Annotated in this window: 53 protein-coding genes and 4 tRNA genes; 40 read left to right on the top strand and 17 right to left on the bottom strand. The window is 65.8% G+C overall.

Going from position 1 to position 57,083, the window contains the following annotated elements:
- Positions 1-44: 44 nt before the first annotated feature.
- The 9 genes from ASG48_RS15945 to ASG48_RS15905 form a co-directional block, all read right to left on the bottom strand.
- On the bottom strand, positions 45-461 hold the full coding sequence (locus ASG48_RS15945) for a hypothetical protein (protein ID WP_055852099.1): 417 nt from the start codon (positions 459-461) through the stop codon (positions 45-47).
- 89 nt (positions 462-550) lie between these two features.
- Complete coding sequence (gene csgH, locus ASG48_RS15940; protein WP_055852096.1) at positions 551-955, bottom strand: curli-like amyloid fiber formation chaperone CsgH; 405 nt, start codon at positions 953-955, stop codon at positions 551-553.
- Between the two features lie 39 nt (positions 956-994).
- Complete coding sequence (locus tag ASG48_RS15935) at positions 995-1,429, bottom strand: curlin (RefSeq protein ID WP_055852093.1); 435 nt, start codon at positions 1,427-1,429, stop codon at positions 995-997.
- 309 nt (positions 1,430-1,738) lie between these two features.
- On the bottom strand, positions 1,739-2,899 hold the full coding sequence (locus ASG48_RS15930) for a Xaa-Pro peptidase family protein (protein ID WP_055852090.1): 1,161 nt from the start codon (positions 2,897-2,899) through the stop codon (positions 1,739-1,741).
- A gap of 67 nt (positions 2,900-2,966) precedes the next feature.
- Positions 2,967-4,067: a sn-glycerol-3-phosphate ABC transporter ATP-binding protein UgpC gene (gene ugpC / locus ASG48_RS15925; protein ID WP_055852086.1), complete on the bottom strand. Its 1,101-nt coding sequence runs from the start codon at positions 4,065-4,067 to the stop codon at positions 2,967-2,969.
- Positions 4,068-4,077: 10 nt separating this feature from the next.
- Positions 4,078-6,027: a beta-L-arabinofuranosidase domain-containing protein gene (locus ASG48_RS15920; protein WP_055852083.1), complete on the bottom strand. Its 1,950-nt coding sequence runs from the start codon at positions 6,025-6,027 to the stop codon at positions 4,078-4,080.
- A 19-nt stretch (positions 6,028-6,046) separates the two neighbouring features.
- Entirely contained in the window at positions 6,047-6,910 is an 864-nt protein-coding gene (locus tag ASG48_RS15915; protein WP_082529535.1) for a carbohydrate ABC transporter permease, read from the bottom strand.
- On the bottom strand, positions 6,910-7,839 hold the full coding sequence (locus ASG48_RS15910; RefSeq protein ID WP_055852338.1) for a sugar ABC transporter permease: 930 nt from the start codon (positions 7,837-7,839) through the stop codon (positions 6,910-6,912). Before ASG48_RS15910 ends, ASG48_RS15915 begins: the two co-directional genes overlap by 1 nt.
- Before the next feature lie 54 nt (positions 7,840-7,893).
- On the bottom strand, positions 7,894-9,141 hold the full coding sequence (locus ASG48_RS15905) for a sugar ABC transporter substrate-binding protein (RefSeq protein WP_055852081.1): 1,248 nt from the start codon (positions 9,139-9,141) through the stop codon (positions 7,894-7,896).
- Between the two features lie 129 nt (positions 9,142-9,270).
- Between ASG48_RS15905 and ASG48_RS15900 the strand changes: the two genes are divergently transcribed.
- Positions 9,271-10,317, top strand: coding sequence for a LacI family DNA-binding transcriptional regulator (locus ASG48_RS15900; RefSeq protein WP_055852336.1), 1,047 nt, complete (start codon positions 9,271-9,273; stop codon positions 10,315-10,317).
- Here the strand turns inward: ASG48_RS15900 and ASG48_RS18030 are convergent.
- Complete coding sequence (locus ASG48_RS18030) at positions 10,245-10,661, bottom strand: transposase (protein ID WP_082529533.1); 417 nt, start codon at positions 10,659-10,661, stop codon at positions 10,245-10,247. The two genes, ASG48_RS15900 and ASG48_RS18030, sit on opposite strands and share 73 nt — an antisense overlap.
- A gap of 92 nt (positions 10,662-10,753) precedes the next feature.
- Positions 10,754-10,829: transfer RNA gene (locus ASG48_RS15895), tRNA-Val, on the bottom strand.
- A 401-nt stretch (positions 10,830-11,230) separates the two neighbouring features.
- Here ASG48_RS15895 and ASG48_RS15890 point away from each other — a divergent pair.
- The 24 genes from ASG48_RS15890 (at position 11,231) to dnaE (ending at position 38,563) form a co-directional block, all read left to right on the top strand.
- Positions 11,231-11,307: transfer RNA gene (locus tag ASG48_RS15890), tRNA-Asp, on the top strand.
- A gap of 306 nt (positions 11,308-11,613) precedes the next feature.
- Positions 11,614-11,979: an NADH-quinone oxidoreductase subunit A gene (locus ASG48_RS15885; protein WP_055852078.1), complete on the top strand. Its 366-nt coding sequence runs from the start codon at positions 11,614-11,616 to the stop codon at positions 11,977-11,979.
- Complete coding sequence (locus tag ASG48_RS15880) at positions 11,979-12,548, top strand: NADH-quinone oxidoreductase subunit B (protein ID WP_156381654.1); 570 nt, start codon at positions 11,979-11,981, stop codon at positions 12,546-12,548. Before ASG48_RS15885 ends, ASG48_RS15880 begins: the two co-directional genes overlap by 1 nt.
- Before the next feature lie 16 nt (positions 12,549-12,564).
- Positions 12,565-13,170: an NADH-quinone oxidoreductase subunit C gene (locus ASG48_RS15875; protein ID WP_055852334.1), complete on the top strand. Its 606-nt coding sequence runs from the start codon at positions 12,565-12,567 to the stop codon at positions 13,168-13,170.
- Between the two features lie 69 nt (positions 13,171-13,239).
- Positions 13,240-14,430, top strand: a complete 1,191-nt coding sequence (locus tag ASG48_RS15870) for an NADH-quinone oxidoreductase subunit D (RefSeq protein ID WP_055852072.1) — start codon at positions 13,240-13,242, stop codon at positions 14,428-14,430.
- 31 nt (positions 14,431-14,461) lie between these two features.
- On the top strand, positions 14,462-15,031 hold the full coding sequence (locus ASG48_RS15865; protein WP_055852070.1) for a Uma2 family endonuclease: 570 nt from the start codon (positions 14,462-14,464) through the stop codon (positions 15,029-15,031).
- A gap of 128 nt (positions 15,032-15,159) precedes the next feature.
- Positions 15,160-16,458, top strand: coding sequence for an NADH-quinone oxidoreductase subunit NuoE (gene nuoE, locus ASG48_RS15860; RefSeq protein ID WP_055852067.1), 1,299 nt, complete (start codon positions 15,160-15,162; stop codon positions 16,456-16,458).
- Positions 16,459-16,478: 20 nt separating this feature from the next.
- Positions 16,479-17,786, top strand: a complete 1,308-nt coding sequence (gene nuoF / locus ASG48_RS15855) for an NADH-quinone oxidoreductase subunit NuoF (RefSeq protein WP_055852063.1) — start codon at positions 16,479-16,481, stop codon at positions 17,784-17,786.
- 168 nt (positions 17,787-17,954) lie between these two features.
- Positions 17,955-20,033: an NADH-quinone oxidoreductase subunit NuoG gene (gene nuoG, locus ASG48_RS15850; protein WP_055852059.1), complete on the top strand. Its 2,079-nt coding sequence runs from the start codon at positions 17,955-17,957 to the stop codon at positions 20,031-20,033.
- Between the two features lie 8 nt (positions 20,034-20,041).
- Complete coding sequence (nuoH, locus tag ASG48_RS15845) at positions 20,042-21,103, top strand: NADH-quinone oxidoreductase subunit NuoH (protein WP_055852056.1); 1,062 nt, start codon at positions 20,042-20,044, stop codon at positions 21,101-21,103.
- Entirely contained in the window at positions 21,100-21,321 is a 222-nt protein-coding gene (locus tag ASG48_RS15840; RefSeq protein WP_055852052.1) for a hypothetical protein, read from the top strand. The genes nuoH and ASG48_RS15840 overlap by 4 nt, the downstream gene beginning before the upstream one ends.
- 7 nt (positions 21,322-21,328) lie before the next feature.
- Positions 21,329-21,820, top strand: a complete 492-nt coding sequence (gene nuoI / locus ASG48_RS15835) for an NADH-quinone oxidoreductase subunit NuoI (protein WP_055852048.1) — start codon at positions 21,329-21,331, stop codon at positions 21,818-21,820.
- Between the two features lie 119 nt (positions 21,821-21,939).
- Complete coding sequence (locus ASG48_RS15830; RefSeq protein ID WP_055852331.1) at positions 21,940-22,554, top strand: NADH-quinone oxidoreductase subunit J; 615 nt, start codon at positions 21,940-21,942, stop codon at positions 22,552-22,554.
- Positions 22,555-22,564: 10 nt separating this feature from the next.
- Positions 22,565-22,873, top strand: coding sequence for an NADH-quinone oxidoreductase subunit NuoK (gene nuoK, locus ASG48_RS15825; RefSeq protein WP_055852045.1), 309 nt, complete (start codon positions 22,565-22,567; stop codon positions 22,871-22,873).
- A gap of 5 nt (positions 22,874-22,878) precedes the next feature.
- A complete protein-coding gene (nuoL, locus tag ASG48_RS15820; protein ID WP_055852043.1) occupies positions 22,879-24,876 on the top strand; it encodes an NADH-quinone oxidoreductase subunit L in 1,998 nt (665 codons plus the stop codon).
- The gene (locus tag ASG48_RS15815; protein WP_055852040.1) at positions 24,876-26,384 is read left to right on the top strand and encodes an NADH-quinone oxidoreductase subunit M; all 1,509 of its coding nucleotides are present in this window, start codon (positions 24,876-24,878) and stop codon (positions 26,382-26,384) included. The genes nuoL and ASG48_RS15815 overlap by 1 nt, the downstream gene beginning before the upstream one ends.
- A gap of 22 nt (positions 26,385-26,406) precedes the next feature.
- The gene (nuoN, locus tag ASG48_RS15810; RefSeq protein WP_055852037.1) at positions 26,407-27,849 is read left to right on the top strand and encodes an NADH-quinone oxidoreductase subunit NuoN; all 1,443 of its coding nucleotides are present in this window, start codon (positions 26,407-26,409) and stop codon (positions 27,847-27,849) included.
- A 1-nt stretch (position 27,850) separates the two neighbouring features.
- Entirely contained in the window at positions 27,851-28,654 is an 804-nt protein-coding gene (locus tag ASG48_RS15805; RefSeq protein ID WP_055852032.1) for a biotin--[acetyl-CoA-carboxylase] ligase, read from the top strand.
- A gap of 139 nt (positions 28,655-28,793) precedes the next feature.
- Positions 28,794-30,404 (top strand): ribonuclease J, encoded by a 1,611-nt coding sequence (locus ASG48_RS15800; RefSeq protein WP_244486928.1) that lies wholly within the window; start codon positions 28,794-28,796, stop codon positions 30,402-30,404.
- A gap of 128 nt (positions 30,405-30,532) precedes the next feature.
- Positions 30,533-30,799 carry a DUF1467 family protein gene (locus tag ASG48_RS15795; RefSeq protein WP_055852027.1) on the top strand — a complete coding sequence of 89 codons (267 nt, stop codon included), beginning with the start codon at positions 30,533-30,535 and terminating at the stop codon, positions 30,797-30,799.
- Positions 30,800-31,222: 423 nt separating this feature from the next.
- Positions 31,223-32,545, top strand: coding sequence for a proline--tRNA ligase (proS, locus tag ASG48_RS15790; RefSeq protein ID WP_055852023.1), 1,323 nt, complete (start codon positions 31,223-31,225; stop codon positions 32,543-32,545).
- 74 nt (positions 32,546-32,619) lie between these two features.
- On the top strand, positions 32,620-33,846 hold the full coding sequence (locus ASG48_RS15785) for a lipoprotein-releasing ABC transporter permease subunit (RefSeq protein WP_156381653.1): 1,227 nt from the start codon (positions 32,620-32,622) through the stop codon (positions 33,844-33,846).
- Positions 33,846-34,535, top strand: coding sequence for an ABC transporter ATP-binding protein (locus ASG48_RS15780; protein ID WP_055852016.1), 690 nt, complete (start codon positions 33,846-33,848; stop codon positions 34,533-34,535). The genes ASG48_RS15785 and ASG48_RS15780 overlap by 1 nt, the downstream gene beginning before the upstream one ends.
- 572 nt (positions 34,536-35,107) lie before the next feature.
- Positions 35,108-38,563, top strand: a complete 3,456-nt coding sequence (dnaE, locus tag ASG48_RS15775) for a DNA polymerase III subunit alpha (protein ID WP_156381652.1) — start codon at positions 35,108-35,110, stop codon at positions 38,561-38,563.
- An 11-nt stretch (positions 38,564-38,574) separates the two neighbouring features.
- Here dnaE and ASG48_RS15770 read toward each other — a convergent pair whose 3' ends face one another.
- From ASG48_RS15770 to folE, 3 genes are all read right to left on the bottom strand, one after another.
- The gene (locus ASG48_RS15770; RefSeq protein WP_055852009.1) at positions 38,575-39,567 is read right to left on the bottom strand and encodes a patatin-like phospholipase family protein; all 993 of its coding nucleotides are present in this window, start codon (positions 39,565-39,567) and stop codon (positions 38,575-38,577) included.
- A 96-nt stretch (positions 39,568-39,663) separates the two neighbouring features.
- Positions 39,664-40,053 (bottom strand): phosphoribosyl-AMP cyclohydrolase, encoded by a 390-nt coding sequence (gene hisI / locus ASG48_RS15765; RefSeq protein ID WP_055852006.1) that lies wholly within the window; start codon positions 40,051-40,053, stop codon positions 39,664-39,666.
- Between the two features lies 1 nt (position 40,054).
- Positions 40,055-40,669: a GTP cyclohydrolase I FolE gene (gene folE, locus ASG48_RS15760; RefSeq protein WP_055852003.1), complete on the bottom strand. Its 615-nt coding sequence runs from the start codon at positions 40,667-40,669 to the stop codon at positions 40,055-40,057.
- 262 nt (positions 40,670-40,931) lie between these two features.
- On the opposite strand from folE, the gene ASG48_RS15755 reads away from it, so the two are divergent.
- The 4 genes from ASG48_RS15755 to thrS all read left to right on the top strand — a co-directional run bounded on the left by ASG48_RS15755 (position 40,932) and on the right by thrS (position 44,169).
- The gene (locus tag ASG48_RS15755) at positions 40,932-41,378 is read left to right on the top strand and encodes an iron-sulfur cluster assembly scaffold protein (protein ID WP_055852000.1); all 447 of its coding nucleotides are present in this window, start codon (positions 40,932-40,934) and stop codon (positions 41,376-41,378) included.
- 39 nt (positions 41,379-41,417) lie between these two features.
- Complete coding sequence (gene yidD / locus ASG48_RS15750) at positions 41,418-41,729, top strand: membrane protein insertion efficiency factor YidD (RefSeq protein ID WP_055851997.1); 312 nt, start codon at positions 41,418-41,420, stop codon at positions 41,727-41,729.
- A gap of 98 nt (positions 41,730-41,827) precedes the next feature.
- Entirely contained in the window at positions 41,828-42,013 is a 186-nt protein-coding gene (locus tag ASG48_RS15745) for a DUF1508 domain-containing protein (protein ID WP_055851994.1), read from the top strand.
- Between the two features lie 188 nt (positions 42,014-42,201).
- Positions 42,202-44,169, top strand: a complete 1,968-nt coding sequence (thrS, locus tag ASG48_RS15740) for a threonine--tRNA ligase (RefSeq protein ID WP_055851990.1) — start codon at positions 42,202-42,204, stop codon at positions 44,167-44,169.
- A 73-nt stretch (positions 44,170-44,242) separates the two neighbouring features.
- On the opposite strand, the gene ASG48_RS15735 is transcribed toward thrS, so the two are convergent.
- Positions 44,243-45,397 (bottom strand): hypothetical protein, encoded by a 1,155-nt coding sequence (locus tag ASG48_RS15735; RefSeq protein WP_244486923.1) that lies wholly within the window; start codon positions 45,395-45,397, stop codon positions 44,243-44,245.
- A 215-nt stretch (positions 45,398-45,612) separates the two neighbouring features.
- Here ASG48_RS15735 and ASG48_RS15730 point away from each other — a divergent pair, with 215 nt between their 5' ends.
- The 3 genes from ASG48_RS15730 (at position 45,613) to ASG48_RS15720 (ending at position 48,093) form a co-directional block, all read left to right on the top strand.
- Positions 45,613-46,191, top strand: coding sequence for a nitroreductase (locus ASG48_RS15730; protein ID WP_082529531.1), 579 nt, complete (start codon positions 45,613-45,615; stop codon positions 46,189-46,191).
- A gap of 3 nt (positions 46,192-46,194) precedes the next feature.
- Positions 46,195-46,815, top strand: a complete 621-nt coding sequence (locus ASG48_RS15725) for a flavin reductase family protein (protein WP_055851987.1) — start codon at positions 46,195-46,197, stop codon at positions 46,813-46,815.
- Positions 46,816-46,953: 138 nt separating this feature from the next.
- Positions 46,954-48,093 (top strand): DUF2336 domain-containing protein, encoded by a 1,140-nt coding sequence (locus tag ASG48_RS15720; protein WP_055851984.1) that lies wholly within the window; start codon positions 46,954-46,956, stop codon positions 48,091-48,093.
- A 7-nt stretch (positions 48,094-48,100) separates the two neighbouring features.
- Here ASG48_RS15720 and ASG48_RS15715 read toward each other — a convergent pair whose 3' ends face one another.
- Positions 48,101-48,874 carry an NAD kinase gene (locus ASG48_RS15715; RefSeq protein ID WP_055851980.1) on the bottom strand — a complete coding sequence of 258 codons (774 nt, stop codon included), beginning with the start codon at positions 48,872-48,874 and terminating at the stop codon, positions 48,101-48,103.
- A 136-nt stretch (positions 48,875-49,010) separates the two neighbouring features.
- Between ASG48_RS15715 and ASG48_RS15710 the strand changes: the two genes are divergently transcribed.
- Positions 49,011-49,085, top strand: a tRNA-Thr gene (locus ASG48_RS15710).
- A 25-nt stretch (positions 49,086-49,110) separates the two neighbouring features.
- On the opposite strand, the gene ASG48_RS15705 is transcribed toward ASG48_RS15710, so the two are convergent.
- Complete coding sequence (locus ASG48_RS15705) at positions 49,111-49,971, bottom strand: RNA methyltransferase (protein WP_055851977.1); 861 nt, start codon at positions 49,969-49,971, stop codon at positions 49,111-49,113.
- A gap of 288 nt (positions 49,972-50,259) precedes the next feature.
- On the opposite strand from ASG48_RS15705, the gene ASG48_RS15700 reads away from it, so the two are divergent.
- From ASG48_RS15700 to ASG48_RS15670, 7 genes are all read left to right on the top strand, one after another.
- A tRNA-Tyr gene (locus tag ASG48_RS15700) sits at positions 50,260-50,344 on the top strand.
- 179 nt (positions 50,345-50,523) lie between these two features.
- Positions 50,524-51,822, top strand: coding sequence for a tyrosine-type recombinase/integrase (locus ASG48_RS18025; protein WP_082529530.1), 1,299 nt, complete (start codon positions 50,524-50,526; stop codon positions 51,820-51,822).
- Positions 51,819-53,729, top strand: coding sequence for a hypothetical protein (locus ASG48_RS18395; protein WP_156381646.1), 1,911 nt, complete (start codon positions 51,819-51,821; stop codon positions 53,727-53,729). Before ASG48_RS18025 ends, ASG48_RS18395 begins: the two co-directional genes overlap by 4 nt.
- Positions 53,726-55,726, top strand: coding sequence for a hypothetical protein (locus ASG48_RS15685; RefSeq protein ID WP_156381645.1), 2,001 nt, complete (start codon positions 53,726-53,728; stop codon positions 55,724-55,726). The genes ASG48_RS18395 and ASG48_RS15685 overlap by 4 nt, the downstream gene beginning before the upstream one ends.
- Before the next feature lie 28 nt (positions 55,727-55,754).
- Positions 55,755-56,207, top strand: coding sequence for a hypothetical protein (locus ASG48_RS15680; RefSeq protein WP_156381644.1), 453 nt, complete (start codon positions 55,755-55,757; stop codon positions 56,205-56,207).
- Between the two features lie 43 nt (positions 56,208-56,250).
- Entirely contained in the window at positions 56,251-56,679 is a 429-nt protein-coding gene (locus tag ASG48_RS15675; RefSeq protein ID WP_244486922.1) for a hypothetical protein, read from the top strand.
- 44 nt (positions 56,680-56,723) lie between these two features.
- Complete coding sequence (locus ASG48_RS15670; RefSeq protein WP_156381643.1) at positions 56,724-56,957, top strand: hypothetical protein; 234 nt, start codon at positions 56,724-56,726, stop codon at positions 56,955-56,957.
- The last annotated feature ends 126 nt before the right edge of the window (positions 56,958-57,083 follow it).

The raw sequence follows: 57,083 nt of genomic DNA, 5'->3' as shown, positions 1-57,083 counted from the left end.
AAGGATCGTTCAGGGCGGCCAGGCGAGACACCGATCGGACGAGTTCACCAGCCGTAGCTGAAGGTCGTGCCGCTGCCGCCGTTGCCGTTCTGGACGATGTCGTCGTCGGTGCCGCGTCCGAACTGGAAGAGGCCATAGGTGTTCCGGTCGCCGTTCTGCTGAAGCGTACCCGAATTGCGGTTTCCACGCTGCTCGACGAGGCCGACATTGCCGTCACCGCGCTGGGCAAGGCCCGCGCTGTTGCCCTCGCCCTTCTGGCGGATCGAGCCGCCGCGAAGGTCGTTATAGAGGGAATAGAGGCGCAGGCCCGTTTCCAGAGCCCCCGCCGTGTCGCGGTCGGACGGCGCATAGGTCCAGGAAAAGCGGCCGCCGGCCTCGGCAGGCGTTGCGAGGATATCCTGTCCGAGGAGACCCGCGAAGAGCGTGGCGAGAATCAGTTTCGTCTTGATGCGGTTCGTCATGAAAGGCCTTAGGTGCGCGGCGTTGGCGGGCGCGTTGTCAGGAGTTTCGAGCCCTGCTTGCAAGGCGGATCGGTGCATCGGGTGCGAGCTCATATGCTGCCGCGGATGCGCCGGGAGCAGGAGAGCGTGTCGCCGGCGATGGTGAGATCGAGATTTGCCTGGTAGGTGCCGCCGTTCGACCCGAGCGTCACGGTGCCGAGCGTCGCCGGTCGCCCAGGGACGGCGTGAAACGGTCCGCTCTGCTGGATGTTCGTGCCCGTACCGGAGACGCTCAGCGAATAGCTGCCGCTGATCGTGTTCTCGGCTGTGGCAAGAGCGGTGAGGCCGATGGTGCCGGCTTGGCGCGACACGCGGATTTCGCAGGCGGCCGGTCCTTCGGCGGCCTTCCCGGCGCCCTGTCCGGCGGTCACCACGCCGCCGGGCGCGCCGCCGGAGATGACGAGGAAAGCCAGCGCCAGGGTGATATGGCGTGGCCGGCGAATGATCGATGGCATGGCGAACCTCCTTGAATGAGCGGGTTTGAGACTGCCGGCTCAATCGCAAGCCTGGACGATGGCCGCGACATTGCCGCTGCCGCCCTGGGCGACATTGGCATCGCAGCCGCGTCCGACCTGCACGCCAGCCGCGATATTGCCGTTGCCGTCCTGGGTGAGGATCGTGGTGTGGCTCGAGCCGAACTGGCCGATGCCCGCAGCGTTGCGATTGCCGGTCTGGTAGGTCGCGCCGTAATTGTCGTTGCCCTGCTGGCCGACGGCCGAGAGGTTCCGGTCGCCGCGCTGCTGTCCGACCATTCGATTGTAGCGCCCGTCCTGATGCACGCGCATGCGGTTGCGATAGCCGTTCTGGGCGCCGCCGGCCGAATTCGACCAGCCGTACTGGTCGATGCGCACGTCGTTTGCGGAGGCGGGAGCGACCGCGGCAAAGCCAGCAAGAGTGACGAGAACGGCGGCGAGGGTCTGGCGGATCATGGCGGCGTCTCCGGTAAGAGCGCGAAGCGCTCGGGATCGAACGCACCTTTTCTGGCCCCCTCGACCCGAACCGGCGCTGAAGGCCTCGTTCAGTCGGCGTTCAGTGGGCCATGATGTCGATGTAGCCGACGATGCGCCGTCCGGAGGACGAACTCGCCCAGGCTATGACGGGAAAGGCTCCGTCGGCGATTTTCGTTTCCGTCAGCAGGATCCATCGGCTGACATCAGGCCGTACAGGATGTCGTAGCCTGTCGGCGCAACGCTCCATCGATGTCACGCTGCCCGGTAGCCGGGTTCACGTTAAACCCCTCATCGCGGTCCATGAAGGTCCGTCACCGCCTCGACCGGTTGCGTGAACCAGCTCGAACCCGACTCCGTCACGTGCAGATGGTCTTCGAGGCGAATGCCGAAGCGGTCGGGTAGGACGATCATGGGCTCGACGGAGAAGCACATGCCCGGCGCGAGGAGCATGTCGTTGCCGCGGACTATGTAAGGTGGCTCGTGGATCTCGAGGCCGATGCCATGTCCGACGCGATGCGGCAGCCCCGGCAAGCGGTAGTCGGGGCCAAGGCCATGGGCGCGAAGCACGTCGCGGGCGGCGTCGTCCAGCGCCCGGCAGGGGACGTCGGGACGCGCAGCGGCGAAGACGGCCTCCTGTGCGTCCCGCTCGATGGTCCATATGCGAGCGAAGTCCGGCGTGGGCTCGTCGATCATATAGGTGCGGGTGAGGTCGGAGTGATAGCCGTCGAGCCGACAGCCCGTATCGACGAGGATCGCTTCTCCCGGCTGCAGCACCTGATCGCCGTCAGCGCCGTGCGGCAGCGCCGTGGCGGCGCCGAAGGACACGATGGCGAAGGTCGAACCGCTGTCTGCGCCAGCCCGGCGGTGCTCGGAGTCGATGAGCGCAACGATCTCGGACGCCCGGACACCGGGCCGCATCGCCGCCCTTGCCGTAGCCTGTACCGCGCAGGTGATCCCCATCGCGTGGCGGATCAGAGCGATCTCGGCCGGCGACTTGATCATGCGCAGACCGGAGATCAGGGGGCCTCCGTCGCGAAGGCGCTCGGCCCCGACTGTCCGGGCAAGGCGGTGGAAGACGAAGAGCGGCAGGGATTCGTCGAGAGCAAGGGTGCCGCTCGGTCCAAGAAGGTCGGCCACCAGCGCGGATGGATCGTCCTCTTCGTTCCAGAGGGCGAGTTCGCCTGAAAGCCGTGGCAGCGTCCCGACACGCGAGCCCTCGAAGGCGGGCACCACGTAGATGAGGCGATGGTGCGTGACGAGCGCGCCGCAGAAACGCTCGCTGGGATGCCAGACGAGCCCGGTGATGTAGCGCAGGCTCTCCGTCGAACCGAGCAGCAGGGCCGCTACGCCCGCCTTTTCCATCGCGGCGCGAAGGCGCGAAAGCCGGTCCCGGCGCTCGTCGTCCCCGATGCGGGGGACCGGATGGGACCAAGCTGGATTTGAGGTCATGGAGTGGTTCCGTTCGGCGTCTGGACCGAGGCATGTTGCGTTTGACCGGGTGGCGGTCCGATGCCTGTCATACCGAATCGAGCGACCGGCCGGACTCTCGATCGAAGAGATGCATGCGCATCATGTCGATTCCGAGCGGCAGGATCTCTCCCGCCTTCGGTGACAGATCGGGATCGATCGAAGCGCAGAGCGTTTCGCCCGCGAGGTCGAAATACACCATCGTCGTCGCGCCCAGCGGCTCGACGAGGTCGACCCGTGCTGAGATCGGAACGGTGCCGGGGCGATTCTCCTTGCCCGTGATCGCCTCGGGGCGGATGCCGAACTCGACATCACGGCCGGCATGGTTGCGATAGGCCTTTTCCCGTTCGGCGGGCATGTTCAGCCGCGTGCCGTCCGACAGGACGATGACGAGCGCACTGCCGTCGCCTTCAAGCCTTGCGGGCATGAAATTCATGGCCGGCGATCCGATGAACTTCGCAACGAAACGGGTGAGGGGCCTGTGGTAGAGTTCATGCGGCGGGCCGGACTGCTCGACGAGACCGGCGTTCATCACGACGACGCGGTCCGCCATCGTCATCGCCTCGATTTGGTCATGTGTCACGTAGACGGTGGTGGTCGGTAGGATCTGGTGGAGCCGCTTGATCTCGGTGCGCATCTGGACGCGAAGCTGAGCGTCGAGATTGGAGAGCGGTTCGTCGAACAGGAACACCTTCGGATTGCGCACGATGGCGCGGCCCATGGCCACGCGCTGGCGCTGCCCGCCCGAAAGCTGTCCGGGCCGCCGGTCGAGTAGTGTCTCGATGTGCAGCGTCTCGGCGGCGCGGCGGATTCGCGCCTGGATCTCGGCCTTGGGCACCCGCTGCTGTTCGAGGCAGAAGGAGATGTTCTCGGCCACCGTCATATGCGGATAGAGCGCGTAGTTCTGGAACACCATCGCGATGTCGCGCTCGCCCGGCTGCAGGCGGTTCACGACTTTACCGCCGATCACGATCTCGCCGCCCGTGATGTGCTCCAGCCCGGCGATCATGCGAAGAGTCGTCGACTTCCCGCATCCGGACGGTCCGACGAAGACGACGAACTCGTTGTCGGCGATGTCGAGATCGACGCCTCGCACGGCCTCGTAGATGCCGTAGGACTTGATGACCTTCTTCAATTCCAGCCGTGCCATCGCCGTATCCTCAAGCTTCCAGAAGCCAGACCTGCATCGCGCCGGGATCCCGGTTGGCCCACAGGTGATACGGCACCGCCTTGAAACGCCGGGGCGTCAACACAGGAGGTTCCGTGCGATAGAGGTCGCCGCTCCAGGCGTCGGGCACGGCCTCGAGTGCATCACCCTCCAGGACGACGGCACCACCGAGCAGATCGGGATCGAAGCGCGGCTCGATCGATGCCCCTGCCGCCAGCCGCAGACGCTGCGGCACGGTGCCGACGTCGACCTCTTCGACGCAGTAAACCACCGGTCCGCGCCGAAGGGCCACGCGGCCTGCGTCCTCACTGGCGTCGGGATGGGCATAGAGGCGTTCCACCGGCATCGGGAAGCTCAGTCGGATCTCGTCGTCGTTGGTCCATGTCCTCGTGATCGACACGTATCCCTTCGTCGTCGCGGCCACGGGATCGATCGTCTCGCCATTGACGGTCAGTTCGGCCTTCCGGCACCAGCCAGGAATGCGAAGCGACAGCTTGAAAGACGTCGGGTCTTCAAGCGTCAGGCGCAGGCGGACATCGCCGTCCCATGGATAGAGGGTCTCCTGCCGCAATCGTACGAAGCGTGTCCCGAGCGAGAGTTCCGCCGTGGACTCGGCATAGAGATGGACCGCCAGTTCGTCGTCACGGGTGGAGTAGACATACTGGCCGAGCGAGGTCAGGAGCCGGGCGATGTTCGTCGGGCAGCAGGGACAGTAATGCCACTTCCAGCGACGATGCTGTCCATGGCTTTCGAGCACGTTCTCGTAAAAGTAGTGCTCGCCATCCCGGGCGATGCCGGACAGCGCGCCGTTGTAGAGAACGGTCTCGAGTCGGTCGGTAAAACGGGCGTCGAGGTCGGTCTGCGCCAATCGATGGGTCCAGAAGCCGAGCGCCACGGCCGCGCAGGTCTCCGCATAGGCCGTCTCGTTCGGTAGGTCGAAGGGACGTGTGAAGCCTTCGTTCGATGCGGACGGACCGAGGCCGCCGGTGACATAGAGCTGTCGACCGACGAGATCGTCGAAGAGCCGGTCGCAGGCTTCCTTCAGCGACGGATCGCAGGTCTCGAACGCGAGGTCGGCCATGGCCGAGAAGAGGTACATCGCCCGAACGGCATGTCCGACGACTTCGGACTGTTCGCGGACGGGCTTGTGTGCCTGGCTGTAGGCATAGGTCTTGTAGACGTAGTCTGCAGGATCTTCTCCGCGCCGCCGCGCTTCCTCGTCGTAATAGAAGGGTCTTTGACCGCGCTCGTCGACGAAGAAGGTGGCAAGCGACAGGTGTCGGGGATCGCGGGTGACCCGATAGAGCTTCACCAAGGCGAGCTCGATCTCCTCATGGGCGTCATAGGCCCTCAGCTTCCCCGGTTCCGGTCCGAACGTATCGATGATGTGGTCGATGGCCCGTATCATCACGTCGAGAAACCGGCGTTTGCCCGTGGCGTCGAAATAGGCGACGGCTCCTTCCAGAAGGTGGCCCATCGAGTACATTTCGTGAAGGTCGCGCAGGTTCGTCCAGCGCTTCTCGGGCTCCCTGCGAATGAACCAGCTGTTGAGATAGCCATCGGCCATCTGCCCTTCTGCCAGCTTCTCGACGATTTCATCGATCTTGGCCTCGATTTCTGGATCCCGGTGGTTCTTGAGCGCATAGCTGGCCGCCTCGATCCACTTGCCGAAATCGGAATCGAAGAAGTGTTGCATCGAGAGGCCGCTCGGCTGGATCGGCCGTGCCAAGGGGGAAGGGGGCTTGCCGAAGTCGAGGACCTCCAGAAACCCCTCTTCGTCGAGGCGGCGATATTGCGACGGGATCGTGACCTCGCGGGCCGTCCGCGTCCAGCTTTCCCAGAAGCCGCCGGTGAAGGCGACGCTGGCGTGATCGACGGGCACCAGCCGCTGGGACGCGCGTGTCTCGGCCGTCGCTGGGGCGGCGTTTGGACGGGACGGCATGGGTAGGCTCCTTGCGGGTCTACTTCACGGCTCCGGCGGTGAGGCCGCGCACGTAATAGCGTTGCAGAAGAAGGAAGAGGACGATGCAGGGCACCATGGTGACGGCGATGCCGGCCTGCAGGGCGCCCCAGTCGATGATGCCGTAGATGCCGGACGACACGTTCACCAGCATGATCGGCAGGGTGAACTTGCTCTGGTCCGACAGGAAGATCAGCGCGGCGAGGAACTCGTTCCACGAATTCAGAAAGGCGAACATCGCAACGGTCGCCACGCCGGGCAGTGCGATGGGCAGCATGATGCGACGCAGGATCGTCCATTGCGAGGCGCCGTCGATCCGCGCCGCCTCGATCAGCGCCCGAGGCACCGCATCGAAGGCGTTGCGCATCATGAAGATCGAGAATGGCAGCTGAAAGGTCACGTAGATGAGGACGAGCCCGACGAGGCTGTTCTGAAGCCTCATGACCTTCAGGATCAGGAAGAGGGGTGTCAGGATCGACTGGAACGGGATCATCATCGTCGCCATGATCACGACGAAGAGCGCGGTCTGGCCGGGAAAGCGGAACTTGGAGAAGCCGTAGCCGGCGGGCACCGAGACGAGAACGGTCAGGACGACCGTTCCGACCGCGAGGGCGGTCGAGTTCATGGCGTAGGTCGTCCATCCGGCTCCGACGCTTTCGAGGCGGCGGTAGTTCTCGAGCGAGAACGCCTTGGAAAAGAGCGCCACCGGGTCGGCCAGCGCATCCGCCGCCGGCTTGAAGGAGTTGGCGAGCGACCAGACGATCGGCATCAGGAAGACGAGGGCGATCATCCCGCCGATCAGGACGAAGACGACGTATCGCATCGTGTCGCCCGACGCATCCGCGGCTGTCGTATCGGGCCGCATCAGCCGTCCTCCGGGCGCTTGCCCATGAAGCCCAGCTGAATCGAACTTATCGCGACCAGGACGACCAGCAGGACGAAGGACATGGCCGCGCCGTAGCCGAGGCGATAGGACGAGAAGGAAGCGAGGTAGATCGAGAAGACGGCGGAGATGGTCATGTTGCTGGGACCGCCCTGCGTGATGATGAAGAACTGGTCGAAGGCCAGCATCGAGGATGTCACGTTGAGGACGAGGGCGAGGAGGATCGAGTTGCGCATCAGCGGAAGCGTGATGCGCCGGAAGCGGGCGAGGGGACTTGCCCCGTCGATCTTCGCCGCTTCCACGACATCGTTCGGGATCGCCTGGAGGCCGGTGAGGAGGATCACCATGGTGAAGCCCGCCGTCTTCCAGACCACCATCGCGACCACGACGCCGAGCGCAGGCCAGAAACTCTCGAGCGGGCGCGGCGCGGCGTCGATGAGCCCGATCCCGCGGAGAAGCTCGGCGAAGACTCCGTTGTCGGGATTGAGCAGCCACATCCAGAGCGTCGAGGCGGCCCCGAAGCCGATGACGACGGGAAGAAAGAAGATCGTACGAAACAGACCGGCCGCCCGGAGCGGGCGGTCGACCAGCAGCGCGAGCGGCATCGCCACGGCCATGATCGCGCTCGTGACGATCGCCGTGTAGAGCGCGGTGAAGCCGAGCGAGCGCCAGAACTGAAAGTCTTTCAGCAATTCGGCATAGTTGGCGAGGCCGACGAACCGCACCCGGCCGAGAAGCGGCCAGTTGTGGAGGCTCATCCAGACCGCCATGAACAGCGGCAGGAGGAAGAGGAGGGCGATGAAGAGGAGGCTGGGGAGGATGAAGGCGAGGCCGAGCCAGCCCTTCGGCTCGGCCTCGCCGACGGCGACGGTCGCGCCGCGTCTGGTCCTCTTCATGGTTTCGGCGACGATCGTCACGCGCGACATCCTCGATAGTGGTCGAACCGTCCGGATGTGTCGCCCGCGTCAGGGATTGGTGCGTTCGAGGATGCGGGTGAACTCGTCCTGCGCCTTCTTGATGGCCCCGTCGACGTCCTCCCCGAAGACCGCCTCCTGGATGAGGTTCACGAAGGGTCCCGTTCGGCTGACGAAAAGTTCGTCGGAGGAGAATGTGTAGGGTGTGCGGGCCTTTGGGAGGATGTCGTAGGCGACTATATTGCGCTTGTCGAAGCCGGAGTAAGCCTCGGCCGCGAGGTCCGTGCGCGACGGCATTCCAGACTCCTTGGTGACGTAGACCTGATTCTCCGGCGACATGTAGAAGTCCACGAAGTCCAGGAGCACGCGCTTCTTCTCGTCATCCACGCCCGCCATCAAGGCGAGCGTGTCGCCGCCCGCGAAGCTCGACTGACCGCCGCTCGGCCCTGGAATCGGCGCGACAGCGAACTTGACGTCGGGATATTTGCTCGTGAGGAGGTTCACGATGTAGGAGCCGGTCATCAGGATGCCGACCTTGCCGGACGCGAAGGCTTCGACCGCGTTGTTTCCGTTGCCGGAACGGGATGTCGGGTGAATGGCCTTGGCAGCCTGCATGTCGCGATAGGCCGCGATCGTCTCGCGAAGGGCAGGCGTGTCGACGGTTGCGGTGCGCCCGTCCTCTCCGAGAATGTCGGCTCCCGCCGCCCAGATGTGGGGCAGAAAGTCATAGATCAGCCAACTGCCGGAATTGGCGACGAAATAGAAGCCGTAGGTGTCGTTCCCGAGCGCCGTGATCGCCTTGGCATCGGCCGCGATCTCCGTGAGCGAAGCGGGAGCTTTGGCCGGATCGAGGCCGGCCTTGGCGAAGAGGTCGGTATTGTATGCGATGATCGAGGCATCGGGCAGTGCCGGCACGCCGTAGATCTTGTCTTCGTAGGTGGCGAGGCGGATGTGCGAAGGGCTCATGGCGGCGGCATAGGGGCGGCTCTTCACGAAGTCGGTAATGTCCTCCAGACCTTCGGCTGCCGCGAAGGTCGGCAGGTAGATGAGGTCGAGGACGGCGCCGTCGGGCGGGGTCCCCGCGGCGAGGGCGGCGCCGAGCTTGGGCACCATCTGCTCGGCGGTAATCGCGGTCACGGTGATCTTGTCCGGACGAGCCGCGTTATAGCGTTCTGCAAGCCCCTTCAGAACCGCTTCGGAGGAGGTGCGCACCCAGAGGCTGGCTTCCTCCGCGCTTGCCATGACCGTCGACGAGAGGAGGAACAAGGCGGCGGTCAGAGCATGTCTGGTCTTCGGCATCAATATTCCCCTCGGTTGCGGTGGGTCAGCAGAAAGCGACGGTCCGCCCTTTCTGTCGACGGCATCGTGATAGAACTGGCGCGTGCGAAACACGGCTGCTAAAACGTTTCGGCACGTACGAACGCTATGATGAAAGGTTTTTGCACGCAAGTGGAGGACGATGGCAAATCTTCGTTTGTTCCGAACCAGCGCCGGACGATCCGGGACGTGGCCGCCGTTGCAGGCGTCAGCATATCGACGGCGTCGAACGCGCTGAACGATACCGGACGCATCAATGCCAAGACCCGCGAGCGGGTGCGGCTCGTCGCCAAGGAGATCGGGTTTCGGCCGAGCGCCGTGGCGCGAAGTCTGTTAAGCCGGCGCAGCCACAGCATCGGCATTCTGACAAACGACACCTATGGTCGCCTCACGCTTCCGCTGGCCGCTGGCGTCTCGGAGGTCCTTCTCGACCATGGCGTGTCGGCTTTCCTCTGTCCGACCAGCAACGATCCGCGGTTGGCGCAGCTCTATCTCGAAGCGCTCCTGGACAAGCAGGTCGACGGACTGATCTTCACGGGAACGCGGCTCGATCTTCAGCCGCCCGAAATACTGGCCGATCTTCCGATCCCGGTCGTCCACGCGTTTTCGGAAGGGCCGCCGGATCGGGTCTCGTTCGTCCCCGACGACGAGCAAGGTGCCCGCCTTGCCGTCGAGCATCTCCAGTCGCGGGGCTATCGGCGGATCGTTCACGTGACCGGTCAGTCGAACTACCTTGCAGCCCGCCGTCGTGCCGATGGCTTCCGCACCCTCGTCGGGTCCGACGCCGAGGTCCTGTTCGGCGACTGGACGGAGGAATGGGGTCATGAGGCGGTCGGACTGTTGTTTGCCCGGCCCGGTCCCAGGGCGCAGGCAATTTTCTGCGGAAGCGACGAGATCGCAAGAGGCGTCATCGATGCGCTTCGCGACCGTGGTGTGGACGTGCCGGCGAATATGGCCGTCATCGGCTTCGACAATTGGGAAGTGGTGGCTCGTCAGACGCGCCCGCCGCTCACGACGATCGACATGGAATTGAACATTTTGGGACGGAAGGCCGGGGAGGCGATCTTGGCCTTGACGCGGGGCGATCACGTTCGTCCCGGCGTCTTCCGCCTGCCGTGCAGCCTTGTTTCTCGCGCATCTTGCGGAATCCGTATGTGATCCGTGTAGAGTGCGACGCGGCGGTCCCCTCTGGCGCCCGCTACCGGCGAATGGCCGTGAAGGGTGGCGGAGTCGGTCATGTGCTGCCAGTCGACGGTCAGGTCGGGCTCCACCAGCGTCTCCAGCTTGGCGTTCCGAATGCCCGGTTCGGCCCAGCGCTTGAACCGCACGTAGGCCGAGTTCCACTTGCCGTGACGTTTTTTCATGTCACGCCATGCGCAGCCGGCGCGCTGCACGAATATCATGCCATCGAGACAGCGGCGTTTGCCATGCGAAGGGCGCGCCTTGCGACCTCGTTCGCTTGGCAGAAGCTTGCCAGGGACGGCCCATCCCTCGCCCGACAGATGGCCTCTCCGAAAAGGAAGCTTTGACTCACGCCTCGGACGACGTGGGAGTCCGCTCGGTCAACACAGTCCGGTAATATGAACAAGTTGGATGGTGGGCGATGACAGGCTCGAACTGCCGACATCCTCGGTGTAAACGAGGCGCTCTACCAACTGAGCTAATCGCCCTCCGCGCCGCGACGATCATGCGCGGCGTACTTATCCGCGGGCGCGGGAGCGGTGCGGACGTGGTCTTCCTAGAATCCGCCCGGCTGTTTCGCAAGGCGTGTCGCCACCGGCCCCACGGTCTCGCCGTGCCGAAACGGGCAGAGCAGGGCGGCTTTTTCGGGCCGAGCGTCGAATCCTGCGAATCCCACCTCGCGAAACCGGGCGCGCAGCCCGCCGATTCCGGGCGATCGCGCTCGCGCCGGGTGTGATTCTGCGGCGGAGCGCGTTCAAGCGGATGGTCGAGGATCTGCGAAATCAACGTCTTACCGCGATGCTTGCGGGCTTCGGTCGAGAGCGCTTGACAGTCCCGGCCGCTCCCCGTAGATCACCCCTCACAAGCCGCTGACGAAGCGGCCTGGAGCGCGGGTGTAGCTCAGTCGGTTAGAGTGCCGGCCTGTCACGCCGGAGGTCGCGGGTTCGAGCCCCGTCACTCGCGCCATTCTTTCTCCAAGCATGTGATCTCATTCGCCTCGATTGTTGAGCCGTGTTCCGGTTCCGCAGGGGAGTCGCTCTCCCGCCGAAACGGCGATGCACCTTGTCGCGGCGCGGGCGGGATGCCTTGCACCCGGACGCGCGAGGCGCTAGGTCTCGCCGCAACGCGGCAGGAGCTGGAACGCTTCCAGGCTGGCGTCGACCGAAGCAGGCCCCGGCCTGGCTTCCGCCCGTCGCGCTCTCGTCGCCGATCGCATCTAAAAGGTCCGATATCCCTTCCGGGCTCGGGACTGCCGACCAAGGACGCCGCGCGATGAACGAGCTTCTCGCCTCCTATCTGCCCATCGTGATCTTCGTCGGGGTGGCGCTGCTGATCGGCCTCGCGCTGCTGGCCGCGCCGTTCCTGGCCGCCTTCCGGGCGCCGGACGACGAGAAGCTCTCCGCCTACGAGTGCGGCTTCAACGCCTTCGACGATTCGCGCATGAAGTTCGACGTGCGCTTCTACCTGGTCTCGATCCTCTTCATCATCTTTGACCTGGAAGTCGCCTTCCTGTTCCCCTGGGCGGCGAGCTACGGCACGCTCGGCTGGTTCGGCTTCTGGTCCATGATGGTGTTCCTGGGCGTTCTGACGATCGGCTTCATCTACGAATGGAAGAAGGGAGCCCTGGAATGGGACTGATCCAACCGACCGGTTCTCTCACGGCAGAACTCGCGCCCCGCACGGCAGGCTCCGACACGTCGGTCCGGCCCGCGCACGATCCGTTCGTGACCGAAATCAACAACGAGCTCGCCGACAAGGGCTTCCTCGTCACCTCGACCGAAGACCTCATCCAGTGGGCCCGCACGGGCTCGCTGATGTGGATGACCTTCGGCCTCGCCTGCTGCGCCGTCGAGATGATGCAGATGTCGATGCCGCGTTACGATGCCGAGCGTTTCGGCTTCGCGCCGCGCGCCTCGCCGCGCCAGTCGGACGTCATGATCGTCGCGGGCACGCTGACCAACAAGATGGCGCCGGCGCTGCGCAAGGTCTATGACCAGATGCCGGAGCCGCGCTACGTCATCTCCATGGGCTCCTGCGCCAATGGCGGCGGCTACTACCACTATTCCTATTCGGTCGTGCGCGGCTGCGACCGTGTCGTGCCGATCGACGTCTACGTTCCGGGCTGCCCGCCGACCGCGGAAGCGCTGCTCTACGGCGTCCTGCTTCTGCAGAAGAAGATCCGGCGCACCGGAACGATCGAGCGTTGAGGCGAGGGGCGCGATGATGCAGGCGGTTCTGGCTTCCATGGCCGAAGAGCTTCGGGCCAAGCTCGGCGCGTCGCTCGAATCGAGCGAGATGCGCTTCGGCGAACTGACCCTCCACGCCAGGGCGAGCGACATCGTCGCGGTGCTGACGGTGCTGCGCGACGACCCGCAGATGCGGTTCGTCAATCTCATCGACATCTGCGGAGTGGACTACCCGGCCCGCGAGAAGCGGTTCGACGTCGTCTACCACCTCCTGTCGCCGACCCGGAACGCCCGTGTCCGGATCAAGGTCCGCACGGGCGAGGACGAGCCCGTGCCGTCGGTCTGCAGCGTCTTCGCCGGTGCCGACTGGTTCGAGCGCGAGGCCTACGACTTCTACGGCATCCTCTTCACGGGTCATCCGGACCTGCGCCGCATCCTCACCGACTACGGGTTCGAGGGGCATCCCCTGCGCAAGGACTTCCCGCTGACGGGCTTCGTCGAGGTCCATTACGACGAGGAACTGAAGCGCGTCGTCTACGAGCCGGTCGAGCTGCGCCAGGAATTTCGCAACTTCGACTTCCTCTCTCCCTGGGAAGGCACGGATTACGTGCTGCCCGGCGACGAGAAGGCGAAGGCCAACTGATGGACGCCCGCAGGCGGCCGACCTTCGCCCCGGCGACGGCGGTACTCACCGGAATGCAGGAAGGCTGAGATGGCCGAGATCGACGTCCGCAACTTCAACATCAATTTCGGCCCGCAGCACCCGGCCGCGCACGGCGTTCTGCGCCTGGTGCTCGAACTCGACGGTGAGATCGTCGAGCGCGTGGATCCGCATATCGGGCTCCTGCATCGCGGCACCGAGAAGCTGATCGAGGCCAAGACCTATCTCCAGGCGATCCCGTATTTCGATCGCCTCGACTATGTCTCGCCGATGAACCAGGAGCACGCCTTCTGCCTCGCCATCGAGCGGCTGGCGGAGGTGACGGTGCCCAAGCGCGCCCAGCTGATTCGCGTCCTCTATTGCGAGATCGGCCGCATCCTCTCCCACCTTCTCAACGTCACCACGCAGGCCATGGATGTCGGCGCCCTGACGCCGCCGCTCTGGGGCTTCGAGGAACGCGAGAAGCTGATGGTCTTCTACGAGCGCGCCTGCGGCGCGCGGCTGCATGCCGCCTATTTCCGTCCGGGCGGCGTGCACATGGATATCGACGCGCAGCTCGTCGAAGATATCGGCAACTGGTGCGACCCGTTCCTGAAGACCTGCGACGACATCGAGGGTCTTCTCACCGACAACCGCATCTTCAAGCAGCGAAATGTCGATATCGGCGTCATCGGCATCGATGACGCATGGGCGCTCGGCTTTTCCGGCGTCATGGTGCGCGGCTCGGGCGCCGCGTGGGACCTGCGCAAGTCGCAGCCCTACGAGTGCTACGACGAGATGGAATTCGACATTCCGATCGGCAAGAACGGCGACTGCTACGACCGCTATCTCATCCGCATGGTCGAGATGCGCGAATCGGCGCGGATCATGAAACAGTGCGTGGAGCGGCTGCTCGGCGCCGAACGCTATGGCCCGGTCACGTCGCTGGACGGCAAGATCGCGCCGCCCAAGCGCTCCGAGATGAAGCGCTCGATGGAAGCGCTGATCCACCATTTCAAGCTCTACACCGAAGGCTTCCACCTGCCGGCGGGCGAGGTCTACGCCGCCGTCGAGGCGCCGAAGGGCGAGTTCGGCGTCTATCTCGTCGCCGACGGCACGAACAAGCCGTATCGCTGCAAGATCCGGGCGCCCGGCTTCGCCCATCTCCAGGCGATGGACGTGATGTGCAAGGGCCACATGCTGGCCGATGTCTCGGCCATCCTCGGCACGCTCGACATCGTCTTCGGCGAAGTCGACCGCTGATATGGGTCCGTGCTCATGCTAGTGTGTCAGCATGAGCACGACCCGAAGCCCCGAAGCGACGCCGAAGACGGCCGAGGAGTTCGTCCGCTGGTCGCAGGCGCAGCCGGAAGGCGAGCGCTACGAGCTCGTCGACGGCTTTCCCGTGCGCCTGCAGGCCGAGACGGTCAGCCATGCCGAACGCAAGGCGGCCGTCTGGCTCGCCTTGCGAAACGCCCTTCGCCAGAGCGGGGCCGATTGCCGCGCCTTTACCGACGGCGTCTGCGTCAGGGTTGCGCCGGATCGTGTCCGCGAGCCGGACGCTCTCGTCAATTGCGGGCCCTACGAGCCCGGCGATCTCACCGTGCCGAACCCGGTCGTCGTGGTCGAGGTCGTCTCGCCGTCGTCGGCGTTCACGGACAACGGCCGCAAGCTGATCGACTATTTCGCGCTGCCCTCGATCCTGCACTATCTCATCGTCTACGCCGAGGAGAGCAGGGTGGTCCACCATCGGCGGGCCGATGCGGCGGGGCAGATCTTCACGGCGATCCTTGGTCGCGACGCCGATCTCGTCCTCGATCCGCCGGGCATCACGCTCCCGGTGGAGGCCTTCTGGGACGATTGATCGGGCCGCGCCCGCGACCCCGTCGCAATGCATCGCTCCTGCGTCGGAAGGCCTCTGGCCTTTTGCCGGTCCTATGTTAGAACGCGCCGCAACACGGCAGCTTAGAAGCAGAACAAAGTCGAGGTCCGATGTCGGTCAGACGTCTTGCGGAAGACAGCGTCCAGCCCGCCGCCTTCGCGTTCCATCCCGAAAACGCGGAGTGGGCCGAGGCCACCATCCGCAAATATCCCGAGGGGCGTCAGCAATCGGCGGTCATTCCGCTGCTGATGCGTGCTCAGGAACAGGACGGGTGGGTGACGCGCGCGGCGATCGAATCGATCGCGCAGATGCTGTCGATGCCCCTCATCCGTGTGCTGGAGGTCGCGACCTTCTACACGCAGTTCCAGCTGAAGCCCGTCGGCACGCGCGCCCATGTGCAGGTCTGCGGCACGACGCCCTGCATGCTGCGCGGCTCGGACGCGCTGAAGGCCGTCTGCCGCAAGCACATCCACGAGGAGCAGTTCCACCTCAACGCCTCGGGCACCTTGTCCTGGGAAGAGGTCGAGTGCCTCGGCGCCTGCGTGAACGCGCCGATGGTCGCGATCTTCCAGGACACCTACGAGGACCTGACGGCCGAGCGGCTGGAGGAGATCATCACGCTCTTCGACGCCGGAAAGGCCGACGAGGTGACGCCCGGGCCGCAGAATGGCCGCCATCTTTCGGCGCCGCTCGGAGGGCTGACGTCGCTGACCGGCGACTATGACGACCTGACGTCGAAATCGTCCGCAGGTCCGGCGCAGGGCGCCTCCGCTGGCGCCGGCGGCGCGGCGAGCACCCCGCCTTCGCAGGCGGGTCGTCCCGACACGCATGCGCCCGAGACCGATCCGACGATCGACGCACCCGGCAAGGCCCGCAACGGCAACGTGGCCCAGCCCGCCGAGCGCGAGACGAGCGACGAACTGACCGAGGCCGGCTCGCGGCCGGGCTCCGGCCAGACCGGCGGCACCTATCAGGGGCCGACCGGGGCGGCGGACAAGGAAGAGGCGAGCTCCGGCGGCGGATCGCATACGGGCGCCGACGCCGTTCCTGGCGGGCAGGCGCGTCCGACGCTCGTCGAGGGCCTGCGCACGGACACGTCCGACGTCACGGCCGGTCCCGTCGCGACCGACGGCCCGTCGCAGATGGCGGCCGAGCGGCCCGAAGGCCTTCTGGACGCGCCCGACGGCCCGGCGGACGATCTGAAGCAGATCGCCGGCATCGGTCCGGTCATCGAGGCCAAGCTGAACGAGCTCGGTGTTTATCATCTCCGCCAGATCGCCGCATGGCGCGAGGCGGAGCTTCTGTGGATCGACAACCACCTCAACTTCCGCGGCCGGGCGCTGCGGGAGAAGTGGATCGATCAGGCGAAGACCCTGTCGGCCGGGACCTCCCGACCGGCGGACGCGTGACGACGGCCGGGAGAGGGTACATGCTCGACGACAAGGACCGCATCTTCACCAACATCTACGGTCTTCGGGACAAGAGCCTGAAGGGCGCGATGGCGCGCGGCCATTTCGACGGCACGGCCGAGATCATCGGCAAGGGTCGCGACTGGATCATCAACGAGATGAAGGCCTCCGGGCTTCGCGGACGCGGCGGCGCCGGTTTCCCGACGGGCTTGAAGTGGTCCTTCATGCCGAAGGAGCCGGGCGAGCGCCCGCATTATCTCGTCATCAATGCCGACGAGTCCGAACCCGGGACCTGCAAGGACCGGGAGATCATGCGCAACGACCCGTTCACGCTGCTCGAAGGCTGCGTGATCGCCGGTTTCGCGATGGGCGCGCATGCCTGCTACATCTATATCCGCGGCGAATATATCCGCGAGCGGCACGCCCTTCAGCGGGCGATCGACGAGGCCTACGAGGCGGGGCTTCTCGGTCGCGACAACAAGTGCGGCTGGGACTACGACATCTACCTGCATCACGGGGCAGGGGCCTATATCTGCGGCGAGGAGACGGCGCTTCTCGAAAGCCTCGAGGGCAAGAAGGGCCAGCCGCGGCTGAAGCCGCCCTTCCCCGCCAATATGGGCCTCTACGGCTGCCCGACGACGGTCAACAACGTCGAGTCGATCGCGGTGGCGCCGACCATCCTGCGGCGCGGCGGCGGCTGGTTCGCCGGGATCGGGCGGCAGAACAACACGGGCACCAAGCTCTTCTGCATCTCCGGGCATGTCGAGCAGCCCTGCACGGTCGAGGAGGCCATGGGCGTCTCCTTCCGCGAGCTGATCGAGAAGCATTGCGGCGGCATCCGCGGCGGCTGGGACAATCTTCTCGCCGTCATTCCCGGCGGCTCCTCGGTGCCGCTCGTGCCGGCGCACGACATTATCGACGCGCCGATGGACTTCGACGGCCTGCGCGAGATCAAGACCTCGCTCGGCACGGCGGCCGTCATCGTCATGGACAAGTCCACCGACATCGTGCGGGCCATCGCGCGCCTGTCGTATTTCTACAAGCACGAGAGCTGCGGCCAGTGCACGCCGTGCCGCGAGGGCACGGGGTGGATGTGGCGCGTGATGGAGCGCATGGTCACCGGCAACGCGCAGAAGCGCGAGATCGACATGCTGCTCGACGTGACCAAACAGGTCGAGGGCCACACGATCTGCGCGCTCGGCGACGCCGCGGCCTGGCCGATCCAGGGGCTGGTGCGCCACTTCCGCGCCGAGATCGAGCGGCGCATCGACGACTTCTCCCGCAACGCCGACATGGATCGCAAGCCGATGCTGCAGGCCGCGGAATAGGCAGGGTGCCCGCGTGCCGGCCGCGCCCTCGGGCGTGGACGGTACGAGGGCGTGAGGATACGGTCGCCGGTTTCGCCGCCAGGGCGCGATGTCGGCACGAAATCGGGACCGAATGGCCGGAGGCGCAGCGTGGCTGCGCCGCCAGGCTCGAAGGGAAAGCCTGAAATCATGGCAAAGATCAAAGTCGACGGCACCGAGGTCGAGGTTCCCGATCACTACACGCTGCTGCAGGCGGCGGAGGCGGCGGGCGCCGAGATCCCGCGCTTCTGCTTCCACGAGCGTCTGTCGATCGCCGGCAACTGCCGCATGTGCCTGATCGAGGTGAAGGGCGGACCGCCCAAGCCCGCGGCCTCCTGCGCCATGGGCGTGCGCGACATGCGTCCGGGCCCGAACGGCGAGCTGCCGGAGATCTTCACCAACACGCCCATGGTGAAGAAGGCCCGCGAGGGCGTGATGGAGTTCCTGCTCATCAACCATCCGCTCGATTGCCCGATCTGCGATCAGGGCGGCGAGTGCGACCTGCAGGACCAGGCCATGGCCTTCGGCGTCGACAGCTCGCGCTATCGCGAGAACAAGCGCGCCGTCGAGGACAAGTATATCGGCCCGCTGGTCAAGACGATCATGACGCGCTGCATCCACTGCACGCGCTGCGTCCGCTTTACGACGGAAGTGGCCGGTATTTCCGAGCTCGGCCTCATCGGCCGCGGCGAGGATGCGGAGATCACGACCTTCCTCGAACAGGCGATGACCTCCGAGCTGCAGGGCAACGTCATCGATCTCTGCCCGGTCGGAGCCCTGACCTCGCGCCCCTACGCCTTCCAAGCGCGCCCGTGGGAATTGTCGAAGACCGAGACGGTCGACGTCATGGACGCCGTCGGTTCCTCGATCCGCGTCGACACGCGCGGCCGCGAGGTGATGCGCATCCTTCCGCGCATCAACGAGGAGATCAACGAGGAGTGGATCTCCGACAAGACGCGCTTCGTCTGGGACGGGCTGCGCACGCAGCGCCTCGACAAGCCCTATGTGCGCGAGAACGGGCGTCTTCGTCCCGCCTCCTGGCAGGAGGCCTTCTCCGTCATCAAGGCGAAGGTGGCGGGCGTTCCCGCCGCGCGCATCGGTGCCATCGCCGGTGACCTCGCCGCGGTGGAGGAAATGTGGGCGATGAAGCGCCTGCTCGCCGAACTCGGCTCTTCCAGCGTCGACTGCCGGCAGGATGGCGTGAAGATCGATCCGTCCGAGGGCCGGGCGTCCTATCTCTTCAACACGACGATCGCCGGCATCGAGGATGCCGACGCGCTTCTCATCGTCGGTTCCAACCCGCGGTTCGAGGCGTCCGTCCTCAACGCCCGCATCCGCAAGCGCTGGCGCATGGGCGGCTTCCCGATCGGGGTCGTCGGCGAGGCGGTCGATCTGCGCTACGACTATACCTATCTCGGCGCCGGCCCGGACACGCTCTCGAACCTCGAAGGCGCGAGCCAGGGCTTCTACGACGCGCTGCGCAATGCGGCGCGGCCGATGATCATCGTCGGCTCCGGCGCGCTCGCGGGCGAGAACGGCTCGGCGCTCATCGCCTCGCTCGCCGCGCTCGCCCGCGAGATCGGCGCCGTCGTCGAAGGCTGGAACGGCTTCAACGTCCTGCACGGCGCGGCCAGCCGCGTCGGCGGGCTCGACATCGGCTTCGTGCCGGGCGAGGGCGGTTCCGACTTCGCGGCGATGGCGAACGGGGCGGTCGACGTCCTCTTCAATCTCGGCGCCGACGAGACCGAGATCGCGGCAGGTCCCTTCGTGGTCTATATCGGCACGCATGGCGACAAGGGCGCACATCGCGCCGATGTCATCCTTCCGGGGGCGGCCTATACCGAGAAGTCGGGCATCTGGGTCAACACCGAGGGCCGCTCGCAGACGGGCAGCCGCGCCGCCTTCCCCCCGGGGGACGCGCGTGAGGACTGGGCGATCCTGCGCGCCCTGTCGGCGACGCTCGGCAAGCCGCTCCCCTTCGACTCGCTCGGCGCGCTGCGCCGCGAACTCTTCGGCGCCCATCCCCATCTCGCCGACGACCGGATCGTGCCGGCCGACCCGGCCGCGATCCGCACGCTCGCGGATCGCGCGACGACGCTCGGCGGCTCCGGCTTCCGCAGCCGCGTCGAGGACTTCTACCTGACCAACCCGATCGCCCGCGCCTCCAAGGTGATGGCCGAGTGCTCGAAGCTCGCCAAGGCCGAGCGACTGCCGCAGGCGGCGGAATAGGGATCGATATGGGCGAGTTCTTCTCCTTCTACGTCTGGCCGGGTCTCCTGATCCTCCTGCAGAGCGTCCTCTTCCTGGTCGTTCTGCTGGTCCTGATCGCCTACATTCTCCTCGCCGACCGAAAGATCTGGGCGGCCGTCCAGATGCGCCGCGGCCCGAACGTGGTGGGGCCGTTCGGCCTCTTCCAGTCCTTCGCCGACCTTCTGAAGTTCGTTCTGAAGGAGCCGGTGATCCCGGCCTCGGCGGACAAGACCGTGTTCCTCCTCGCCCCGCTCGTGGCGGTGACGCTGGCGCTCGCGACTTTCGCGGTCGTGCCCGTCGCCGACGGCTGGGTGATCGCCAATGTCAATATCGGCATCCTCTACGTCTTCGCGATCTCCTCGCTGGAGGTCTACGGCGTCATCATGGGCGGTTGGGCGTCGAACTCGAAATACGCCTTCCTCGGCGCGCTCCGTTCGGCCGCGCAGATGGTGTCCTACGAGGTCTCGATCGGCTTCGTCATCGTCACCGTCCTCCTGTGCGTCGGCTCGCTGAATCTCACGGATATCGTGCTGGCGCAGGGCAACGGCCTTGGGACGATGATCGGCCTGCCGAACACGTTCCTCGACTGGCACTGGCTCGGGCTGTTCCCGATGTTCATCGTGTTCTTCATCTCGGCCCTCGCCGAGACGAACCGGCCGCCCTTTGATCTTCCGGAAGCCGAGTCTGAACTCGTCGCCGGCTTCATGGTCGAATACGGCTCCACTCCGTACATGATGTTCATGCTGGGCGAGTATGCCGCCATCACCCTGATGTGCTGCCTCACCACCATCCTCTTCCTCGGCGGGTGGCTGCCGCCGTTCAACTTCATTCCCTTCACCTGGGTGCCCGGCGTCGTCTGGTTCCTGGCGAAGGTGGCCCTGGTCTTCTTCATGTTCGCCATGGTGAAGGCCTTCGTGCCGCGCTACCGCTACGACCAGCTGATGCGCCTCGGCTGGAAGGTATTCCTGCCGATCTCGCTGGCGATGGTCGTCATCACCGCCTTCGTCGTGCAGCTCTTCGGCTGGGGCGCCGCGGCGGCCGGTTCGTGATCGACGCGGCGCTCCTGGGCGCCGTCGCGGGCCTGGCCCTTGGCCTTGCGGACTTCTGGGTCCTCGGGCGGGTGCTGGCGGCGATGGCGCGGGAGCGTCCGTCGGAGCGTCTCGGCGCCCGCGTCACGCTGAATGTCGCGCGCTACGCGCAGCTCTTGTTCTTCCCGGTGGCCGGCTGGTTCGCCGGGCCACTCCTCGCCTCGAACATGGGAGGCTGATCGCCCCATGACCGCCCTTGCCCAGACCGTCCGTTCGCTCTTCCTGCTCGAGTTCGTCAAAGCCTTCACCATGTCGATGCGCTACTTCTTCGCGCCGAAGGCAACGGTGAACTATCCGTTCGAGAAAGGTCCCGTGTCGCCGCGCTTTCGCGGCGAGCATGCGCTGCGCCGCTATCCGAACGGGCAGGAGCGCTGCATCGCCTGCAAGCTCTGCGAGGCGATCTGCCCCGCGCAGGCCATCACAATCGAGGCCGGTCCCCGCCGCAACGACGGCACCCGCCGCACGGTGCGTTACGACATCGACATGGTGAAGTGCATCTATTGCGGCTTCTGCCAGGAAGCGTGCCCGGTGGACGCGATCGTCGAGGGTCCGAACTTCGAGTTCTCGACCGAGACGCGCGAGGAGCTCTACTACGACAAGGAGAAGCTCCTGGCGAACGGCGACCGCTGGGAGCGCGAGATCGCGCGCAACATTGCGCTGGACGCGCCGTACCGCTAAGCGGGCGGAAGGCATCGGGGACCGCTCGCGCGGCGCCCGGAACGAGTCGGACTGAATGCGGACCGGGACCCCGAGACGGGGAACCCGCCCGGTGAGACACCCAAAGGAGCCCGAGGATGCTGGGCCTTCAGGCACTCTTCTTCTACATCTTCGCGCTGATCTCGGTCGGCGCCGCGCTGATGGTCGTATTCTCGCGAAACCCGGTGCATTCCGTCCTGTTCCTGATCCTGACCTTCGTGGCGGCGGCGGGCCTGTTCCTGCTGGCGGGAGCGGAGTTCCTCGCGCTGATCCTCATCGTCGTCTATGTCGGCGCCGTGGCGATCCTGTTCCTCTTCGTCGTCATGATGCTCGATCTCGACTTCGGCCGGATGAAGCAGGGAGCGCTGAAATACGCGCCGATCGGCGCGATCATCGGCGTGGTGCTCCTCGCCGAACTCGTGATCGCGGTCGGCGGCGGCTATATCCGCGTGCCGACGGCTGGCGTCGCCTCCATGCCGATCCCGCCGATGGAGGACGTGTCCAACATCCGGGCGCTCGGGAACGTGCTCTACACGCGCTACATCCTGTTCTTCCAGCTCGCCGGCATGATCCTCTTCGTCGCCATGATCGGCGCGATCGTGCTCACGCTGCGCCACAAGGTGGGCCTCAAGCGTCAGTCGATCCCCGCGCAGGTCGCACGCAACCCCGCCACCGCGATCGAGATCGTCCGCGTCGAGAGCGGCAAGGGACTGTAAGGGCAAGAACATGGAAGTCGGTCTCGGACATTACCTGACGGTCGCGGCGATCCTCTTCGTGACGGGCGTCTTCGGCATCTTCATGAACCGGAAGAACATCATCACGATCCTGATGTCGGTCGAGCTCATCCTGCTCTCGGTCAACATCAACTTCGTCGCCTTCTCGGCCTTCCTGAACGACATCGTCGGCCAGGTCTTCGCGCTCTTCGTGCTCACCGTCGCGGCGGCCGAAGCGGCCATCGGCCTCGCCATCCTCGTCGTCTTCTTCCGCAACCGCGGCTCGATCGCGGTCGACGACGTCAACACGATGAAGGGCTGAGCGGCGTGTATCAGATCATCGTCCTCCTGCCGCTCTTCGGCTTCCTGATCGCGGGCCTCTTCGGCGACAAGATCGGGGCCAAGGCGTCCGAATACACGACCTCCGCCTTCCTGATCGTCGCCGCGCTCCTGTCGTGGATCGGCTTCATCTCGTTCAGCTTCGGCGAGGGCGAGACGATCCGCGTGACGATGCTGCAGTGGATGCAGTCCGGCGGCCTCGACGTCTCCTGGTCGCTGCGCATCGACCGTCTGACGCTCGTCATGCTCGTCGTCGTCAACACCGTGTCGTCGCTCGTGCATGTCTATTCGATCGGCTACATGCACCACGACCCGCACCGGCCGCGCTTCTTCGCCTATCTCTCGCTCTTCACCTTCGCCATGCTCATGCTGGTGACGTCGAACAATCTCGTCCAGATGTTCTTCGGCTGGGAGGGCGTGGGTCTCGCCTCCTATCTTCTGATCGGGTTCTGGTACCAGAAGCCGTCCGCCAGCAAGGCGGCGATGAAGGCCTTCATCGTCAACCGCGTCGGCGACTTCGGCTTCGTCCTCGGCATCTTCGGCGTGTTCGTCCTCTTCGGCTCGGTCAATCTCGACACGATCTTCGCGGGCGCGGCCGATCTCGTGACGCGCCTCGGCGGCGAGCACGGGGCGGCGGCGGGCGAGGGGGCAGAGGCCATCGCGCCGGCTCTCGTCTTCGCCGGCTACAGCCTCGACATGGCGAGCGCCATCACGGTCGTCTGCCTGCTTCTCTTCGTCGGCGCCATGGGCAAGTCGGCCCAGCTCGGCCTCCACACCTGGCTGCCCGACGCGATGGAGGGCCCGACGCCGGTCTCCGCGCTCATCCACGCCGCCACCATGGTCACCGCCGGCGTCTTCATGCTGGCGCGCATGTCGCCGGTGTTCGAGCTCAGCCACACGGCGCTGACGGTCGTCACCTTCGTCGGCGCCACGACGGCCTTCTTCGCGGCGACCGTCGGGCTCGTGCAGAACGACATCAAGCGCGTCATCGCCTATTCGACCTGCTCGCAGCTCGGCTACATGTTCGTGGCGCTCGGCGTCGGCGCCTATGGTCCCGCCGTGTTCCACCTCTTCACGCACGCCTTCTTCAAGGCGCTCCTGTTCCTCGGCGCCGGCTCGGTCATCCATGCCGTCTCTGACGAGCAGGACATGCGCAACATGGGCGGCCTGCGCCGCCACATTCCGCGCACCTACTGGATGATGGTGATCGGCACGATCGCGCTCACCGGCTTCCCGCTGACCGCCGGCTACTATTCCAAGGATGCGATCATCGAGGCGGCCTTCGTCGGCCACAACACCTTCGCCCTCTACGGCTGGGGTCTGACGGTCATCGCCGCGTTCCTGACGAGCTTCTATTCCTGGCGCCTCATCTTCATGACCTTCCACGGCAAGCCGCGGGCGAGCCACGAGGTGATGCATCACATCCACGAGTCGCCGAACGTCATGCTCGTGCCGCTCTACATCCTGGCGGCGGGCGCGCTTCTGGCGGGCCTCGTCTTCCACGGCGCCTTCATCGGCGAGGGCTACGAGGAGTTCTGGCATTCCGCCCTCTTCACGGGGCCGGAGAACCACGTTCTCCACGACATGCACGAGATCGCCTTCGGGGTCGCCATCCTGCCGACCGTGATGATGGCGCTCGGCTTCCTGCTCGCCTGGAAGGTCTATATCCGCTCGCCCGGCACGGCGGACCGGATCGCCGAGACGAACCGCGGCCTCTACAAGTTCCTCTTGAACAAGTGGTACTTCGACGAGCTCTACGACTACGTCTTCGTCCAGCCCACCAAGGCCATCGGCCGCTTCCTCTGGAAGACCGGTGACGGCAAGGTCATCGACGGGCTCGGGCCGGACGGCGTCTCCGCCCGCGTTCTCGATGTCACCGACCGCGTCGTGCGCCTGCAGACCGGCTACCTCTACCATTACGCCTTCGCCATGCTGATCGGCGTGGCGGCGCTCGTCACCTGGATGATGCTCGGGGGAGCGAATTGATGTCCGGCTGGCCGATCCTTTCGACCATCACCTTCCTGCCGCTGGTCGGCGTCGCGCTCATCCTTCTGATGAAGGACGACAGCGAGGCCGCGCGCCGCAACATCCGCAACATCGCCCTCGTCACGACGGTCTTCACCTTCGTCGTCTCGCTGCTCATCTGGATCGGCTTCGACGAGGCCAATCCCGGCTTCCAGTTCGTCGAGGAGGCGGGCTGGCTCGGCACCGGCATCACCTATCGCATGGGCGTCGACGGCATCTCGATGCTGTTCGTCATCCTGACGACCTTCCTCATGCCGATCTGCGTGCTCGCGAGCTTCGAGTCCGTGACGGTGCGCGTGAAGGAGTACATGGTCGCCTTCCTCGTGCTTGAGGTGCTGGTGGTCGGCGTCTTCTGCGCGCTCGATCTCGTGCTCTTCTACGTGTTCTTCGAGGGCAGCCTCATTCCGATGTTCCTCATCATCGGCGTGTGGGGCGGCAAGCGCCGGATCTACGCGAGCTACAAGTTCTTCCTCTACACGTTCATGGGGTCGGTGCTCATGCTCGTCGCCATGATGGCGATGTACTGGCAGGCCGGCACCACCTCGATCCCCGAGCTCCTCAACCACGACTTCCCGGCCTCTATGCAGGGCTGGCTCTGGTTCGCCTTCTTCGCGAGCTTCGCCGTGAAGATGCCGATGTGGCCCGTCCACACCTGGCTGCCGGACGCGCATGTCGAGGCGCCGACCGCCGGTTCCGTCATCCTGGCGGGCATCCTCCTGAAGCTCGGCGGATACGGTTTCGTGCGCTTCTCGCTGCCGATGTTCCCGCTGGCCTCGGCTGACTTCGCGCCGCTCGTCTACACGCTGTCGGTCATCGCCATCATCTACACCTCGCTGGTGGCGTTGATGCAGGAGGACATCAAGAAGCTGATCGCCTACTCCTCTGTCGCCCATATGGGCTTCGTGACCATGGGCATCTTCGCGGCCAATGCGCAGGGCGTGCAGGGGGCGATCTTCCAGATGCTCAGCCACGGCCTCGTCTCCGGCGCGCTCTTCCTCTGCGTCGGCGTCGTCTACGACCGCATGCACACCCGCGAGATCTCCGCCTATGGCGGCCTCGTGAACCGCATGCCGAACTACGCGGTCGTGATGCTCATCTTCACGATGGCCAATGTCGGTCTGCCCGGCACGAGCGGCTTCGTCGGCGAGTTCCTGACGCTGATGGGCGTGTTCGAGGCCAATACCTGGGTCGCGATCTTCGCGGCGACGGGCGTCATCTGGTCGGCGGCCTACGCGCTGTGGCTTTACCGGCGGGTGATCTTCGGCAAGCTGGAAAAGGAAAGCCTGAAGGCGATCCTCGATCTCGACCGCCGCGAGAAGGTCCTGCTCTATCCGCTGGTCGTCCTCACCATCTTCTTCGGCGTCTATCCGATGCCCGTCTTCAATGTCACGGCGGCCTCCGTCGAGACCCTGCTGAATGGCTACGCCGCCGCCGTCTCCACGGCGAGCACCGTCGCCGCGGCGCATTGAGATCGAAAGCGGGAACCAAGACATGCCTTCCGCAATGATGGCCTCGAGCCTTCCGATCGTCGGTCCGGAACTGATCATGGCGGTCGGCGCCATGATCCTCCTGATGATCGGCGTCTTCCGCGGCGAACGCAGCGCGGGTCTGGTGACGGCGCTCGCCGTCGGCCTCGTCGTCTTCACCGCCTTCTGGCTCGTCGCCTTCGCCCCGCGGGGCGCGGCCTTTGGCGGCTCCTTCCTGCTCGATCCCTTCGCTGCCTATGCCAAGGTTCTGGTGCTGATCGGCTCGGCGCTGGCGCTCGTCATGTCCTTCGGCTTCGCCGAGCGCGAGGCCTTCAACCGTTTCGAGTTCCCGGTTCTGATCGTCCTGTCGACGCTCGGCATGATGGTCATGGTCTCGGCCGGCGATCTCATCGCGCTCTATCTCGGCCTCGAGCTGCAGTCGCTGGCGATCTACGTTCTGGCGGCCATCAACCGCGACTCGCTGCGCTCGACGGAAGCCGGTCTGAAGTATTTCGTCCTCGGCGCGCTTTCCTCGGGCATGCTGCTCTACGGCGCCTCGATGGTCTACGGTTTCACCGGGCAGATCGAGTTCCCGGCGATCGCCGCCGCGGCTGCCCAGGAGGGGCGTTCGCTCGGCCTCATCGTCGGCATCGTGTTCGTCCTGTCGGGCCTTGCCTTCAAGATCTCGGCCGTCCCCTTCCATATGTGGACGCCGGACGTCTACGAGGGGGCGCCGACGCCGATCACCGCCTTCATGGCGGGCGCGCCGAAGGTCGCCGCCATGGCGCTGATCGCCCGCTTCACCGTGCAGGGCTTCCAGCCGCTGGCGGCGGACTGGCAGCAGGTGCTGATCTTCGTCTCCATCGCCTCGATGATCTTCGGCGCCTTCGCCGCCATCGGCCAGCGCAACATCAAGCGTCTGATGGCCTATTCGTCGATCTCGCACATGGGCTACGCCCTTGTCGGACTCTCGGCCGCCAATCTCTCGTGCGTGCGCGGCGTCCTCCTCTACATGACCGTCTATCTCGCCATGACCATCGGCACCTTCGCCGTCATCATGGCCATGCGCCGCAAGTCCGGGCAGGTCGAGACGATGGACGATCTGGCCGGTCTCTCCAAGTCCAGCCCGCTTCTGGCGATCTGCCTCACCGTCATGATGCTGTCGCTGGCGGGTCTTCCGCCGCTTGCCGGCTTCTTCGCCAAGTATTTCGTCTTCATGGCGGCCGTGGAGGCGGGGCTCTATCCGCTGGCCGTCATCGGCGTCCTCGCCAGCGTCGTCGGCCTCTTCTACTACCTGCGTCTCGTCAAGCTGATGTGGTTCGACGAGCCGGCCGAGGCCTTCCTGCCGATGGGCGGCGCCTTGAAGTTCGCGCTCGCCGTCACCGCGCTCTTCGTCTTCCCGGCCTATCTCGTGCTGGGTGGGCCGATCTTCGTCGCGGCGGAAGCGGCCGCCCGGACCTTCTTCTAGGGTGCCGCCGGCCCTCGCCCGCAATCGACGCCGGCTGACCCTCGACGTCGCGACGTCGACCAACGAGGTCGCGCTCGAGGCCGGGCGCGCGGGCGATCCGGGACCGCTCTGGGTCACGGCCCGGCGCCAGTCGGGCGGGCGCGGTCGCCGGGGGCGGGCGTGGGTCTCCGAGGAGGGCAATCTCTACGCGAGCCTGATGCTCGTCGATCCCGCCTCGATGGCCGATATCGCCAATCTGCCGCTTGTTGCCGCCCTCGGGGTGCGCAACGCGGTGGCAAGGCTGGTTCCGAACGGCGAGACGCGCGTCGCGGTCAAATGGCCGAACGACGTGCTGATCGACGGCGCCAAGGCCGTCGGCATTCTTCTCGAAAGCGACGTGTCCGGTCCGGCACCGGTCGTCGTCATCGGTTGCGGGATCAACGTGGCGTTCGTTCCGGCGGACCTACCCTATCGCGCGTCCGGCATCGTCGACGCCGGCGGCGGCGCGGATCTCGAAACGGTCTTCGCGGCGCTCGCCTCGTCCATGGACGAGGCCTTGGCGCTTTTCGCGCGTGGGGCGGGCTTCGCGCAGGTTCGCGCCGCCTGGCTCTCGCACGCCGTCGGCCTCGGCAGGCCCTGCCGCGTCAATCTCGCCGAGACGAGCGTCGATGGCCGCTTCGAGGGGCTCGACGAGCGCGGGCGTCTGATCCTGACGATGAAAGACGGTGCCCGGCGCACCATATCGGCCGGAGACCTTTTCTTTCCCGAACCGGAACGGGGAGCGGGCGCCTCCGCCGTCCTCCTTCCGGCCGGGTTCGAGACCTGAATTGAAACCCGAAACGACAACCTGAGCCCGGATGGCCGGACCGACCCTGTCGGCGGCGCGCCGGGCGCGATCAAGAAAGACACCCAAGCTTTTGTCAGAACTGGTATTCGTGCCGCTTGGCGGCATCGGCGAGATCGGTATGAACCTCGCCCTCTACGGCTATGGGCCCGCCACGAACCGCGAATGGATCGCGGTGGACTGCGGTGTGTCCTTTGCCGGGCCGGACTTTCCCGGCGTCGATCTCGTCTTCCCGGACATCCGCTTCATCGAGGAGCATCGCGACGCCCTGAAGGCGATCGTCGTCACCCACGCGCATGAGGACCATTACGGGGCTCTGCTCGACCTCTGGCCGCGCCTCAAGGTGCCGGTCTACACGACGCCCTTCACCGCGGCGCTGCTGCAGGCCAAGCGCGAGGGCGAGCCCGGCGCGCCGAAACTGCCGATCACCCTCTTCAACGCTGGCGACCGGTTCAAGATCGGGCCGTTCGAGATCGAAGCGGTGAACGTCACCCATTCTATCCCCGAGCCCGTGGCGCTCGCGATCCGCACCCCGGCCGGAACGGTGATGCACACCGGCGACTGGAAGATCGACGCCACGCCCGCCATGGGCGCCCCGACCGACGAAGCGCGGTTGCGCGCCATCGGCGACGAGGGCGTCCTCGCGCTGATCTGCGATTCGACCAATGCCATGCGCGAGGGCGAGAGCCCGAGCGAGTCGGAGGTCTCGGCCTCGCTCGCGGACATCATCCGCGGCGCCAAGGGCCGCGTCGCCGTCACCACCTTCTCGTCGAATGTCGGGCGCATCCGCTCCATCGCCGAGGCCGCGCGCGATGCCGGGCGCCAGGTCCTGCTGATGGGCCGGTCCATGCGCCGCGTCGTCGACGTCGCGACAGAACTCGAGATGCTCGGCGACCTGCCGCCTTTCGTCGGCGAGCAGGATTTCGGCTACATTCCCCGCGAGAAGGCGGTCATCGTCCTCACCGGCAGCCAGGGCGAGGCGCGCGCCGCGCTCGCCCGTCTCTCGCGCGACGAACACCCGACGGTCGCGCTCTCGAAGGGCGATCTCGTCATCTTCTCCTCGCGTTCCATCCCGGGCAACGAGAAGGCGATCCTCGACATCAAGAACGCGCTCGTCGATCGCGGCATCGAGGTGCTGGAGGACAATAGCAAGCTCGTCCACGTGTCCGGCCACCCGCGCCGGAGCGAGTTGCGCCGCATGTACGAATGGGTGCGCCCGACCATCGCGGTCCCGGCGCATGGCGAGGCGGCCCATCTCGAGGCGCATGCCGAGCTGGCCCGCAGCCTGCAGGTGCCGCAGGTCGTGTCGCTGCGCAACGGCCGCATGCTGCGTCTTGCGCCCGGCCGCGCCGAGGTGATCGACGAAGTGCCGGTCGGCCGCCTCTACAAGGACGGTGCGCTCATCGGCTCCGCCGAGGACATGGGCATCAACGACCGTCGCCGCCTGTCCTTCGTCGGGCATGTCTCGGTTCTGGTGGAGCTCAGCGCCAAGCTGGAACTGCGCGAGGATCCCGATATCGTGCCGCTCGGCCTGCCCGAGCTGGACAAGGGCGGCGAGTCGATCGACGATCTCCTGATCGATGCCGCGGCCGGGGCCGTGGAGAGCATTCCGCGCGGGCGCCGCAAGGATTTCGAGACGGTGCGCGAGGCCGTGCGCCGCTCGGTCCGCAACGCGGCCTATGCCGCCTGGGGCAAGAAGCCCATCGTGACGGTCTTCGTCACGCAGGGTTGAGGCGCGGTTCGGGCGGGGCGCCGCATCGGCGCCCCCGCAGACGCGCGGAGGCTGCCCCGGGCATCCGAAGTCGCGCCGCCGTGCGCGGCGGGGCGGCGATGAAGGAACCTCAAGGGAAGGTCTGACCCATGGGATGGATCTCGGCTCTCGCCATCTACTTCATCATCTGGTGGACGGTTCTGTTCGCCATCCTGCCCATCGGCTTTCGCAGCCAGGCCGACGATGGCGAAGTGGTGCTCGGCACCACGGCCTCCGCGCCGACCCAGCCGCAGATCTGGCGCAAGGTGTGGATGACGACCGCGGTCTCCACCATCGTCTTCGCGCTCTTCTACCTCGTGACGCAGGTCTACGGTTTCGGGCCGGACGATCTGCCCCATTTCATCCCGGGCACGTGAGGCCGCGACGATCGATCGCCGGCGCCGCAAAGCAGCACTGACCCGTATTGACCGAAATTTGAGCAACGCCAACCGCGGCATAAAAAAAATGCAAGGCTTTCGCCTTGCATTTTTAGTCGCGCGTCTGGATTTCACTCCGGTTAAGAGCCGGGGCTGCGACTAAGTCGCGCCGGAAATCACGTCCTCCCAAGACTAGACCGCATGGTCCGGATGCTTGAACTGCACCCTTGCTTATGCCGGCGCAACTTACTCACGCTTCCAGGCCTTGTCACGCGATATTTTCCGACTGTGCCATGTTCGTGACGCACCGGGAGGGCAGGGCGTGGCGGGCCCGGCGCGCCAGCTTTCCATCGCGCGGGCGAACGGTTAAGACGCCCTCGCGCGCCGGACGCGCCGAAGACCCCGAAATTGCGGATTCCATCGATGCGCCTGTCGCGATACTTCCTGCCCATCCTCAAGGAAACGCCCAAGGAAGCCGAGATCGTCTCGCATCGCCTGATGCTGCGCTCGGGCATGATCCGGCAGCAGGCGGCGGGCATCTACTCCTTCCTGCCGCTCGGCAAGCGCGTGCTCGACAAGGTCTGCCGCATCGTGCGCGAGGAGCAGGACCGCTCGGGCGCCGTCGAGCTTCTGATGCCCACGATCCAGTCCGCCGATCTCTGGCGCGAGAGCGGGCGCTACGACGATTACGGCAAGGAGATGCTGCGCATCGAGGACCGGCACGAGCGCGATCTTCTCTTCGGCCCGACCAACGAGGAGATGGTGACGGACATCTTCCGGTCGTCCGTGCGCTCCTACAAGGATCTGCCGCTCAATCTCTACCATATCCAGTGGAAGTTCCGCGACGAGGTCCGCCCGCGCTTCGGCGTCATGCGCTCGCGCGAGTTCCTGATGAAGGACGCCTATTCCTTCGATATCGACCAGGAAAGCGCCCGCATCGCCTATAATCGGATGTTCGTGGCCTATCTGCGCACCTTCGAGCGCTGCGGGCTGAAGGCCATTCCGATGCGCGCCGATACCGGGCCGATCGGCGGAGACCTCAGCCACGAATTCATCATCCTCGCCTCGACGGGCGAGAGCCAGGTCTACTGCCACCGCGATTTCCTCGATCTGCCCGTGCCGCCGAGCGGCGTCGACTTCGCCGATGCGCAGGTGCTCGCCGACATCGTCTCGGCCTGGACGACGCCCTATGCGGCGACCGACGAGATGCACGACGAGGCGGCCTGGAACGCGGTGCCGGCGGACGCGCAGCTGGCCGCCCGCGGCATCGAGGTCGGCCATATCTTCTATTTCGGCACCAAGTATTCGGCGGCGATGAACGCCGTCGTGACCGGCCCGGACGGCAAGGACGTGCCGGTGCACATGGGCTCCTACGGCATCGGCCCGAGCCGGCTGATCGCGGCGATCATCGAGGCCTTCCACGACGAGAACGGCATCGTCTGGCCGAAGTCCATCGCTCCCTTCGACATCGGCCTCATCAACATGAAGCCGGGCGACGCGGAATGCGACAAGGCCTGCGACGATCTCTACGCCAAGCTCCAGGCCGCCGGGTTCGACGTCCTCTACGACGACGAGGACACGCGCGCCGGCGCCAAGTTCGCCACGATGGACCTGATCGGCCTGCCGACGCAGGTCATCGTCGGCCCGCGCGGCGTCAAGGCCGGCGAGGCGGAGGTGAAGGACCGCGCCACGGGCGAGCGCCAGACCGTGCCGCTCGCCGCCCTGGTCGAGAGGCTCAAGGCGTGAGCGGCACCGCCGCCATCGGTGCGCCGCTCGGCGGGGAGGGCCTGCGCACGCGCCCCTTCTCGCGCTTCGAATGGATGATCGCCGGGCGCTACCTGCGCTCGCGCCGCCGCGACGCGGGCGTCTCGGTCATCGCCGGATTCTCCTTCATCGGCATCATGCTCGGCGTCGCCGCGCTCATCATCGTCATGTCCGTTATGAACGGCTTCCGCGGCGAGCTCCTCAACCGCATCCTCGGCGTCAACGGCCATGTCGTGGTCTCGCCGGTCGATCAGCCGATGACGGATTTCGCCGAGGTCTCCGACCGTCTCTCCCAGGTGGCGGGCGTCAAGTTCGTGATGCCGACCGTGCAGGGGCAGGTCCTGGCCTCCGGCAATGCGCCGACGAGCACCGGCGCTCTCATCAAGGGCGTGCGCGCGGCCGATCTCATGGATCTCGAGCCCGTCTCGTCCAACGTGAAGCAGGGCACGCTCGAAGGGTTCGACACGTCGGGCGGCGTCGCCATCGGCAGCCGTCTGGCGGAATCGCTCGGCCTCTCCCTCGGCGACCAGATCACCCTGATCGCGCCCGAGGGCGACGTCACCCCGCTCGGCACGACGCCGCGGGTGAAGGCCTATCCGGTCGTCGCGATCTTCGAGATCGGCCTGTCCGAATACGACGCGGCCTATGTCTACATGCCGCTCTCGGAGTCGCAGCTCTATTTCAACCAGGACGACCGCGTGCAGGGCATCGAGGTCTTCGTGGACAATCCCGACGACGTGGCCGCGCTGCAGCCGGCCATCGAGGCCGCCGCCGCCCGGCCCGTCTTCACCACCACCTGGCAGACGCAGAACCAGTCGTTCTTTTCCGCGCTGGAGGTGGAGCGCAACGTCATGTTCATCATCCTGACGCTGATCGTGCTGGTCGCCGCCCTCAACATCATCTCCGGCCTCTTCATGCTGGTGAAGGACAAGGGGCGCGACATCGCCATCCTGCGCACGATGGGCGCGACGAAGGGGGCGGTGATGCGGGTCTTCCTCATCACGGGCGCCTCCATCGGCCTCTCCGGCACGCTGGCCGGCTTCATCCTCGGCCTCGTCTTCTGCCTCAATATCGAGCGAATCCGGCAATTCTTCTCCTGGCTCTCGGGCGTGTCGCTCTTCGATCCGGAGATCTACTTCCTCAGCCAGCTTCCCGCGAAGGTCGAGGCGGGCGAGGTCGCGCTCGTCGTCGCCATGGCGGTCGGCCTTTCCTTCCTCGCGACGATCCTGCCCTCCTGGCAGGCCTCCCGCCTCGATCCCGTTGAAGCGCTCCGGTACGAATGATGACGCAGAATCACGCGCTCGCCCTCGAAGGCGTCGAGCGCCATTTCGTGCAGGGCGAGGGGCGCTTGACCATCCTGTCCGGCGCCTCGGTCTCGATCGATCGCGGCGAGATGGTCGCGCTCGTCGCGCCCTCGGGCTCCGGCAAGTCGACGCTCCTGCACATTGCCGGCCTGCTCGAGCGCCCGGATGCGGGCGAGGTGCGCATCGCCGGCGAGGCCTGCGGCACGCTCGGCGACGAGGAGCGCACGGCCATGCGCCGCAAGGCCATCGGCTTCGTCTATCAGTTCCATCACCTCCTGCCCGAGTTCTCGGCGCTTGAGAACGTGATGATGCCGCAGATGATCCGCGGCCTGAAGCGGGGCGAAGCGGCGACGCGCGCCGCCGAACTCCTCGACTATATGCGCATCGGCAAACGCGCCTCGCACCGGCCTGCCGAACTCTCCGGCGGCGAGCAGCAGCGCGTCGCCATCGCCCGCGCGGTCGCCAACAGCCCGCATGTGCTGCTCGCGGACGAGCCGACGGGCAATCTCGATCCCGGCACCTCGGCCTATGTCTTCGAGGCCCTGGCCGCCCTCGTGCGCCAGTCCGGCGTCGCCGCCTTGATCGCCACCCACAACCACGAGCTCGCCGGGCGCATGGATCGGGCGATCACGCTCGAGAACGGTCGGATCGTGCCGCTCGTCCTCTGACGGGGCGGTAGGGAAGGATTCCCGCCGACGCGCCCTGCGGTGCCGGCGGTTTGCCCCTGTTGCGCCGCCGGACCTGCTCCGGACGGGTTCTGGCGTCGGTCCGGTCCGGGTCCGTCCCACACCCGAGAAAGGACCGGTCCGGCGATGCGCTCGCGGATCGGCGTGCGGTATCCAGGCGACGCATGCGCAAGTTTCGCTCTTCCAGCAGCCTTGGGCGCTGGGCGCGTCTCCACCCGGCCAGAACATTCATGGAACACGCTTGACAGGGAGCGAGCAAAAGGGAACAAAGAAGGAACATGAAGCGAAGAGGGGACGGACATGACCGATATCGTCAAGGACATCGCATCGCTGGCCTCGATCGGCCTGTTTCTTCTGGCCTTCAGCCTCGTTCTCGCGGCGCTTTGATCGAGACCGGCCGCAGAACCTGTTGAGGATGCGGGACGGCGGCTTTTCCTGAGCCGGGAGAGCTCGTAATCCAAGGGCCATGCGTCGCCTGGCGGGCCGGCACGATGGCTCGCAGGAGCCCGGCGCTCGGACAGCGCAAGGCCGGCGATGCCGCGAAGGAGACGGTGATGGACGGGCTCGACTTCATCCATCTGCGCGTTCACAGCGCCTATTCGCTGCTCGAAGGCGCGCTGCGCCTTGATGCCATCGTCTCCCATGCCGTCGCGGACGGCGCGCCGGCGATCGGCGTCTGCGACACCGGCAATCTCTTCGGCGCGCTCGAATTCTCGGAGAAGGCGGCCAAGGCCGGCATCCAGCCCATCATCGGCTGTCAGCTGGACGTCGATTTCGGCGACTCCGTCGCCGAGACCCGGCCGGGCCGCGGCGAGCGGTCGCTGTCGCCGATCGCTCCGCTCGTCCTCGTCGCGGCGAGCGAGGAGGGCTTCGCCAATCTCGTCTCGGTCGTCTCGCTCGCCTATCTCGGGCACGAAGCGGCCGTGCGTCCGCACGTGCCCTTCGCCTGGCTGGAGGAGCGCGCGGCGGGTATCATCGTCCTCACCGGCGGGCCGGGCGGGCCGCTCGGCGCCGCACTCGGCGCAGGGCGCCGTCCGCTGGCCGAGGAGCGGCTGGCGCGGCTGAAGGCGGCCTTCGGGGATCGCCTCTATGTGGAGCTCCAGCGCCAGGGCGCCTATGACCGGCGCATCGAGGCCCATTCGCTCGAACTCGCCTATGCCAACGAGTTGCCGATCGTGGCGACGAACGAGTCCTTCTTCCGCTCCAAGGACGATTTCGAGGCGCACGACGCCCTGATGGCGGTCGCCAGCAACCGGCTCGTCAGCCACGAGGATCGGCGGCGGCTGAGCCCGGACCATCACCTGAAGTCGCAGGCCGAGATGGCCGCGCTCTTCGCCGATCTGCCCGAGGCGCTCGCCAACTCGATCGAGATCGCCCGGCGCTGTTCCTATCGCCCACGCACCCGCGCCCCCATCCTGCCGCGCTTTGCCGGCGTCGGCGCCGATGCGGAGACGGCGATGCTGGCGGAGGCGGCGGAGCTGCGCCGGCAGGCGGTGGAGGGGCTCGACAAGCGGCTCGCCTTTCACGGCCTGTCGCCGGGCGTTTCCGAGGAGACTTATCGCGAGCGGCTGGATTTCGAGCTCTCGATCATCGAGCGCATGAAGTTCCCCGGCTATTTCCTGATCGTCTCGGACTTCATCAAGTGGGCGAAGGCCAAGGGCATCCCGGTCGGGCCGGGCCGCGGCTCGGGCGCGGGCTCGCTCGTCGCCTGGGCGCTGACGATCACGGATCTCGATCCGCTTCGGTTCTCGCTTCTCTTCGAGCGCTTCCTCAACCCCGAGCGCGTCTCGATGCCGGATTTCGACATCGACTTCTGCCAGGACCGGCGCGAGGAGGTGATCCGCTACGTTCAGGAGAAATACGGGCGCAGCCAGGTCGGCCAGATCATCACCTTCGGAACGCTGCAGGCGCGCGCCGTGCTGCGCGATGTCGGCCGCGTCCTGGAGATGAGCTACGGGCAGGTCGACAAGCTCTGCAAGCTCGTGCCGCAGAATCCCGCCAATCCCGTCACGCTCGCGCAGGCCTTGGAGGAGGAGCCGCGGCTGAAGGAGGCGCGCGAGAAGGAGGAGGTGGTCGACCGCCTGATCTCCATCTCGCTGAAGCTCGAGGGCCTCTATCGCCACGCCTCCACGCACGCCGCCGGCATCGTGATCGGCGACCGGCCGCTGTCGCAGCTCGTTCCCATGTATCGCGACCCGCGCTCCGACATGCCGGTCACGCAGTACAACATGAAATGGGTCGAGCCGGCGGGGCTCGTGAAGTTCGACTTCCTCGGCCTCAAGACGCTGACGACGCTGCAGACGGCTGTCGAGCTCATCGCGCGCAAGGGCGTGACGATCGACCTCTCGGCTTTGCCGCTCGACGACGAGAAGAGCTACCAGATGCTGACGCGCGGCGAGACCGTCGGCGTGTTCCAGGTGGAATCGGCGGGCATGCGCAAGGCGCTGATCGGCATGCGGCCCGACCGGTTCGAGGACATCATCGCCCTCGTCGCGCTCTACCGTCCCGGCCCGATGGAGAACATCCCGACCTACAACGCCCGCAAGCACGGAGAGGAGGAGGCCGACTTCCTGCATCCGATGATCGAGAGCATCCTGAAGGAGACGCAGGGCGTCATCATCTATCAGGAGCAGGTGATGCAGATCGCGCAGGTCCTGTCGGGCTATTCGCTCGGCGAGGCCGATCTCCTGCGCCGCGCCATGGGCAAGAAGATCCGCGCCGAGATGGACGTGCAGCGCGTGCGCTTCGTCGAGGGCGCGGTGAAGAACGGCCTGCCCAAGGCGCAGGCCAACATGATCTTCGACCTTCTGGCGAAATTCGCGGATTACGGCTTCAACAAGAGCCACGCCGCCGCCTACGCGCTCGTCTCCTACCAGACGGCCTATCTGAAGGCGAACCACCCGGTCGAGTTCCTGGCCGCCTCCATGACGCTGGACGCCGGCAACACCGACAAGCTCAACGACTTCCGCTCCGACGCGCTGCGCCTGAAAATCGAGGTCGTGCCGCCTTCGGTGCAAACCTCGTTCAAGGCCTTCGAGGTCGGCGAGAACCGGATCTACTATTCGCTGGCGGCCATCAAGGGCGTCGGCGAGCATGCGGTGGAGCACATCGTCGAGCGGCGGGGCGACCGGCCCTTCGCCTCGCTCGAGGATTTCTGCATGCGCATCGATCCCAAGATCGTGAACAAGCGCACGCTCGAATTCCTGATCGCCGCCGGCGCGCTGGACTGTTTCGGGCACGACCGCGCCGTCCTCACCGCCAATCTCGAACGCATGGCCGGCTACGCCCTGCGGGCGCACGAAGGGCGCACGATCGGCCAGTCCGATATGTTCGGCTCGGCCTCGAGCGGCCCCGAGCCGCTGCGCCTGACCCCCGCCCAGCTCTGGACCTCGTCGGAGAAGCTCCTGAAGGAGTTCCAGGCGATCGGCTTCTACCTTTCGGCCCATCCGCTCGACGAGTATCGCGCCACGCTGAAGCGCCTGCGCGTGCAGACCTATGCCGATGTCGTGGCGGGCGTGAAGCGCGGCGCGAGCGCCGGCAAGCTCGCCGGCACGGTGACCGCGCGCCAGGAGCGCAAGACGCGCAGCGGCGGCAAGATCGGCATCGTGCAGCTGTCCGATTCCAGCGGCCAGTACGAAGTGGTGCTTTTCTCCGAAGTGCTCTTCGCCTTCCGCGACATGCTGGAGCCCGGCGCCTCGGTCATTCTCTCGGTCGCGGCCGAGGAGCGGCCGGAGGGCATCTCGCTGCGCGTCTCCACGGTCCAGTCGCTGGAGGACGAGGCGGTGCGCATGCAGCAGGCGCTGCGCATCTTCATGAAGGATGCCGCGCCGCTGAAGGCGGTGCGCGCGCAGCTGCGCGACCAGGGCGACAGCGAGGTCTCGTTCGTGCTGGTGCGCGAGGGCGGAGACCGCGAGGTCGAGATCACGCTGCCCGGCCGCTACCGCGTGTCGCCGCAGATGGCGAGCGCCGTGAAATCGGCCATCGGCGTCCTCGACGTCGAGCTGGTCTGAGCGGCCCGCCGTCAGGCGGAGAGGCTGACCATCATGCGCTCGATCTCCTTGATGCGCGTCATCGTCGCCTCGTAGCCGAGATCGATGGCCTCGGCGGCACGGAAGAACTCCGACAGGCCGATGTCGCGCACACGCGGCTGCAGGGCGAGGTCCGGCGGGTCGCCGGCAAGGCGCGCCCGCGAGATGCGGTCCTGGATGATGTTGAACGCGTCGACCATCGAGCGCGAGATCGAGAGCTTCTCGCTGCGCGTGATCGGCGTCTTCGAACCGTCCGGTTGCATCACGGGCTCTGCCGGGCGAAGCCGGCTGGTGTCGCCCTCGGCGCGAAGGCGCATCACGGCGGCGCGGCCGAAGAGATCGTAGTGGAGGTTCACGGCGACGACGAAGGGTTCCTCGAAGACGCGGCAGACATTGACGGGCACCGGGTTCACGAGCGCCCCGTCGAGAAGGCGGCGCTCGCCGCAGACCACGGGCTCGAAGACGCCGGGCAACGCGTAGGAGGCGCGCATGGCGAGGATGAGCGAGCCGGAGTCCAGCCAGACCTCGTGCCCGTGCCGCGCCTCGCAGGCCACGCAGACGAGCGGGCGAGTCAGATCCTCGATGTCGATCGTCCCGAGCGAGTCGGCGAGGCGCTTCGAGAGCCGCATGCCGCCGATGAGGCCGCCGCCGCCGAAGCGAAGGTCGAGGAAGCGCATCATGCCGCGGCGGGTGAGGGAACGCGCGAAACTCTCCAGTTCGTCGAGCTTGCCAGCGAGATAGCAGCCGCCGACCAACGCGCCGATGGAGGTGCCGGCGATCATAGAGATCGGGATCTTCGCCTCGTCGAGAGCGCGCAGCACGCCGATATGCGCCCAGCCCCGCGCGGCGCCGCCGCCCAGCGCCAGCGCCACGCCGTGCTTCGGCGGTCTGGGCGCCCTGGTCGTGACCGTCGCCGGGGGTTTTCCGGCGCCGAGCGTTGGAACCGGCGGCACATCGTCGGAGCGTCCGAATACACGATCGAGCATGCTGCGACCTCCCGGCTGACCCTGATCGCCCACAGGTCTGGCAGGATAGCGGGGAGGTTTGAGCAACGGATTAACGGCAGGGGAAGGCGCGTCCCGTCAGGCGTCGGCGACGGGCTCGAGCGCGCCGCTCTCCCGGTCGATGCGCCGGTAGAAGCAGGTGCTGCGGCCGGTATGGCAAGTGTCGGCACGCTTCTGGGGCACCACTTTCAGCCAGATCGCGTCCTGATCGCAGTCGACGAGAAGGTCCGAGACGGTCTGCAGGGCGCCGGAGGTCTCGCCCTTCTTCCAGAGCGTGCCGCGCGAGCGCGACCAGTAATGCGCGATCCCCGTCTCCACGGTGAGGCGCAGCGCCTCCTCGTTCATGTGCGCGACCATGAGGAGGGCGCCGCTTTCGGCGTCGGTGACGACGGCGGTGACGAGACCGGCGGCGTCGAAACGGGGCGCGAGGCACGTGCCTTCCTCGCGATCGAACGGATCGCCCGCCATGTCAGCCGCGCTGGCCGACGAGCATGAGGAAGCGGTCGCGCTCGTCCTTGTCGTCGCGGAAGACGCCGTTGAAGGAGGTCGTGATCGTGCGCGAGCCCTTGGTGCGGATGCCACGCATGGACATGCACATATGCTCGGCCTCGAGCAGGACGGCGACGCCCTTTGGCGCGAGCGCCTCGACGATCGCGTCGGCGATCTGCGCGGTCATCGATTCCTGCGTCTGCAGGCGGCGCCCGAAAATGTCGACGACGCGGGCGATCTTGGAGAGGCCGAGAACACGCCCGTCCGGCTTGTAGGCGACATGCGCCTTGCCGACGACCGGGACCATGTGATGTTCGCAATGCGAGTGGAAGTCGATGTCGCGCACGAGCACGGTGTCGTCGTAGCCCGAGACTTCCTCGAACGTGCGCCCGAGCGCCTTCGTGGCGTCGTCGCGATAGCCGCCGAAGAGTTCCTCGTAGGCCTTGACGACGCGCGCAGGCGTCTCGCGCAGGCCTTCGCGGGCCGGATCCTCGCCGATCCAGCGCAGCAGCGTCTCGACGGCGGCCTCGGCCTCCTGGCGGCTCGGCCGTCCAGTCGGGGAGAGATCGGGGAACTTCTTGACGACGGCGTCCATGCTGCCTCTTCTCGTGCCGACCGGGATGCGGGCCGCGATCCACTGCGAATTCGCATCGGGCGCCCGGGGGGCGGTCTTGCGCGGATCGCTGCCCGAACCGTCTGTCGCCATCGCGCGGCCTCGTACGCTCACAACTGCGCCACGGGTGCGCGGACTTGGGTCGGCCGGTGCCCGTTGGCCCCGGCATTCGCATGCTTATATAACCGGTGGACCTGAGCTTTGACAGGTCGGCGGCAAATTACCAGCCTTGAGGGCCGAACCCGTGATCGACGACGTCTATAACGCCCGCATCCTCGAATTTGCCGGCAACATTCCCCGCATCGGCCGCCTGGCAGATGCGCAGGCCAGCGCGACGGCCCATTCGAAACTGTGCGGCTCCACCGTGACGGTGGACGTGAAGCTCGAGGACGGCGTCGTCAGCGATTTCGCGCATGACGTGAAGGCCTGCGCGCTCGGCCAGGCCTCGTCCTCGATCATGGCGCGCAACATCATCGGCGCGACGCCGCAGGACCTGCGCGAGGCCCGCGAGACGATGCGGCGGATGCTGAAGGAGAACGGCGCTCCGCCCGAAGGCCGCTTCGCCGATGCGAAGTTCCTGGAGCCGGTGCGCGACTACAAGGCCCGCCACGCCTCCACCATGCTGACCTTCGACGCCGTGGTCGAGGCGCTCGACAAGATCGACGCGCAGGCCGCGACGAAAGCCGCCTGAGCGCTGGGGGCGTCGCATCTCATGGAACCGTCGTCCGGAATGCGCGAGACACCGAAGGCCGACGGCCCGGACCGGACGCTCGGCCGCAACTATCGCGGGGCATGGCGGCGCACGCCGGGCCGGCTCCTCGGGATCGGCGCGGTGCGCCTGTACCAGATCGTCTTCTCGCCCTTCGTCGGCGGCCACTGCCGGCACGTGCCGACCTGTTCGGAATATGCCTACGAGGCCGTTGCCCGGCATGGTCTCCCGCGCGGTGCCTGGCTCACTGGCCGACGGGTGCTGCGCTGCGGACCGTTCGGAAAGCCCGGCCTCGACCCCGTGCCCGAGACGCTCCGACGAGACCGGCGGTGAATCCTGTGGGCCGGCCGTCCTGCCGAAGACGTTTGACAGAATCCGCGCCCGGGTGAACGATCGTCCCGTCAGCAATTCTAAAAGGGCGGGGGTCTTCCGTGGCGCACAAGTTCGAGGTCTACAAGGACAGGAAGGGCGAGTTCCGCGTCCGCTTCAAGTACAATAGCGAAGTGATCTTCTCCACGGAGGGCTACGCCTCGAAGGCCGGGGCTCATCGCGCGATCGAATCGATCCGCAAGCATGTGGGAGAAGCGCCGGTCGAGGACGTGGACGCCACGGTCTGACCGTCGCCCGGCCGCGCGCCGGTTCCGGCAAGTCCGACGATCCCTGCCTGTCCAGCCGGCGCGCCGGTCCTTCCCGCTTGCCCCAATCGTCCCGGCTGATAGAAGTCGCGCCCGGCGCCTGCCTTCGGCGCCGATCGATCGAAGGGCTTCCCCGCGTGGTTGGCGGGAGTGAGCGGAAAGGAACACGCATGATCGACCTCTCCTTCCCCGACGGGTCCGTCCGCCAGTTCGAGCCGACGGTGACCGGGGCCGAGATCGCCGCGGGCATCTCGAAATCCCTTGCCAAGAAGTCGGTCGCCTACGCCCTCGACGGCGAGGTGCGCGATCTGTCCGACCCGGTCGGCCGCTCGGGCGCGCTCGAGATCGTGACGCGCGACGACGGCCGGGCGCTCGAGCTCATCCGGCACGACGCGGCGCATGTGATGGCGCAGGCCGTGCAGGAACTGTGGCCGGGCACGCAGGTGACCATCGGTCCGGTGATCGAGAACGGCTTCTACTACGACTTCGCCCGCGACACGCCCTTCACGCCCGACGACCTGCCGGTCATCGAGAAGAAGATGGCCGAGATCATCCGCCGCAACGCGCCCTTCACCAAGGAGGTCTGGTCGCGCGAGAAGGCGCGCGAGGTCTTCGCGGCCAAGGGCGAGGCCTACAAGGTGGAGCTGGTCGACGCGATCCCCGCCGGGCAGGACCTGAAGATCTACGCGCAGGGCGACTGGTTCGACCTGTGCCGCGGCCCGCATATGGCCTCCACCGGGCAGATCGGCGAGGCGTTCAAGCTGATGAAGGTCGCCGGCGCCTACTGGCGCGGCGATTCGAACAATCCGATGCTCACGCGCATCTACGGCACGGCCTGGGCGACGAAGGAGCAGCTCGACGCCTATCTCCACATGCTGGAAGAGGCCGAGAAGCGCGACCATCGCCGGCTCGGCCGCGAGATGGATCTCTTCCATTTCCAGGAGGAGGGGCCGGGCGTCGTCTTCTGGCATGCCCATGGCTGGAAGATGTTCCAGACGCTCGTCTCCTACATGCGCCGGCGTCTGGACACGCAGGGTTACGACGAGGTCAACGCCCCGCAGATCCTCGACAAGGCGCTGTGGGAGACCTCCGGTCACTGGGGCTGGTACAAGGAGAATATGTTCGTCACCGAGACCGAGGACGAGCGCGTCTTCGCGATCAAGCCGATGAACTGCCCGGGCCATGTGCAGATCTTCAAGCATGGTCTGAAGAGCTACCGCGATCTGCCCATTCGCTATGCGGAATTCGGCAACGTGCATCGCTACGAACCGTCCGGTGCGCTGCACGGGCTGATGCGCGTGCGCGGCTTCACGCAGGACGACGCGCATGTCTTCTGCACGGAGGATCAGCTGGCCGCCGAGTGCCTGCGCATCAACGACCTCATCCTCTCGACCTATTCCGATTTCGGCTTCGGCGAGATCACGGTGAAGCTTTCGACGCGGCCCGAGAAGCGGGTCGGTTCGGATGCCAACTGGGATCATGCCGAGGCGATCATGACCGGCGTCCTGGAGGATATCGCGCGCAACTCGAACGGCCGGGTGAAGACGGCGATCAATCCGGGCGAGGGCGCGTTCTACGGGCCGAAGTTCGAATACGTGCTGCGCGACGCGATCGGCCGCGACTGGCAGTGCGGCACGACGCAGGTCGACTTCAACCTGCCGGAGCGGTTCGGCGCCTTCTACATCGACAAGGATTCGGAGAAGCGCCAGCCGGTCATGGTCCATCGCGCCATCTGCGGCTCGATGGAGCGCTTCCTCGGCATTCTCATCGAGAACTATGCCGGCCACATGCCGCTCTGGTTCGCGCCGCTGCAGATTGTGGTGGCGACCATCACCTCGGAGGCGGACGACTATGCCCGCGAGGTCGCGGCGGAGCTGAAGAAGGCGGGCCTGCGCGTCGAGACCGATCTTCGCAACGAGAAGATCAACTACAAGGTCCGCGAACACTCGGTCGCCAAGGTGCCGGTCATCCTCGTCTGCGGCAAGCGCGAGGCGGAGGAGAGGACGGTCAACATGCGGCGCCTGGGCTCGCGCGACCAGTCCTCGGGGACCCTCGTCGAGACCATCGCCGCGCTCGGCGAGGAGGCCGTGCCGCCGGACCTTCGCCGCGCGCGCGAAGCGTCCGTCGCCGCGCAATAGGCGCTTTCGACGCCGATCGGACACGGAAAGGGGCGTGCCGGCCGCGGCGCGCCCCTTTCGCGTTTCGACCCGTTCAGTCGCCGGAGCCTTCGCCGTTCTCGGGCGCCGCGAGATCGGAGGTCAGCACCTCCACATCCTCGTCCCGGCCCGCTTCCACCGAGAAGCTGCGCTGATAGAGCTTTCCGCGGTTGCGCGCGAGCACGAGATAGTCGCCCTCCGCCAGAACCAGGGAGGAGAAGGCGCCGACGCTCTCGCGCACCGGGTCGCCGGAGGCGGTGGTGATCGACCAGGCGGTGTCGGCGATCGCCTCGCCGCCCTTTTCGCGCACGAGCTTCAGCGTGAGCTGCGCGGCGTGGTGCTGGAGCGTCGCCTCCGTCAGCTTGCCGGCCTCCACGCGGATGTCGGCGCGCACCACGGCGTTGATCGCGCCGTAGCTCGAGACGACGTGGTAGTTGCCGGCATTGAGCCGCACCACGCGGTTTGCGGGCACGTGGCTCGCCACGAGCTGGCGGTCGTTCTCCTGGTCGGCATCGGTATAGACGTCGAAGAAGACCTTCTCCTGCGCGAGCGCCGCGTCGTTGGGGGCGACGGCGCTCAGCTTCAGGCCGCCGGCGTCCATCACCACCGTTTCGCGCGTGCGAAGGCCCGCGAACTCGATGCGCTTGGTCATGCCCGCCCGCCCGAACAGGACGTGCAGGAGGTAGCTGCCGCGCGGCACGGCGAAATTCGGGTTGGCCTCCGCCGAAGTCGCGATCAGCGGCAGCTTGCCGCTGGCATCCGGGGCGGCGGCGAAGAGGCGCCAGACGAGACCGTTCGGGATTTCCGGCCCGTCCTGCGTGAGACGCGCGCTCAAGGAGAGGCTCTCGCTGGCCCGCGCCGGTTCGGGATGGGGCTTGGGCTGCGGGCCGAAGGGCTTGAGGTCGGGCAGATCGAGCTTGGGCGAGGCGCCGGGCGAGAGGCTGGTCGGCAGGGCGATCGGATCGAATCGCTCCAGCGCCCGGTTCGGCGCGGCGCCGACCGACGCCGCATCCGGCACGAGGTCGGCGGCGGAGGGCGAGACGTAGGAGCCGGGTTTCTCGGGCTCCCCGCCGAAAAGGCCGCGCAGCCCGCGCTCGATGCTGGACCCGCCGCCCGGCACGGCGCCGGCACCATCCTGCGCGAGCGCCGGAAGTCCGCTGACCCCTTGGACGACGAAGAAAGCCGTGACGACGGCGCGGCCACGATGCACTGCGATGATCCCCCGGCACGACGGCTCCACCCTTGGCCGAAGGAGTGAACCCGTTCGCCGGCCATTTCAAGGCATTCGATGCAATTGCTCCGAGCCCTGCGGACAGCACGCCCGCAACTCCCATCGCGCGGCGGATTTGTCCTTCGCGCCGGAGGGCGATAGGGACGGAGCCACGAAGTCTTTCGCCGGATTCCACCCAGCCCGGAGCACAATCCTTGAGTGACGCCGCCACCCTCCTCGCCACGCGCCGTTCGATCCCGATCCCGATGCTGCGCGAGCCGGCGCCGCAGGGCCCCATCCTCGACGCCATCCTGACCGTCGCCGCCCGCGTGCCCGATCACGGCAAGCTCGCCCCCTGGCGCTTCGTCCTCTATCGCGGCGCGGCGGCGGCGGCGATCGGCGAGGCGCTGGCGGCGCTCGTAGCCGCCCGCGACCCTGCGGCGAGCGAGACGCGGCTTCGCGTCGAGCGCGAGCGCTTCACCCGCGCCCCGCTCGTCGTCGGCGTCGTCTCCACGGCGGCCGAGCATGTGAAGATCCCGGTCTGGGAACAGGTCCTCTCGGCGGGGGCGGCCACGATGAATCTCGTCAACGCCGCGCACGCGCACGGTTTCGCGGCGAACTGGGTCACCGAATGGGTGGCCTATGACGAGGAGGCGAAGGCGATCCTGGGCATCTCGCCGCAGGAGAAGGTCGCCGGCTTCGTGCATATCGGCACGCCCGGCGAGCCGCCGTCCGAGCGCCCGCGGCCGGACCTGTCGCGCATCGTCACCGAGGCCACGGCGCCGGGAGCCTGAGCGATGTTCTACACGACCGACACCAACCGCCACGGCCTTTCCCACGATCCGTTCAAGGCGCTCGTCTCGCCGCGCCCGATCGGCTGGATCTCCACGCGTTCGAGCGAGGGCGCGGTGAACCTGGCGCCCTACAGCTTCTTCAACGCGATCGGCGACCGGCCCAAGCTGGTCATGTTCTCCTCGGTCGGCATGAAGGACTCGGCGACCTTCGCGATCGAGAGCGGCGAGTTCGTCGCCAATCTCGCGACGGAGGCGCTGACGCGGCAGATGAACCGCTCTTCCGCCAATGCCGAGCGCGGCACCAGCGAGTTCGAGATCGCCGGTCTGACGCCGGTCGACTGCCGCCTCGTCGCCGCCCCGCGCGTGAAGGAGAGCCCGGCCGCCCTGGAATGCAAGGTCACGCAATGGTTCCGTCCGCTGGGGCTCGACGGGCTGGAATCGGAGAACGTCACCATCATCGGCCAGGTCGTCGGGATCCATATCGACCAGTCGATCGTGCGGGACGGACGCATCGACATGGCGCTCGCCGCCCCGCTCTCGCGCCTTGGCTACATGGACTACGCCGTGGTGAAGGACGTGTTCCAGCTGCCGCGACCGCGCCGGGCGGACGCGTCCGACGCCTGAGAAGGCTTGCCGCGAACTGGAGGCGACGGCGAATTGTCGCCTCCCACAAATGCTGACGAACATGGTGAACCAAACGTAAACCATTGCCTGCAAGAGTGGCTCCATCGCCGTGAGGGGCGGCAGGAGTTTCGACACGCGATGATCGTCCAACGGTTTGTCGACTGGCTGGGGCAGTCCAGGAGCACGGAGCGCGCCGGTGCGGCGCGCATTCTCAGCGTCGGCTTCGCGCAGGGGCGCTATCCGGACGACGATCCCGAGCTCGCCGAACTCTCGCTGATGGCGCTGGCCGAGGATATCTCGCCCGCCGTGCGCATCGAACTCGCGCAAAGCATCGCCGGCGTTTCCGACGTGCCGCGCGGCCTCGTGCTGACGCTTGCCGGCGACGTCGATCGCGTCGCCGTGCCGGTCGTGGCGCGCTCGCCGGTCCTCGTTCCCGCCGATCTCGTGACGCTGGCGTCCAGCGGCCGCGAGGCGATCGAGATCGCCGTCGCCTCCAGGCGCGGCCTGCCGGCCCGTGTCTCGGCCGTTCTCGCCGAACGCGCGGGCGAGGCGGCCTGCCTGAAGCTTCTGCGCAACGAGACGGCCGCCATCCTCGCCTCCGGCCTCGCGCTCATCGGCGAGCGCCACATGCACTGCGCCGCGATCCGCGACGCGCTGGCGCGCCGCCGAGACTGCCCGCCGGCCTTGCGCCATCAGCTCGTCGGCGCCATCGCCCGGAGCCTGTCCGACGAGAGCTTCGTCACCGCCGTCCTCGGCGCCCGGCGGACGGAACGGGTTCTGCAGGAAGCCGGCGAGAAGGCGACGGCGATCGTCGCGGACGCGGTTCCCCCGGCCGGGCGCGCCGAGTTCCTCGCCTATCTGCGCCGCGCCGGTCGCCTCAACCTCGCCTTCCTGCTGCGGGCCGTGGCCGGCGGCCACATCGATCTCTTCGTCGACAGTCTCGTCGAGCTCTCGGGCTATGCGCCGCGGCGCGTGCGCGCCATCGTCGTGGACGGGCGCGCGACGGCCTTCCGCGCCCTCGTCTCGGCCAGCGGCATTCCCGTCGAGGTCGCCCCGCTGCTGCGGCAGGCCGTCGTGACCTGGCGCGAGGTTCTCGCCCGCACGCCGCACGCCGCGCCCGAGGACGTCGCGCCGCTCGTCATGGAACGGCTCGCCGCCAGCTTCGCACGGTCGCAGGATTCGGACGGGTTCGCAGACCTCCTGCAGCGCGTGCACCAGCTTGCCGGCGAGGCGGTGGTGGAGGCCGCACGCGACCGCGTGCGCCGGCTCGCCGCCTGAGCGACGGTCAGTAGCGGAACTGTTCCGCGAGGATCCGCTCGTCCCAGGAATGATCGGGGTCGAAGAGGATGCGGCAGGTGAGGTTGGACGCCTCGCGGATGGCGATGCGGCGCACCGACTTCACCTCCGTCGCATCGGCGACCGCGTTCACCGGCCGCTTGCGCGGCTCCAGCACTTCGATCTCGACGCTCTGGTGGTTGGAGAGAAGGGCGCCGCGCCAGCGCCGCGGGCGGAAGGGGCTCACCGGCGTCAGCGCCAGGAGCGGCGCGTCGATCGGGATGATCGGTCCCTGGGCGGAGAGATTGTAGGCCGTCGAGCCCGTCGGCGTCGCCACCATCACCCCGTCGCAGACGAGCTCGGCCAGCCGCTCCTTCCCGTTGATCGAGATGCGCAGCCGCGCGGCCTGATAGGACTGGCGGAAGATCGACACTTCGTTGATGGCGAGCGAGGAATGCTCCACGCCCTCCTCGTCGATCGCCGACATGGTCAGGGGCCGGATCTCGTTGACGACGGCGGCCGCGATGCGCTCGTGGAGGTCGATCTCGCGGAACTCGTTCATGAGGAAACCGATCGTGCCGCGGTTCATCCCGTAGATCGGCTTTCCCGTGCCCATGTAGCGGTGCATGACCTGCAGCATGTGCCCGTCGCCCCCGAGCGCCACGACGACGGCCGCCTTGTCGGGGTCCTGGTTGCCGTAGATGTCGGTGAGGATCGCGGCCGCCGCCTGGGCGAGCGGCGCGTCGCTCGCCAGGAAGGCGATCGAGGAGGCGTTGTTCTGCATCGTGTCCGTCACGGTCTGGGGATCACGGCGGGCCGTCCTCGCTGGAGGCTGTGCCGACGCTTGCGGAAGGTCCGGCGCGGCATCCGACATCACCTATTGCGAGGACGGAAATCGTCCACTAGACGTTCCAGCCGGCGCCGGATTAGCTCAGCGGTAGAGCAGCGGTTTTGTAAACCGAAGGTCGGGGGTTCAATCCCCTCATCCGGCACCATGCGTCCGCGACCCGATGATTCGCCTCAGCCGTTGCGCTTGAGAAAGCGGTCCGTCGCGTAGAGTGCGACGGCGGCGGCGTTCGACACGTTGAGGGAGCGGATCGCGCCGGGCATGTCGAGCCGTGCAAGATCCGACACCGTCTGGCGCGTCTTCTGGCGCAGGCCCTTGCCTTCGGCGCCCAGCACGATCGCGACCTTTTCCCCCGAAAGGACGGCCTCGAAAGGCTGCGGCCCGTCCGAATCGAGGCCGATCGTCTGGAACCCCTCGCTGGCGAGTTCCTCCAGCGCGACGGCGAGATTGGTCACCTGAATATAGGGCACCTCTTCTAGCGTGCCGGAGGCCGCCTTCGCCAGGACGCCCGATTCCTGCGGCGAATGACGCCCGGTCGTGACGACGGCACCTGCCGAAAAGGCCGTGGCCGAGCGCAGGATCGCCCCGACATTGTGCGGATCGGTGACCTGGTCGAGCACGAGGACGAGGCGCGTTTCGCCGAGCGCCGTCAGGCGCTTGGCCGGGAGCGGGCCGGCTTCCAGCATCACGCCCTGATGCACGGCGTCGGTTCCGAGTTCCGCGTCGAGGACGCGCGGCTCCACGATCTCGAACGGGCAGGGGATCGCCTCCTCGGCCATCTCCAGCCGCGCAAGCGCGTTGCGCGAGACGAGAAGGCGATGGAGCTTGCGCTTCGGATTGGCGAGGGCCGCGCTCACCGTGTGCAGCCCGTAGAGCCGCACGCGCCCCTCCGGCCCGGGTTTTCCGGGCAGCGCCGGCCGCGCGGCGGTGCGCGGCGGCGCCTCGCCCTCGGGCCGTTTCGAATCGCGGTGGGCCCGGCGCAGCCGGGCGTAGTGGCTGTCCTTGGGCGTCTTGGAGGAGGAACCGTCGGTCATGGCAGTCTCGCATCCTCTCGAGAGAAGGCTGGATTTCGGCGGGACCCGGACGCTCCCGTCCGGGCGGCGGCCCCGGCCGCGTCGCGGAGCCGGCAGGCCTGCGCGGGCCGCGCCGTTTCCCGCGCTGGACCGCTCTTACCCGAGGGGATGGGCGACCTCAATCGAAGCGGCCAAAATCGCCGTTGACACCGGCCCCATCCGTCAGCATAACCCGCCACCGAAGCAGGCGGTCTCAGGGCCGCAGCTTCCGACGCGCGGGTTCGCCTGCCGGACCCGTGCGGTGAGTACGGAGGGATGCCCGAGTGGTTAAAGGGGACGGACTGTAAATCCGTTGGCTTAGCCTACGTTGGTTCAAATCCAACTCCCTCCACCACTCGCCGATCTTGGGTCCTGGCATGCGGGTATAGCTCAATGGTAGAGCAGCAGCCTTAATGCGCCGGCGTACACAGGATGTTCAAGCGCGGTTGAGGCGTGATTTGCCTCCTGCCTGGATTGCTCGAACTGATTCGGGCGGCTAGCGTCACCTATCGATGGTGACGCGCGCTTCGAATCATGGGTGTTCGCTTTAAGACGGTGTTCAGGGTTGGAGAGGCTGCGGTCGCCGAGGGGGTCCCTAGAGCGTTTCTAGGCGTACCAATCATCATCGACGAAGAAGGCCAGCCTGATCGGCACCTGTTTGAATACTTCCTGTCGCGCAGGAACGGCGACTGGTCCGCCTACACTCGCGTCGAAGGGCGAGTGCTGGAGCTCAGCGGTCGCACCGTGACAGGCGACAAACTAAGTTTCCTCATGGACCGCGCCTACCAGCTCAACGTCTTTCGGCGATGGTGCCGATTCGAAAGCGTCGACTGGCGTGACGTCAACGATCAGGAACTTCGAGTTTATGCCGAGGCGCTCGAGGAGGGGGTTTTTTCTCGGAGCGGCCCATACAAACAAGGTGGTGAGGTCGATCCGCTCGAACCGAGCTCCGTGAACCAGTACCTTACCTCCGTCATCGACTTCCTTCGCTACGCGGTGGAACGGGGATGGAGAGCCAATTTGGCCCTCAAGTACAGGCGTGGTCAGAGCCCGGAGAATGGCAGAAGGGGCGGGGGGAAGGGAGTAGGCCGCACCAAGACATCCGCACGACCGAAGCCAGCTCTTTTCCGTCGGACAAACCCAAAAGAGTTGCGAGTATGGTACTCTGAAGAGGACATCAAGCGTGGTCTTGCCGAGTTCGAGACCGCTGGTGTCCGGCTCGCGGCTCATATCATGTACGACACGGGCTTGCGGATCGCCGAGGCGTTGTCGCTGACCCTTGCCTCATTCCCTACACCAGAGCAGTTCCGCTCTGATGCAAAGCACCGCTTCATCAGGGTACGCGGAAAAGGCCGCAAGTGGCGAAGCGTCAGCATCGAAGAGCCGATCGTTCTCGAAGTGGACCGCTACAAAAGGTACGACCGGACGCTGACCCTGCGAAAGAACGAACCGGATCCCGACGTCCTCATTATCGGCGAGACAGGCAATGGCGTTGGACCCTTGTGGCCCCGCTACGTGCAGAAGGAGTTCGCTCGCATCCGCGAGGGCGCAGGCATTGTCGGGGTAACGCCCCACATTCTCCGTCACCATTATGCGGCGCACACCCTGTTGAGGTCTTGGAGAAGAAGGTCGGCGTTTCTCGGCATTCCGCTTGAGGAGTTTGATACCGCGAACGCACAGGGAGTGTTGTCCCAGGACATCATCAGGTTGAAAGAGAACCTCGGGCACGCCAGTCTCGACACGACCTTCGGCTATCTCGGAGCCGTCATCTATCTTTTGGGGTCTGCTCTCCCCATTGCGTACAGCGACGAGTTGGACGAGTTGATTGAATGACCCTCACAATCAGCGGTCGTTGTGTCAGCCGGGTAACTCGTAAGGCCGCTAGTTGGACCTTACCACTTACATCGCTGGTGGAAGGAGGACGATTTCGCGGACGGCCCGTTCTCACGCAGAGACTTTTGAACGCTTTACAGGTCCTCTACGAGGACGGCACAAAGAGTACGGCACGCAATGCTGTCAATAAACTAAAATATTTCTGGGAGTTTCTCGACCATTTCGAAGAGATGGCAGCGGTACTGCCGGGAGATCAAATTCTTCGAATTGACGATGTCGACTGGTCCATGCTCGAAAGCATCTGGCGGCATTTCATCGATTGGCTTAGAAACATTCCTGAAGAAAGGCTCAATCGCACGACAAAATACCAAGCTAACCAAATGGCTTGTTCCGTTTTCAAAGCTGCGTTCGATCTCTCGGTCAGAAACGGCGAAACTGATAAACAGCATCTTGATATATACGTATACTTCAAGTTTCTGCCTTCCACTGCGTATGATCAGGCGGAATTTGATTTTAATGATGCGAAGAAGGCTTTAGCAATACTTGCGAAAGCTTGGAGGAAAATTGTTGCGCGGATCGCCATGGCCCGCAAGCTTGCCGAGGGCGGTAGGAACCCAGCCGTTGGGAGTGGTCATGCGCAGAATGCTGGTAGGGAAAACTGGGGAGATGTTAAAAATCGTCTTTGGCTAATCGCCAATATCCTGCCGTTCCCTCGACTGAGCCGAGATCCATCAGGCACGCGGAAGTATCGAGACGGCATGAAGCACCAGCTTCCGATGGAGCTGCTCATTACGGAGCTTGGATCTGATCGAAACGGCCTCACGGCTCACTCATCTTGCCTCTTTCTCCGACAACAGGAGCTCGCGATCGCCTTCGCGCTGGTCAGCATGAAGACCGGGATGAACCCGGATTCGATCAGCCAACAAACCCTCGATCGCTGGTACGTCGACGACCCGATGAATCAAGGAGAGAGAGTGACGATCCTCGGCCCGAAACGCGACGGGCAATCGAATTTGAAAGCGTCTTCCTCAACTCGAAAATGGACAGACGCGTACCAGATAATTAAACAGGTCGTAGAGATACAGCAGCCGCTACGTCATAGATTAAGCGAGCTTTCGGCCGACGAGAATAATCAAGAGCTCGCGGATTTAGCTTCTTTGGTCTGGATTGGCCTAGGCAGCGACAACGGCATTTTCAATTATCTCCCCAGATCTTCAACATTTACGTCATTGCATGCAGCACTTGACGGGTTCTTCCTTCGTAACGGTGTGAAGAACCGCTTTGGTGAGCCAATGAAATATAGGGTGTCGCAGGGGCGCGATATCTGGGGACTGTTTGTATACCGTCGCTCCGGCTTTAATCACATCCTGACAGCGTCGGCGCTGGGTCATTCTACACTCACTGCCTTACTACATTATCTCGCGAAGCGAACGACGCTGATCGAGGACAGGAAAAAACTCGTTGATTTGCAGTCGGTCGTATTCCGCGATCTCGAGAAGGGCATGTTCGCACCCCGAGCGTATCGGAAAGGACCGATCGAGACAGCGGTGACAGGCTTGCATTGTACAAAGCCGACGCAGCCAGCCCCAAACGCGGACCCAGGAAACCCGGGTGGACGACCCTGCCGCGCCCAAGGGTGCTGGACCTGTTATAACTGGTTCGCGAGTTTGGAGAGTCTCGTTCCGCTCTGCCGGATCATCCGCGATTTGCAGGGGCTACGGGAAGAGCTGCCGCTGGCAATGTGGGAGACAAGCGACTTCCCTATCATGCTCGAAATTTACAAGCACATCGTGTCCAAGTTCCATTCCAAACACGTCTCGGCAGCCGAACTCGCTGCGACCGACATCCCTCCGATCATCACCACTGCGATGTTCATCTCCAGGCAACGCGTGAGGCGGACAGCTTGAACGCGTTGACCCCGCATCGCGCATGGGAACAGATCGAGGTGAACGGCTGGCACGCCGGACACGGATTGCTTTCCACGGCGTTCCCCATGCCCGGCGAGCCCCACTTCGCTGACGACGAACTCTTCGTCGACGTGGCGTTGTTTCCGCGGGCTTACACAGGCGAAGTCATCAAAGTCGGAGACGACGTCTGGGAGTTCCCTCGGTCGTGGTTTCGACAACTCGAGGCGCGTCCGCGCAGCCTCTTCCACGTTAAGTTCCGACTGAAGTGCGATGGAGTGGACACTGCCGCCATCTCCGCCGCGAAGCTGGCCGTGAAGCGGGCGATGTACCTCGAGATCGTTAAGTCTCGACGGCCCCTCGGTCTGAGCTCGTTCCGAACGCGAGTCAGGATCTATGAAGCGTTTGCCCTCGTCGCGCTGCGCAATCGGAAGCCCCTGACGTCTCTTGACGCAGTGGACCTGCTGGAAGCTGTCAACCTAATAGACAAATCGACCCGCAGGGTACTGCCCGCGGTCTACGACCTTCTCCGATGGTGGAAGGGCTTGGCACCCGACACCTTTTCCATGTTCGAGCCGCCAGTCTCTATAGGATACTACGACAGGCAAGCCGACATCGATGAGCCGGAGGACGACTTCCGGCATGGTGGGCTCGACACCGAAAATATCCGCGAAGAGGTTGAAGATGGAGCTGCTGAACCGATCACGTACGCGCCTCTTCCCGACGACTTCGTTGCTGCCGCAGGTGGCTTCTGCTTGCAGGTTCTCAAGGAACTGGCTCCGACGCTTGATGCGTGTATGAGGGAACTTGATACCGTCGATGCGTCAGAGCGGTCGGCAGCAGTGGGGCGGATTGCAGCGCGTTACGACTGGCCCACGGGCATGGAGGTGCGCAATCCGCGAAGTCTCCGGAGCGTGGGGGCCCTCTGCCAGCTCGCGCTCTTGTTCATCCTCTCTCTGTTGCTTGGGTTTCGCTGGTCGGAGATCCAGGCGCTGCCACGGACGGTTCTTCTCAAGCGAGGCGACGGAGAGGGGGCGGAGTATTTTCTCGACGGCAACGCCTTCAAGTTCGAGCAGTCGACTGGCGGCACCCCGCGGGATTGGCCCATATCGCCGGAGATCGCATCGTACGTTGAGCGTCAGGCGCGCTACATAGAATTGACGGAAGGCGCGGGCTTCGCGCACCTATGGCGAAACCATAGGTATGCTTGGGGCGGCGGTGAACCCCTTCGGCAGATCGACAAGGTCCTGAAGACCTTCGCCCAGCGACACGGTTTCGAGCATCACCTCGGCGGAACCTCATGTCATCATCATCGATTCAGAAAAACGACGGCGCGGTTGATCGTCGTGGCGCTGAACGGCGGTCCTTTTGTTCTGCGCAGGTTGTTCGGTCATCAAACCCTGGCGATGACCCTCATCTACATTCTTGCGGACAGAACGCTGGTGGAAGAGCTGCGGCAGATCGCGGTCGAAGAGCAAGCGTCAGTCGCGGCTCGACTGGTCGAGCGGCGCGACAATCAACGGGGCGGAGGAGCGGACCAGCTCCGTGCTGGGATCGCGAACGTGGTCAAGCAGATCCAGATCATGGTTCCGCAGGGTTCCAAGGCACAGGAGCGGGTATCGACCGAACAGATCGTAGAACTCGCAACCGTTGATGCGGGTGGCCTCGTACCGAAGCAGATACTGCCGGGTTTGGTCCATTGCCTGATACAGCGGGGTGAGGCTGGGAAATGCTGCCGAAAGGACGAGTTGCCCAATATCGCCCGGTGCGACTCAACCTGCCGATGGCACGTCGTCGACGACGAGTTCATCGGACAAGCCCGCGTCAACGTCGCCGATGCCCTGTCGAATCTCGTTGGCGCTGCCGTCGACGGGCCGAAGTGGAGGTATTACTCTGACGTGGTGATCCAACGAGCCGCCGACTTTCCCGAGTTGGAGGTTGAGTTCGAGGAGAATGCTGTGTTCCGGCAACTGACGGGTCGTAAGGATGCCAACGGCTGAGGAAACCCGGATCGCGATCAGGAGAGCGATGAAGCTCTACGGTGAAAGGGTCCTCGACGACCGCAGGCTGGATCCGGCTACGGGCATCTATGCCTACGACTTCGAGATCACTAAGACCGAAGTCTACAAGCTCGCCGGCGGCATCTCCCGGTCGACCCTGAAGGCACCCTACCACGACGGGCTGCGGGGTGAGCTGGATACCTTCATAGACACCCTCAAGAGGAAGACCGGGCGAGGACAGGTCGGTAAAGCCGCGGCAGGAAAGGCGGCCGGGAAGACCAGCGCGGGTCCCAAGATGGATAGGTCTGCGACACGAAAGGCGAGGGCGGCATCCACGGCAGCCCAGGTCGAGTTGCTCGCCGCGAAGCTTGCGGGGATGACTTACCGGGTCATCGAGCTGGAACGCGAGATCGATCAGCTTCGTAAGGGGGCGAAGCGCAACGTCGTCAACTTGCCTTCGCCGGTTCGGCGTAGGGGGTAGATCCAAGGTGCCCCAACCTTCCGTCGTCCCAGAGATCCGCACAGTGCTGGAGCCGTACCTAGAGCGATGCCATGCTGCGTGGACGGCAATGCCGCTTGGCGCACGGGTCCCGACACTGCCGTCAACCGACGACGGGAAAGTCAACGTCCGGGCCCTCACGCTCGCCCTCGGGCTCAAGCGCCATCGCGAGCAGCATTTTTATAACCATGCCGAACTCACCGGGCTCGTCAATTCCATCGCCGAGGCTCAAGGACTACGTGGCATCAAGTCTCGCAACCAAGCCGAGACCGAAGACGTCGAGATCGCGGATCGCATCGCACGCGTTCAAAAGGAGCGCGGTGACCTCGCCCGCCTCCTCGCAGAAAGGGAGGCGGTCATCGAAAGGCAGCGGCGGGAGATCGCCGCTCTGCGCGAGCAACTCCGCTTGCTGGAGGAGACTGGCATGGTCGTCCGCACGGCGGCCATCCGTTGAGGTCCATCCTGGTCGAGAGCATCGTGAGCCGCAGGGGATGGGGCGTGATCCTCGACGGGCAAGAGCAAGGTCCGCGCGGGGACGGTGCGACCGTCCGCGTGAAGGTGTCAACGAACGTCGCACCCGTGCTGCCGGACGTCGGGGAGACCTGGGACTTCGAGGGCGACCTGACCGAAACAGCGTGGGGGCCGCAGCTTGCCGCCCGCAGCGCCGTCAGGCGGGTGCCGAGCGGGAAGCTGGCGACGGCGTTCCTTTCCCGCAGTGTTGATTTCCACTGAGAGCTGACCCAGGATTTCCATCAAGAACTGACCCGGCTTTGACGATGTTGGGCTGGTCAGGCCTTGGTCAAGTTCCGAGTTTTCTCCCGGGTTGGTCGTTCGATTTTGGCTGAGCTGTTCTTGAAG

Origin of the sequence: Aurantimonas sp. Leaf443 (assembly GCF_001425575.1) — a bacterium.
GTDB lineage: Bacteria > Pseudomonadota > Alphaproteobacteria > Rhizobiales > Rhizobiaceae > Leaf443.
Note: the sequence above shows the minus strand (reverse complement) of the source record. Positions and strands in the feature narration are given on the sequence as shown.

Excerpts from the sequence above, each read along its gene's own strand:
- ASG48_RS15945 (WP_055852099.1), bottom strand. The coding sequence starts at position 461 with ATGACGAACCGCATCAAGACGAAACTGATTCTCGCCACGCTCTTCGCG.
- csgH (WP_055852096.1), bottom strand. The coding sequence starts at position 955 with ATGCCATCGATCATTCGCCGGCCACGCCATATCACCCTGGCGCTGGCT.
- ASG48_RS15935 (WP_055852093.1), bottom strand. The coding sequence starts at position 1,429 with ATGATCCGCCAGACCCTCGCCGCCGTTCTCGTCACTCTTGCTGGCTTT.
- ASG48_RS15930 (WP_055852090.1), bottom strand. The coding sequence starts at position 2,899 with ATGACCTCAAATCCAGCTTGGTCCCATCCGGTCCCCCGCATCGGGGAC.
- ugpC (WP_055852086.1), bottom strand. The coding sequence starts at position 4,067 with ATGGCACGGCTGGAATTGAAGAAGGTCATCAAGTCCTACGGCATCTAC.
- ASG48_RS15920 (WP_055852083.1), bottom strand. The coding sequence starts at position 6,027 with ATGCCGTCCCGTCCAAACGCCGCCCCAGCGACGGCCGAGACACGCGCG.
- ASG48_RS15915 (WP_082529535.1), bottom strand. The coding sequence starts at position 6,910 with ATGCGGCCCGATACGACAGCCGCGGATGCGTCGGGCGACACGATGCGA.
- ASG48_RS15905 (WP_055852081.1), bottom strand. The coding sequence starts at position 9,141 with ATGCCGAAGACCAGACATGCTCTGACCGCCGCCTTGTTCCTCCTCTCG.
- ASG48_RS15900 (WP_055852336.1), top strand. The coding sequence starts at position 9,271 with ATGAAAGGTTTTTGCACGCAAGTGGAGGACGATGGCAAATCTTCGTTT.
- ASG48_RS15885 (WP_055852078.1), top strand. The coding sequence starts at position 11,614 with ATGAACGAGCTTCTCGCCTCCTATCTGCCCATCGTGATCTTCGTCGGG.
- ASG48_RS15875 (WP_055852334.1), top strand. The coding sequence starts at position 12,565 with ATGCAGGCGGTTCTGGCTTCCATGGCCGAAGAGCTTCGGGCCAAGCTC.
- ASG48_RS15870 (WP_055852072.1), top strand. The coding sequence starts at position 13,240 with ATGGCCGAGATCGACGTCCGCAACTTCAACATCAATTTCGGCCCGCAG.
- ASG48_RS15865 (WP_055852070.1), top strand. The coding sequence starts at position 14,462 with ATGAGCACGACCCGAAGCCCCGAAGCGACGCCGAAGACGGCCGAGGAG.
- nuoE (WP_055852067.1), top strand. The coding sequence starts at position 15,160 with ATGTCGGTCAGACGTCTTGCGGAAGACAGCGTCCAGCCCGCCGCCTTC.
- nuoF (WP_055852063.1), top strand. The coding sequence starts at position 16,479 with ATGCTCGACGACAAGGACCGCATCTTCACCAACATCTACGGTCTTCGG.
- nuoG (WP_055852059.1), top strand. The coding sequence starts at position 17,955 with ATGGCAAAGATCAAAGTCGACGGCACCGAGGTCGAGGTTCCCGATCAC.
- nuoH (WP_055852056.1), top strand. The coding sequence starts at position 20,042 with ATGGGCGAGTTCTTCTCCTTCTACGTCTGGCCGGGTCTCCTGATCCTC.
- nuoI (WP_055852048.1), top strand. The coding sequence starts at position 21,329 with ATGACCGCCCTTGCCCAGACCGTCCGTTCGCTCTTCCTGCTCGAGTTC.
- nuoK (WP_055852045.1), top strand. The coding sequence starts at position 22,565 with ATGGAAGTCGGTCTCGGACATTACCTGACGGTCGCGGCGATCCTCTTC.
- ASG48_RS15815 (WP_055852040.1), top strand. The coding sequence starts at position 24,876 with ATGTCCGGCTGGCCGATCCTTTCGACCATCACCTTCCTGCCGCTGGTC.
- nuoN (WP_055852037.1), top strand. The coding sequence starts at position 26,407 with ATGCCTTCCGCAATGATGGCCTCGAGCCTTCCGATCGTCGGTCCGGAA.
- ASG48_RS15800 (WP_244486928.1), top strand. The coding sequence starts at position 28,794 with ATGAACCTCGCCCTCTACGGCTATGGGCCCGCCACGAACCGCGAATGG.
- ASG48_RS15795 (WP_055852027.1), top strand. The coding sequence starts at position 30,533 with ATGGGATGGATCTCGGCTCTCGCCATCTACTTCATCATCTGGTGGACG.
- proS (WP_055852023.1), top strand. The coding sequence starts at position 31,223 with ATGCGCCTGTCGCGATACTTCCTGCCCATCCTCAAGGAAACGCCCAAG.
- ASG48_RS15785 (WP_156381653.1), top strand. The coding sequence starts at position 32,620 with ATGATCGCCGGGCGCTACCTGCGCTCGCGCCGCCGCGACGCGGGCGTC.
- ASG48_RS15780 (WP_055852016.1), top strand. The coding sequence starts at position 33,846 with ATGACGCAGAATCACGCGCTCGCCCTCGAAGGCGTCGAGCGCCATTTC.
- dnaE (WP_156381652.1), top strand. The coding sequence starts at position 35,108 with ATGGACGGGCTCGACTTCATCCATCTGCGCGTTCACAGCGCCTATTCG.
- ASG48_RS15770 (WP_055852009.1), bottom strand. The coding sequence starts at position 39,567 with ATGCTCGATCGTGTATTCGGACGCTCCGACGATGTGCCGCCGGTTCCA.
- hisI (WP_055852006.1), bottom strand. The coding sequence starts at position 40,053 with ATGGCGGGCGATCCGTTCGATCGCGAGGAAGGCACGTGCCTCGCGCCC.
- folE (WP_055852003.1), bottom strand. The coding sequence starts at position 40,669 with ATGGACGCCGTCGTCAAGAAGTTCCCCGATCTCTCCCCGACTGGACGG.
- yidD (WP_055851997.1), top strand. The coding sequence starts at position 41,418 with ATGCGCGAGACACCGAAGGCCGACGGCCCGGACCGGACGCTCGGCCGC.
- thrS (WP_055851990.1), top strand. The coding sequence starts at position 42,202 with ATGATCGACCTCTCCTTCCCCGACGGGTCCGTCCGCCAGTTCGAGCCG.
- ASG48_RS15725 (WP_055851987.1), top strand. The coding sequence starts at position 46,195 with ATGTTCTACACGACCGACACCAACCGCCACGGCCTTTCCCACGATCCG.
- ASG48_RS15720 (WP_055851984.1), top strand. The coding sequence starts at position 46,954 with ATGATCGTCCAACGGTTTGTCGACTGGCTGGGGCAGTCCAGGAGCACG.
- ASG48_RS15715 (WP_055851980.1), bottom strand. The coding sequence starts at position 48,874 with ATGCAGAACAACGCCTCCTCGATCGCCTTCCTGGCGAGCGACGCGCCG.
- ASG48_RS15705 (WP_055851977.1), bottom strand. The coding sequence starts at position 49,971 with ATGACCGACGGTTCCTCCTCCAAGACGCCCAAGGACAGCCACTACGCC.
- ASG48_RS18025 (WP_082529530.1), top strand. The coding sequence starts at position 50,524 with ATGGGTGTTCGCTTTAAGACGGTGTTCAGGGTTGGAGAGGCTGCGGTC.
- ASG48_RS18395 (WP_156381646.1), top strand. The coding sequence starts at position 51,819 with ATGACCCTCACAATCAGCGGTCGTTGTGTCAGCCGGGTAACTCGTAAG.
- ASG48_RS15680 (WP_156381644.1), top strand. The coding sequence starts at position 55,755 with ATGAAGCTCTACGGTGAAAGGGTCCTCGACGACCGCAGGCTGGATCCG.